62 protein-coding genes and 10 pseudogenes (1 of these 72 cut by a window edge) are annotated in these 54,685 nt (G+C 50.1%); 51 read left to right on the top strand and 21 right to left on the bottom strand.

Translation table 11 applies throughout. The features are described 5' to 3' along the window. Positions 1-1,245: pseudogene (locus tag LH51_RS02710) on the top strand (adenylosuccinate synthase); it begins 47 nt to the left of the window's first position. Positions 1,246-1,303: 58 nt separating this feature from the next. Here the strand turns inward: LH51_RS02710 and LH51_RS22040 are convergent. From LH51_RS22040 to LH51_RS02700, 3 genes and pseudogenes are all read right to left on the bottom strand, one after another. After that, positions 1,304-1,789: an inositol monophosphatase family protein gene (locus LH51_RS22040; RefSeq protein WP_235263476.1), complete on the bottom strand. Its 486-nt coding sequence runs from the start codon at positions 1,787-1,789 to the stop codon at positions 1,304-1,306. 47 nt (positions 1,790-1,836) lie between these two features. Further along, positions 1,837-2,103, bottom strand: a complete 267-nt coding sequence (locus LH51_RS22035; RefSeq protein ID WP_235263461.1) for an inositol monophosphatase family protein — start codon at positions 2,101-2,103, stop codon at positions 1,837-1,839. 316 nt (positions 2,104-2,419) lie between these two features. Next, a pseudogene (locus tag LH51_RS02700) lies at positions 2,420-3,600 on the bottom strand (IS3 family transposase). A gap of 187 nt (positions 3,601-3,787) precedes the next feature. On the opposite strand from LH51_RS02700, the gene LH51_RS02690 reads away from it, so the two are divergent. The 4 genes from LH51_RS02690 to LH51_RS02675 all read left to right on the top strand — a co-directional run bounded on the left by LH51_RS02690 (position 3,788) and on the right by LH51_RS02675 (position 6,127). Next, positions 3,788-4,660, top strand: a complete 873-nt coding sequence (locus LH51_RS02690; protein WP_036519520.1) for a hypothetical protein — start codon at positions 3,788-3,790, stop codon at positions 4,658-4,660. A gap of 323 nt (positions 4,661-4,983) precedes the next feature. Further along, positions 4,984-5,148 (top strand): BrnT family toxin, encoded by a 165-nt coding sequence (locus tag LH51_RS22030; RefSeq protein WP_144244147.1) that lies wholly within the window; start codon positions 4,984-4,986, stop codon positions 5,146-5,148. After that, positions 5,138-5,407, top strand: a complete 270-nt coding sequence (brnA, locus tag LH51_RS02680) for a type II toxin-antitoxin system BrnA family antitoxin (RefSeq protein WP_036519518.1) — start codon at positions 5,138-5,140, stop codon at positions 5,405-5,407. Before LH51_RS22030 ends, brnA begins: the two co-directional genes overlap by 11 nt. A 171-nt stretch (positions 5,408-5,578) precedes the next feature. Beyond that, entirely contained in the window at positions 5,579-6,127 is a 549-nt protein-coding gene (locus LH51_RS02675; protein WP_036519516.1) for a YqhA family protein, read from the top strand. Between the two features lie 54 nt (positions 6,128-6,181). On the opposite strand, the gene LH51_RS02670 is transcribed toward LH51_RS02675, so the two are convergent. After that, positions 6,182-6,382: a hypothetical protein gene (locus LH51_RS02670; protein WP_036519514.1), complete on the bottom strand. Its 201-nt coding sequence runs from the start codon at positions 6,380-6,382 to the stop codon at positions 6,182-6,184. A gap of 282 nt (positions 6,383-6,664) precedes the next feature. Here LH51_RS02670 and LH51_RS02665 point away from each other — a divergent pair, with 282 nt between their 5' ends. The 15 genes from LH51_RS02665 to LH51_RS02605 all read left to right on the top strand — a co-directional run bounded on the left by LH51_RS02665 (position 6,665) and on the right by LH51_RS02605 (position 16,848). After that, entirely contained in the window at positions 6,665-6,871 is a 207-nt protein-coding gene (locus tag LH51_RS02665; RefSeq protein ID WP_036519512.1) for an AbrB/MazE/SpoVT family DNA-binding domain-containing protein, read from the top strand. Then, positions 6,868-7,248, top strand: coding sequence for a type II toxin-antitoxin system VapC family toxin (locus LH51_RS02660; protein ID WP_036519511.1), 381 nt, complete (start codon positions 6,868-6,870; stop codon positions 7,246-7,248). Before LH51_RS02665 ends, LH51_RS02660 begins: the two co-directional genes overlap by 4 nt. Before the next feature lie 135 nt (positions 7,249-7,383). Beyond that, the gene (locus LH51_RS24620; RefSeq protein WP_442934808.1) at positions 7,384-7,743 is read left to right on the top strand and encodes an RNA methyltransferase; all 360 of its coding nucleotides are present in this window, start codon (positions 7,384-7,386) and stop codon (positions 7,741-7,743) included. Continuing rightward, the gene (locus tag LH51_RS24615) at positions 7,707-8,153 is read left to right on the top strand and encodes an RNA methyltransferase (protein WP_442934807.1); all 447 of its coding nucleotides are present in this window, start codon (positions 7,707-7,709) and stop codon (positions 8,151-8,153) included. Before LH51_RS24620 ends, LH51_RS24615 begins: the two co-directional genes overlap by 37 nt. Continuing rightward, positions 8,146-8,919 (top strand): serine O-acetyltransferase, encoded by a 774-nt coding sequence (gene cysE, locus LH51_RS02650; protein ID WP_036519509.1) that lies wholly within the window; start codon positions 8,146-8,148, stop codon positions 8,917-8,919. The genes LH51_RS24615 and cysE overlap by 8 nt, the downstream gene beginning before the upstream one ends. Before the next feature lie 115 nt (positions 8,920-9,034). Beyond that, entirely contained in the window at positions 9,035-9,520 is a 486-nt protein-coding gene (gene iscR / locus LH51_RS02645) for a Fe-S cluster assembly transcriptional regulator IscR (protein ID WP_036519508.1), read from the top strand. Positions 9,521-9,546: 26 nt separating this feature from the next. Next, a complete protein-coding gene (locus LH51_RS02640; RefSeq protein ID WP_036519507.1) occupies positions 9,547-10,704 on the top strand; it encodes an IscS subfamily cysteine desulfurase in 1,158 nt (385 codons plus the stop codon). 28 nt (positions 10,705-10,732) lie between these two features. After that, on the top strand, positions 10,733-12,169 hold the full coding sequence (sufB, locus tag LH51_RS02635; RefSeq protein ID WP_036519505.1) for a Fe-S cluster assembly protein SufB: 1,437 nt from the start codon (positions 10,733-10,735) through the stop codon (positions 12,167-12,169). 40 nt (positions 12,170-12,209) lie between these two features. Next, complete coding sequence (gene sufC / locus LH51_RS02630; RefSeq protein ID WP_036519503.1) at positions 12,210-12,959, top strand: Fe-S cluster assembly ATPase SufC; 750 nt, start codon at positions 12,210-12,212, stop codon at positions 12,957-12,959. Then, on the top strand, positions 12,959-13,177 hold the full coding sequence (locus tag LH51_RS21135) for a hypothetical protein (RefSeq protein ID WP_200881848.1): 219 nt from the start codon (positions 12,959-12,961) through the stop codon (positions 13,175-13,177). The genes sufC and LH51_RS21135 overlap by 1 nt, the downstream gene beginning before the upstream one ends. A gap of 5 nt (positions 13,178-13,182) precedes the next feature. Then, positions 13,183-14,232 (top strand): Fe-S cluster assembly protein SufD, encoded by a 1,050-nt coding sequence (gene sufD, locus LH51_RS02625; RefSeq protein WP_200881847.1) that lies wholly within the window; start codon positions 13,183-13,185, stop codon positions 14,230-14,232. 15 nt (positions 14,233-14,247) lie between these two features. Continuing rightward, positions 14,248-15,483, top strand: coding sequence for a cysteine desulfurase (locus LH51_RS02620; protein WP_036519501.1), 1,236 nt, complete (start codon positions 14,248-14,250; stop codon positions 15,481-15,483). Between the two features lie 21 nt (positions 15,484-15,504). Next, on the top strand, positions 15,505-15,864 hold the full coding sequence (locus LH51_RS02615; protein WP_036519498.1) for a HesB/IscA family protein: 360 nt from the start codon (positions 15,505-15,507) through the stop codon (positions 15,862-15,864). After that, complete coding sequence (gene sufT / locus LH51_RS02610) at positions 15,864-16,397, top strand: putative Fe-S cluster assembly protein SufT (RefSeq protein ID WP_200881846.1); 534 nt, start codon at positions 15,864-15,866, stop codon at positions 16,395-16,397. The genes LH51_RS02615 and sufT overlap by 1 nt, the downstream gene beginning before the upstream one ends. 19 nt (positions 16,398-16,416) lie before the next feature. After that, the gene (locus LH51_RS02605; RefSeq protein WP_036519496.1) at positions 16,417-16,848 is read left to right on the top strand and encodes a SufE family protein; all 432 of its coding nucleotides are present in this window, start codon (positions 16,417-16,419) and stop codon (positions 16,846-16,848) included. A 17-nt stretch (positions 16,849-16,865) separates the two neighbouring features. Here LH51_RS02605 and LH51_RS02600 read toward each other — a convergent pair whose 3' ends face one another. From LH51_RS02600 to LH51_RS02590, 3 genes are read right to left on the bottom strand one after another with little or no spacing between them, the layout of a single operon-like run. After that, positions 16,866-17,156, bottom strand: coding sequence for an EscU/YscU/HrcU family type III secretion system export apparatus switch protein (locus LH51_RS02600; RefSeq protein ID WP_036519493.1), 291 nt, complete (start codon positions 17,154-17,156; stop codon positions 16,866-16,868). After that, positions 17,156-18,097 carry a flagellar hook-length control protein FliK gene (locus tag LH51_RS02595; protein ID WP_036519491.1) on the bottom strand — a complete coding sequence of 314 codons (942 nt, stop codon included), beginning with the start codon at positions 18,095-18,097 and terminating at the stop codon, positions 17,156-17,158. Before LH51_RS02595 ends, LH51_RS02600 begins: the two co-directional genes overlap by 1 nt. After that, positions 18,094-19,251 (bottom strand): hypothetical protein, encoded by a 1,158-nt coding sequence (locus tag LH51_RS02590; RefSeq protein ID WP_036519489.1) that lies wholly within the window; start codon positions 19,249-19,251, stop codon positions 18,094-18,096. The genes LH51_RS02595 and LH51_RS02590 overlap by 4 nt, the downstream gene beginning before the upstream one ends. A gap of 132 nt (positions 19,252-19,383) precedes the next feature. Here LH51_RS02590 and ccmA point away from each other — a divergent pair. The 15 genes and pseudogenes from ccmA to LH51_RS24595 form a co-directional block, all read left to right on the top strand. Next, positions 19,384-19,805 (top strand): annotated as a pseudogene (gene ccmA / locus LH51_RS02585) (heme ABC exporter ATP-binding protein CcmA); the annotation flags it as partial. Positions 19,806-19,826: 21 nt separating this feature from the next. Then, complete coding sequence (locus LH51_RS23910; protein WP_327124110.1) at positions 19,827-20,027, top strand: hypothetical protein; 201 nt, start codon at positions 19,827-19,829, stop codon at positions 20,025-20,027. A gap of 68 nt (positions 20,028-20,095) precedes the next feature. Beyond that, positions 20,096-20,756, top strand: a pseudogene (gene ccmB / locus LH51_RS02580) (heme exporter protein CcmB). Between the two features lie 10 nt (positions 20,757-20,766). Then, positions 20,767-21,526, top strand: a pseudogene (locus LH51_RS02575) (heme ABC transporter permease). Position 21,527: 1 nt separating this feature from the next. Then, complete coding sequence (gene ccmD, locus LH51_RS02570) at positions 21,528-21,707, top strand: heme exporter protein CcmD (RefSeq protein ID WP_036519487.1); 180 nt, start codon at positions 21,528-21,530, stop codon at positions 21,705-21,707. Then, complete coding sequence (ccmE, locus tag LH51_RS02565) at positions 21,704-22,168, top strand: cytochrome c maturation protein CcmE (RefSeq protein ID WP_036519485.1); 465 nt, start codon at positions 21,704-21,706, stop codon at positions 22,166-22,168. Before ccmD ends, ccmE begins: the two co-directional genes overlap by 4 nt. A 2-nt stretch (positions 22,169-22,170) precedes the next feature. Continuing rightward, positions 22,171-24,140 (top strand): annotated as a pseudogene (locus LH51_RS24610) (heme lyase CcmF/NrfE family subunit). Between the two features lie 10 nt (positions 24,141-24,150). Further along, entirely contained in the window at positions 24,151-24,681 is a 531-nt protein-coding gene (locus LH51_RS02555; RefSeq protein ID WP_327124104.1) for a DsbE family thiol:disulfide interchange protein, read from the top strand. Continuing rightward, a complete protein-coding gene (locus LH51_RS02550; protein ID WP_036519483.1) occupies positions 24,678-25,205 on the top strand; it encodes a cytochrome c-type biogenesis protein in 528 nt (175 codons plus the stop codon). Before LH51_RS02555 ends, LH51_RS02550 begins: the two co-directional genes overlap by 4 nt. After that, positions 25,202-25,645, top strand: coding sequence for a c-type cytochrome biogenesis protein CcmI (gene ccmI / locus LH51_RS02545; RefSeq protein ID WP_036519481.1), 444 nt, complete (start codon positions 25,202-25,204; stop codon positions 25,643-25,645). The genes LH51_RS02550 and ccmI overlap by 4 nt, the downstream gene beginning before the upstream one ends. After that, positions 25,609-26,454: a tetratricopeptide repeat protein gene (locus LH51_RS02540; RefSeq protein ID WP_036519478.1), complete on the top strand. Its 846-nt coding sequence runs from the start codon at positions 25,609-25,611 to the stop codon at positions 26,452-26,454. The genes ccmI and LH51_RS02540 overlap by 37 nt, the downstream gene beginning before the upstream one ends. A gap of 49 nt (positions 26,455-26,503) precedes the next feature. Then, positions 26,504-28,213 (top strand): cell division protein ZipA, encoded by a 1,710-nt coding sequence (gene zipA / locus LH51_RS18730; RefSeq protein ID WP_052063382.1) that lies wholly within the window; start codon positions 26,504-26,506, stop codon positions 28,211-28,213. Between the two features lie 22 nt (positions 28,214-28,235). Next, positions 28,236-29,680: pseudogene (ligA, locus tag LH51_RS24605) on the top strand (NAD-dependent DNA ligase LigA). After that, positions 29,677-30,153, top strand: a pseudogene (locus tag LH51_RS24600) (helix-hairpin-helix domain-containing protein); the annotation flags it as partial. The pseudogenes ligA and LH51_RS24600, both read left to right, overlap by 4 nt. Before the next feature lie 231 nt (positions 30,154-30,384). Then, a pseudogene (locus LH51_RS24595) lies at positions 30,385-30,618 on the top strand (BRCT domain-containing protein); the annotation flags it as partial. A gap of 3 nt (positions 30,619-30,621) precedes the next feature. Here the strand turns inward: LH51_RS24595 and LH51_RS02525 are convergent. Genes LH51_RS02525 through ampD form a run of 4 tightly spaced genes read right to left on the bottom strand, consistent with a single transcriptional unit; the run spans position 30,622 to position 33,856 of the window. Beyond that, a complete protein-coding gene (locus LH51_RS02525; protein ID WP_036519476.1) occupies positions 30,622-31,272 on the bottom strand; it encodes a CBS domain-containing protein in 651 nt (216 codons plus the stop codon). 52 nt (positions 31,273-31,324) lie between these two features. Beyond that, positions 31,325-31,600 (bottom strand): hypothetical protein, encoded by a 276-nt coding sequence (locus LH51_RS18725; RefSeq protein ID WP_052063381.1) that lies wholly within the window; start codon positions 31,598-31,600, stop codon positions 31,325-31,327. Next, complete coding sequence (gene mnmC, locus LH51_RS02520) at positions 31,594-33,285, bottom strand: bifunctional tRNA (5-methylaminomethyl-2-thiouridine)(34)-methyltransferase MnmD/FAD-dependent 5-carboxymethylaminomethyl-2-thiouridine(34) oxidoreductase MnmC (RefSeq protein WP_052063380.1); 1,692 nt, start codon at positions 33,283-33,285, stop codon at positions 31,594-31,596. The genes LH51_RS18725 and mnmC overlap by 7 nt, the downstream gene beginning before the upstream one ends. Further along, the gene (gene ampD, locus LH51_RS02515; protein WP_235263460.1) at positions 33,272-33,856 is read right to left on the bottom strand and encodes a 1,6-anhydro-N-acetylmuramyl-L-alanine amidase AmpD; all 585 of its coding nucleotides are present in this window, start codon (positions 33,854-33,856) and stop codon (positions 33,272-33,274) included. The genes mnmC and ampD overlap by 14 nt, the downstream gene beginning before the upstream one ends. Positions 33,857-33,918: 62 nt before the next feature. On the opposite strand from ampD, the gene nadC reads away from it, so the two are divergent. Then, positions 33,919-34,761 (top strand): carboxylating nicotinate-nucleotide diphosphorylase, encoded by an 843-nt coding sequence (gene nadC / locus LH51_RS02510; protein WP_036519474.1) that lies wholly within the window; start codon positions 33,919-33,921, stop codon positions 34,759-34,761. 37 nt (positions 34,762-34,798) lie between these two features. On the opposite strand, the gene LH51_RS02505 is transcribed toward nadC, so the two are convergent. Further along, positions 34,799-35,638 (bottom strand): enoyl-CoA hydratase, encoded by an 840-nt coding sequence (locus LH51_RS02505; RefSeq protein ID WP_235263459.1) that lies wholly within the window; start codon positions 35,636-35,638, stop codon positions 34,799-34,801. 39 nt (positions 35,639-35,677) lie between these two features. Beyond that, entirely contained in the window at positions 35,678-36,778 is a 1,101-nt protein-coding gene (locus LH51_RS02500; protein WP_036519471.1) for a malate dehydrogenase, read from the bottom strand. Between the two features lie 179 nt (positions 36,779-36,957). On the opposite strand from LH51_RS02500, the gene LH51_RS18720 reads away from it, so the two are divergent. Genes LH51_RS18720 through LH51_RS02485 form a run of 3 tightly spaced genes read left to right on the top strand, consistent with a single transcriptional unit; the run spans position 36,958 to position 40,612 of the window. Then, positions 36,958-38,241 (top strand): DUF4123 domain-containing protein, encoded by a 1,284-nt coding sequence (locus tag LH51_RS18720; RefSeq protein ID WP_235263474.1) that lies wholly within the window; start codon positions 36,958-36,960, stop codon positions 38,239-38,241. After that, positions 38,238-39,152, top strand: a complete 915-nt coding sequence (locus LH51_RS02490) for a hypothetical protein (RefSeq protein WP_036519468.1) — start codon at positions 38,238-38,240, stop codon at positions 39,150-39,152. The genes LH51_RS18720 and LH51_RS02490 overlap by 4 nt, the downstream gene beginning before the upstream one ends. After that, a complete protein-coding gene (locus LH51_RS02485; RefSeq protein ID WP_036519465.1) occupies positions 39,149-40,612 on the top strand; it encodes an esterase/lipase family protein in 1,464 nt (487 codons plus the stop codon). Before LH51_RS02490 ends, LH51_RS02485 begins: the two co-directional genes overlap by 4 nt. 175 nt (positions 40,613-40,787) lie before the next feature. Here the strand turns inward: LH51_RS02485 and LH51_RS02480 are convergent, their stop codons facing one another. Next, entirely contained in the window at positions 40,788-41,192 is a 405-nt protein-coding gene (locus LH51_RS02480; protein WP_036519463.1) for a type II toxin-antitoxin system HicB family antitoxin, read from the bottom strand. A 55-nt stretch (positions 41,193-41,247) separates the two neighbouring features. After that, positions 41,248-41,430, bottom strand: coding sequence for a type II toxin-antitoxin system HicA family toxin (locus tag LH51_RS02475; RefSeq protein ID WP_036519461.1), 183 nt, complete (start codon positions 41,428-41,430; stop codon positions 41,248-41,250). 217 nt (positions 41,431-41,647) lie between these two features. Between LH51_RS02475 and LH51_RS02470 the strand changes: the two genes are divergently transcribed. From LH51_RS02470 to LH51_RS02440, 9 genes are all read left to right on the top strand, one after another. Further along, the gene (locus LH51_RS02470; protein ID WP_036519459.1) at positions 41,648-42,157 is read left to right on the top strand and encodes a sigma-70 family RNA polymerase sigma factor; all 510 of its coding nucleotides are present in this window, start codon (positions 41,648-41,650) and stop codon (positions 42,155-42,157) included. Continuing rightward, the gene (locus LH51_RS02465; protein WP_036519456.1) at positions 42,150-43,121 is read left to right on the top strand and encodes a DUF4880 domain-containing protein; all 972 of its coding nucleotides are present in this window, start codon (positions 42,150-42,152) and stop codon (positions 43,119-43,121) included. Before LH51_RS02470 ends, LH51_RS02465 begins: the two co-directional genes overlap by 8 nt. A gap of 326 nt (positions 43,122-43,447) precedes the next feature. Beyond that, positions 43,448-45,622, top strand: a complete 2,175-nt coding sequence (locus LH51_RS02460; protein WP_200881845.1) for a TonB-dependent siderophore receptor — start codon at positions 43,448-43,450, stop codon at positions 45,620-45,622. 28 nt (positions 45,623-45,650) lie between these two features. Beyond that, a complete protein-coding gene (locus LH51_RS23360) occupies positions 45,651-46,565 on the top strand; it encodes a PepSY-associated TM helix domain-containing protein (RefSeq protein WP_200881844.1) in 915 nt (304 codons plus the stop codon). Continuing rightward, complete coding sequence (locus LH51_RS23355; protein WP_327124045.1) at positions 46,562-46,903, top strand: PepSY-associated TM helix domain-containing protein; 342 nt, start codon at positions 46,562-46,564, stop codon at positions 46,901-46,903. Before LH51_RS23360 ends, LH51_RS23355 begins: the two co-directional genes overlap by 4 nt. Continuing rightward, positions 46,900-47,442, top strand: coding sequence for a hypothetical protein (locus tag LH51_RS02450; RefSeq protein ID WP_036519453.1), 543 nt, complete (start codon positions 46,900-46,902; stop codon positions 47,440-47,442). The genes LH51_RS23355 and LH51_RS02450 overlap by 4 nt, the downstream gene beginning before the upstream one ends. 28 nt (positions 47,443-47,470) lie before the next feature. After that, positions 47,471-47,803 carry a hypothetical protein gene (locus LH51_RS02445; protein ID WP_036519612.1) on the top strand — a complete coding sequence of 111 codons (333 nt, stop codon included), beginning with the start codon at positions 47,471-47,473 and terminating at the stop codon, positions 47,801-47,803. 257 nt (positions 47,804-48,060) lie between these two features. Beyond that, complete coding sequence (locus LH51_RS22020) at positions 48,061-48,411, top strand: hypothetical protein (RefSeq protein WP_235263458.1); 351 nt, start codon at positions 48,061-48,063, stop codon at positions 48,409-48,411. Between the two features lie 46 nt (positions 48,412-48,457). Beyond that, positions 48,458-50,389 carry a membrane-bound PQQ-dependent dehydrogenase, glucose/quinate/shikimate family gene (locus LH51_RS02440; protein WP_235263456.1) on the top strand — a complete coding sequence of 644 codons (1,932 nt, stop codon included), beginning with the start codon at positions 48,458-48,460 and terminating at the stop codon, positions 50,387-50,389. Between the two features lie 157 nt (positions 50,390-50,546). On the opposite strand, the gene LH51_RS02435 is transcribed toward LH51_RS02440, so the two are convergent. After that, on the bottom strand, positions 50,547-51,011 hold the full coding sequence (locus tag LH51_RS02435) for an Lrp/AsnC family transcriptional regulator (RefSeq protein ID WP_036519451.1): 465 nt from the start codon (positions 51,009-51,011) through the stop codon (positions 50,547-50,549). A gap of 147 nt (positions 51,012-51,158) precedes the next feature. Here LH51_RS02435 and LH51_RS02430 point away from each other — a divergent pair, with 147 nt between their 5' ends. Then, positions 51,159-52,136, top strand: a complete 978-nt coding sequence (locus tag LH51_RS02430; protein ID WP_081960633.1) for a nucleoside recognition domain-containing protein — start codon at positions 51,159-51,161, stop codon at positions 52,134-52,136. Between the two features lie 197 nt (positions 52,137-52,333). Here LH51_RS02430 and LH51_RS02420 read toward each other — a convergent pair whose 3' ends face one another. Beyond that, positions 52,334-52,834, bottom strand: a complete 501-nt coding sequence (locus LH51_RS02420; RefSeq protein ID WP_036519446.1) for a GNAT family N-acetyltransferase — start codon at positions 52,832-52,834, stop codon at positions 52,334-52,336. 84 nt (positions 52,835-52,918) lie between these two features. Here LH51_RS02420 and LH51_RS02415 point away from each other — a divergent pair, with 84 nt between their 5' ends. Further along, complete coding sequence (locus LH51_RS02415; protein ID WP_036519443.1) at positions 52,919-53,257, top strand: type II toxin-antitoxin system RelE/ParE family toxin; 339 nt, start codon at positions 52,919-52,921, stop codon at positions 53,255-53,257. Further along, positions 53,244-53,573, top strand: coding sequence for a helix-turn-helix transcriptional regulator (locus LH51_RS02410; protein ID WP_036519441.1), 330 nt, complete (start codon positions 53,244-53,246; stop codon positions 53,571-53,573). The genes LH51_RS02415 and LH51_RS02410 overlap by 14 nt, the downstream gene beginning before the upstream one ends. 42 nt (positions 53,574-53,615) lie before the next feature. Here LH51_RS02410 and LH51_RS02405 read toward each other — a convergent pair whose 3' ends face one another. The 4 genes and pseudogenes from LH51_RS02405 to LH51_RS20730 all read right to left on the bottom strand — a co-directional run. Continuing rightward, on the bottom strand, positions 53,616-53,843 hold the full coding sequence (locus tag LH51_RS02405; protein ID WP_036519438.1) for a VF530 family DNA-binding protein: 228 nt from the start codon (positions 53,841-53,843) through the stop codon (positions 53,616-53,618). 31 nt (positions 53,844-53,874) lie between these two features. Beyond that, a complete protein-coding gene (locus tag LH51_RS02400; RefSeq protein WP_036519434.1) occupies positions 53,875-54,066 on the bottom strand; it encodes a hypothetical protein in 192 nt (63 codons plus the stop codon). Positions 54,067-54,155: 89 nt separating this feature from the next. After that, positions 54,156-54,353 carry a hypothetical protein gene (locus LH51_RS02395; protein ID WP_036519431.1) on the bottom strand — a complete coding sequence of 66 codons (198 nt, stop codon included), beginning with the start codon at positions 54,351-54,353 and terminating at the stop codon, positions 54,156-54,158. Between the two features lie 117 nt (positions 54,354-54,470). Next, positions 54,471-54,685: pseudogene (locus LH51_RS20730) on the bottom strand (hypothetical protein); the annotation flags it as partial.

The raw sequence follows: 54,685 nt of genomic DNA, 5'->3' as shown, positions 1-54,685 counted from the left end.
AAAGGTAAGATCGTTGATCTTTTAACTGAAAAGATTGCAGCGGTAGTGCGTTTTCAAGGCGGTCACAATGCTGGCCATACACTGGTAATAGATGGAAAGAAAACTGTACTCCATTTGATACCCTCTGGCATCCTTCGAGAGAAGGTTCTCTGCTTGATCGGTAATGGTGTGGTGCTTTCACCCGAAGCCCTGTTAAAAGAGATCGCCGGGCTGGAAGCAACCGGTATTCCGGTGAGTCAGCGTTTACGGTTGAGCCCGGCATGCCCTTTGATTCTGCCCTCTCATGTAGCTTTGGATCAGGCGCGTGAACTGGCGCGTGGTGAGTCAAAAATTGGTACCACCGGTCGTGGTATCGGTCCGGCATACGAAGACAAGGTCGCTCGCCGTGGATTACGCTTGGGTGATATCCGTGATTCTAAGCTGTTTGCCGAAAAACTGCGTGAGCTGCTTAAGTTTCACAACTTTATGTTACAGCAGTACTATGGTGTCGAGCCGGTCAGCTTTGATGCGGTGCTGGCTGAATGCATGGAGATGGCCGAAAAGCTTATGCCGATGATTGCTGATGTTACGGCTATTCTGCATGACCTGCGCCGTCAGGGTGCCAGTATCATGTTTGAAGGTGCGCAAGGTTCCTTGCTGGATATCGATCACGGTACCTATCCCTATGTAACCTCATCAAACACCACCGCAGGTGGAACCTCTACCGGTAGTGGTTTTGGTCCGCTTTACCTTGATTATATTCTCGGTATTACTAAAGCCTATACCACGCGTGTGGGTGGCGGTCCTTTCCCGACTGAGCTGTCTTGTGCTATTGGCAAGCAGCTGGCTGAAAAAGGTCACGAGTTTGGTTCTACTACTGGTCGTGCACGTCGTTGCGGTTGGTTTGATGCTGTGGCACTGAAACATGCCATTGAAATCAACTCGATTTCCGGTTTGTGTCTAACCAAGTTGGATGTACTGGATGGTTTGGAGCAGATAGGCATTTGTACTGGCTATGAAGATGCCCAGGGTCAGCCAGTCTATTCACTCAGTGGTAGCGAAGATTACGAAGCCATTACCCCGGTGTACGAAATGATGCCGGGTTGGAGTGAGTCGACAGTGGGTGCTAAAACGGTTGAAGACTTGCCTGAGAACGCGCGGGCGTATATTCGTCGGTTGGAAGCGCTGGTAGGTGCCCCGGTTGATATTATTTCAACCGGCCCTGACCGTAATGAAACGATTGTGTTGCGCGATCCGTTTAACTGATCGATGCAGCAACCACTGCCACTGCCACAGCAAGCCTGCTGGCAGTGGTTGTTTTGATTTATCCGACTGTCTGAATAGTTTTGATCAGTAGTTTGAACATTTTCGGATTGGCCGCCACCAGGTTGCCGCTCTGACGATGCGCATTCCCGCCCTTGTAATCACCCACTAAACCACCCGCTTCCTGAATTAGCAGTATACCTGCATCCATATCCGCTTCACTCAGATTGGCTTGAAAGAAACCATCCAGACGCCCGGCGGCGGTATAAGCCATATTCAGCAGGGCTGATCCGCTGCTGAACAGGTTGGCACCGGCTGTGGAGAGGTGGCTCAACAGGCGCTGATGTTCGGCAAAGGCCTGGTCACGATCTGTGGCCGAGACAAATCCACTGCCTAGTAGGGACTGATGTAGATTTTTGTTAGTGCTGACGCGTAAACGGCGTCCGTTAAGCTGTGCGCCATTACCACGGCTGGCAGTAAATTCTTCACCGGTTACCGGGTTGATGACGACGCAGTGTTCGATGCGGCCATTGATGCGTCCGGTCAGGCTGAGTGCGTAAACGGGCAGGGCGTTGGAAAAGTTCAGCAGGTTGTCTACTGGCTGATATGCCAGTCGCAGACTACCGGACCTTCACCTGTGGCTTTGTAGTGACCGCTGAAATCACCCTGCAGGGTGTGATGCGGGAAAGCCTTCTGCATGGACTGAGCAATACTGCGCTCAACATTTGAGCAGGTTTCGCTAATGAATTCAGCCGCACTGGACTGTTCGGATTTGATCAGATCAAGGCGTTCTGCCGCGCGGGCAATCTGTTCTCCGCCAAGGCGGGCAGCACGAAGTGCGATATTTACTATCGGTTGCATCAGGTTAAGCGTCCAGTTTTGTTCAAGAGCAAAGCGCCATTATACTGAAGTGGCGGTTGCTTATCTATTCATGTGGGTTTTTTTCACCTGCCTGCTGTTTCTTGGTGTTCTTGCTCGTGCTTGGCTGGGGTGGTGGTATCGCTTTGCTGTGACACCCTGTGCATCATCCTGATCGCTCGGCAGCCGCCTTGACCGCCATGGACGGCGGAAATGCCGAAAATGCAGGAGCATTTTTCGGCCCGGCGGCTGACGGTCACAGCAAAGCGATACCACCACCCCGCTGAGAGTCCGTGCCGAAAACATCAGTTTGTAGTGGTCAAGTAAAACTGGCCACCGGTTTATAGTTAATCCAGTATTGTTCTTCTGCCTGATTCGGACTCACTCCATTATTATGCTGGTGTGGTCGAAGCTGGCTATAATACCCGATTAAATACTTCACTACGTGATGCTGAGCTTGAACGAATGAACGGTAGCCGTAGGTAGGCACCCATTCAATCTTCAAGCTTCTAAAAAAGCGCTCCATTGGAGCATTATCCCAGCAGTTACCGCGTCGGCTTAGGCTTTGCTTTATCTGGCATTTCCAGAGCGTCTGACGAAATTTACGGCTCGTATAATGGCTACCTTGGTCACTATGAAACATCACTTCTTTGGGTCGTCCACGGCTCTCATACGCCATTTTTAGTGCATTGCTGGTAAGCTCACTGTCTGGCGATAGCGACATCGCCCAGCCCACTGGCTTGCGTGCAAATAGGTCCATCACAACCGCTCAATAAGCCCAGCGACTGCCCGTCCATATGTACGTGACATCGCCACACCAGACATGGTTCGGCGCATCAACGTCAAACTGGCGGTCTAAATGATTTGGTATCGCAACATGTTCATTACCTGTTTTCTTATATGTGTGACCGGGTACCTGGCAACTGCTAAGCCCAAGCTTTTTCATCAAGCGTCCGGCTCGATAGCGGCTTAGTGGCACGTTCTGATTGGTCGCCATTTCCGCAATGCTTCGTGCACCCGCAGAACCTTCGCTAGCGCGAAAGAGTTCTCTAACGACGGCATGTTCTGCGGTCTTTTTCGCACAAACAGGCTTTTTTGAACATTGTCTCCAGTACTTGAAGCTGCTGCGGTGGACACCAAACACCTCACACAGCTTCGTTACCGGATAGCTCGTCTTGAGTTTCTCGATTATCGAGAATTGTTCAGAGAGTCCGACATCAAGAGAGCGGTAGCCTTTTTTAATATATCTTTTTCCATTTCAACTTCGCGGATGCGTTTCTCAAGCTCGCGTATTCTTAGTTGATCTGGCGTCATGGGTGTTGCTTTTGGACTCTCACCACTACGTTCTTTCCGTAGCTGGCGAACCCATTTATCCATCGTCGAATGTCCGACATTCATGGCTTCAGCCGCATCTCTAATAGAGTAATTTTGGTCGACTACCAGCTGTGCTGCTTCGAGTCTAAATTCAGGGCTGAAATTACGCTTTGGTCTTCTGGTCATGTTGTCACCTAATCATCTCTTGGTGCATGATAGCACCTCTAATTAGGTGGCCAAATTAACTATGCCACTACAGTTATCAAGTATAGTGTGGTTATATTTGTCAGATGCTTGCTTCTGTGTGGGTAAATTGTGATAGTGATCTTTGGGCGGCGATATAAATGTTAGTGATAAAATAAGGATGGACAATATGGCTGTGGAAGAAGTTATACCCACCGAAGAACTATGTTGTGGTCTAGTAATGCCCATATCCTCTATAGATGGATGTAATGAGCAACACTGGTCAGACGTAAAAGAAATTCTTACTGAGTCGGTTGAGTCTGCAGGTTTCAAAGCTAACTTGGTTAGCTACGCTGATGATGTTGGAATAATTCAGAAAAGAATAATCCAAAATTTGTATGAAAACCCAATCGTTGTATGTGATGTAAGTGGGAAAAACCCTAATGTAATGTTTGAACTTGGTATGAGGCTGGCTTTCGATAAACCCACTATAATTGTGAAAGATGATAAAACCGCATACTCCTTTGATACATCTCCTATTGAACACTTAGAGTACCCTCGAGATTTGCGTTTTTCCAAAATAGTAGACTTTAAAGAAGCATTGAAAGAAAAAGTTAAAGCTACTTTACGGAAGTCTAAAGAAGATGCAAATTACACAGCTTTTTTGAAGCATTTCGGGACTTTTACAGTTGCAAAATTGGATACGAAAGAAGTTTCAAAAGAGGACTTTATCATAGAAGAGCTTCGTGATTTGAAGAAGAGCGTTCATAGACAGACGTTAATGTACAATGACAGATTTCACTCTATTGAACCCGCTTTTTATGGAAGGTATCCATCAGAAAAATTATACATGGTAATGAAAAACTTGATTAAAAAAACAATCAATAATTCATCATTAAATAATTCATCAATCAATTATTCGATTAGTAAGAAGAATTTACCAGAAATAAGAAAAAAAATTTACAGCCAACTAATGAATGATGAGCAAATACAACACTATTTCTCCGGCCCAGAAGAATTTGATATGGTTTTTAACGAGGTTTGTCAAGACTTATTAACATGAGTCACTACTAATAGCAGGTTTTGTGACGCCCTTTCCATTTTTCTTTCATCTCTACTCCAAAAGTGTGCATGCGATCAAAGGGTCAAACGATCAAGGGGTCAGCCACCTTGGACTTTAAACGATCAAGGGGTCAGCCACCTTGGACTTTAAAGGTGATTTTTAAAGCGCTACCCAATGCAGAGAGCGTTCTTGCGGATTGAGTAAAAAAGGGATAATTTATACTCATGGATGAGTTTGAATTTGACGAAACCAAAAGTCAGGTTAATTTCGATAAGCACGGCATTGATTTTGCTACAGCTCAATCGCTGTGAAGAGATCCATACTTGTTGGAAATCCGTGCTAAATCAGAGGATGAGCCAAGGTTCGTGCTGATAGGTAAGATTGGTAAAAAACACTGGTCAGCTGTCGTCACCTATAGGGAAGGTCGTATACGTTTGATTTCAGTCAGGCGCTCCCGCAAGAAGGAGGTTGAGCTCTATGAAAGCTAAAAACTTCGATGAAAAATTTGAGGAAGATCAAGATGATATTGTTGATGACCTCGATTTAACCACTGCTCGCCAAGTAAACCAAGAGCAAAAACGAATTAACGTTGATTTTCCGGCATGGGTTGTAGAGTCGTTAGATCGTGAAGCTGCGCGAATTGGTGTTACACGCCAATCAATTATTAAGGTGTGGCTGGTTGAGCGTCTTCAAGCAGAAGCTGCTAATAAGCCGCTGAATGGTGACGCCGCAGGCAGCGCACATTAGTGTAGATCAAGGGGTCAGCCACCTTGATCTTTCCAGCTTTATCGAGATAATTAAGCCAAAGAACGACAGTCCGATGCGTCGCTCTATCTATAGCCGCTGTATAGGTGGTGCGTTGTTGTTATGAAACATATGTTCGAGTATTTTTTGCCAGGTTTATAAGGGTTGTTAACGATGAAGCAGTTCGAAACTATTCTCGAAAAAATACTGTGGAATTCAAGATTTTTGATTCTGATCGCGGTTGTTTCTAGCTTGCTAGGTTCCCTGGTACTTTTTATTGTTGGTACCATGGATATTTTTAAGGTAGCAAGGATGACGTTTGAGTATTATATTGGAAAAGGCGGTCAGGATATCCATGAATTTATTATCACCGATATAATTCTAGCTGTTGATATCTATTTGGTAGCAGTAGTTTTGCTTATATTTGGTGCAGGAGCATACAGGCTCTTTATTTCACCGATTGACGAATCGGAAGAAAGTGGTATTGCTCATCCTTTCAATATCCAAACATTTGATGAGTTGAAGGACAAGATCGTACGGGTAGTGATTCTTGCTGTTATAATCGAATTTTTCAGAGCAGTAGTGGATATCCGGTTTTCCACTCCATTGGATGCAATATATCTGGCTTTATCGGTTTTAGCGTTAGCAGCATCTGTTTATCTGATGAATATAAATCATAATAGCAAAAATATAAAAAAGGACGATTCTAGCTCCTCTGACTAATCCCTGGATCTGGTTGCCTTCCTCTCGCACGGCACTGTCAGTTCTGATGGCCCGTTAAACATTAAATGCAGGTGACATCAATTGCTGCTCACCTCGTCTGATTCCAATGCTTTTGGCAACAGACTCCCATTGACGAACACTTGCTAATACCTCATTTTTATTTTTTACGGCTTCGTTTTTTTCCAGTTGAAAAAAATCGATCACCTGCATCGCGAGGTCGTAGTTTAAGCTGTTGTCACCATCAGTAATGTTCAAATGCAATCCATTTGAGGGCGTGACAGGGTTAATGTCGTAGGCTGGTTTTCGGACGGGCGCCGCCTAATGAGGAACCCGGGGACGTTTTTCTTCCTGAAGCGCAACGACAGCTTCACGAGGCTTCATCAACAACCTCTATGACGGCGTGATTGTATTTGCTCATATGGGTTGGCCCGCCTTTATCTCTATCCAAAGCTACCATTCAACAGCGATGTTATGTGTCTTGACTGACTATATCGATAGGGCTATCGTAATACCAATCTTGTATCGATAGGTGCTATTATGACAGCTGTAACAGTTTCACCGAAGTATCAGATTGTAATACCTAAAGAAATTCGTGAATCTATGGGGATTATTTCTGGCCAAAAACTCCAGATCATGTCTTATCAGGGGAGAATTGAATTGATTCCTCTTAAGCCTATGAAGGACTTGAGGGGCTTTCTGAACAGCATAGATACGACAGTGCTCAGGGATGAAGACCGGGTATGAATGTAGTAGATTCGTCTGCCTGGTTGTCGTATTTTGCTGGTGATAGTAATTCAGCAGTATTTGCCGAACCTATTGAAGAGTTATCTGAACTGCTCGTGCCCAGTATCACAATAACAGAGGTTTTTAAAAATGTGCTGCGGCAGCGCGGTGAAGAGGCCGCCCTGATTGTTACCGCTCACATGAAGCAAGGCAAAGTGATCCCTTTGGATTCAGAGCTCGCAATGGATGCTGCCAAATTTGGTGTTCTTCACAAATTACCCCTCGCTGACAGTATTATTTTCGCTACAGGCCAAAAGTATTCCGCCGTTATCTGGACACAGGATAGCGACTTCGAAGGTTTGGTGAATGTCAGATATATTGCCAAGAAAAGCATATAGCAGGGGGCAGCCTCCTTGAACTGCAAAACTTTCCCCATTTCGTGCATAAACAGATCATCTGTCAGCATCTCTGCACTTACCTAATCGTTATCTGCTATTATACCGGCCTTGTTTTTTTGCTGGAAATGTCGAGCTATGTTGGACCAGATACGTATTGTCATGATTCATACCACCCACCCGGGCAATATCGGCGGGGTGGCGCGTGCCATGCAAAATATGGGGTTGACTGATCTGTGTCTGGTTGCGCCTAAGCGTTTTCCTGATCCTGAAGCGGATGCGCGTGCCTCGGGGGCCACGGATCTACTGGCTTCAGCCAGGGTTGTTGAGTCGTTGGAAGAGGCGTTGGAAGATTGTCATCTTGTGGTGGGGACCAGTGCGCGTGAGCGCCACATCCCCTGGCCAGTCATTACGCTAGGCAAATGGCCTCGGTGGCATGCGACTTGCAGCCGGGTAAACGCATGGCCATTCTGTTTGGTCGTGAAGACCGGGGTTTGACTAATGATGAGTTGCATCGTTGTCACCATCATGTGCATATTCCGACTAACCCTGACTTTAGTTCGTTGAATGTGGCGGCGGCGGTGCAGGTGATTGCTTACGAGTTGCGTATCGCCAGCCTCGAGGGTGAGCGTGGGCCATCACCGCAATGGGGTACCAGCTGGGATATTGATCTGGCTGATGCGCGCGAGACGGAGTTGTTGTTTGAGCATCTGGAGAAAACTCTGGTTGGGGTGGAGTTTCTCGATCCGGATAATCCGCGCCAGTTAATGACACGGCTACGCCGCCTGTTTCTGCGCGCGGTACCGGACAGGGTAGAGGTAAATGTGATGCGTGGATTCCTGAGTGCTATAGATAAGGTGCTGGCAAGACAGCCCCGCATAACGGGTGAGGAGACTAACGATGTTTGAGCGGTTGAAGGAAGATGTGCGCTCGGTGTTTGACAGAGATCCGGCGGCGCGTAATTTTCTGGAAGTAATTACTAACTACCCGGGTTTACATGCTGTCTGGTGGCATCGGGTGGCCAATGCCTTGTGGCGACGTAATTTCAAGTGGCTGGCGCGTATGGTGTCGAATTTTGCCCGCTGGACTACCGGTATTGAGATACATCCGGGTGCTCAGATAGGCCGACGCTTTTTTATTGACCACGGTATGGGAGTGGTGATCGGTGAAACGGCGGAAGTCGGTGATGATGTCACGCTTTATCAGGGGGTGACGCTCGGTGGTACCAGCTGGAATAAGGGTAAGCGTCATCCAACCCTGGAAAATAATGTCATCGTGGGTGCCGGTGCTAAAATACTTGGGCCATTTACTGTGGGTGAAGGCGCTAAGGTGGGTTCCAATGCGGTTGTGACCAAAGCGGTGCCTGCGGGTGCCACCGTGGTGGGTATACCGGGGCGTATTGTCAGGCGTGCAGAGGATGATGCCAGTGATGAGCAGCGTCAGCAGATGGCCGATAAGGTAGGTTTTGATGCTTATGGCGTCAGTAATGAAGTCTCTGATCCGGTCGCTCATGCGATTGGCTGCATGCTGGATCATCTGCAAGCCATGGATAAGCGTATGGACAAGATGGGCAATGTGCTCTGTGACCTGCGACCAGAGTACTGTGATGAGCAACTGCCGGAGCTGAAAAAAGAAGATTTTGAAGGCGCGGTGGAAGAGGATGCTAAACCCTGATCGGTGAATTTGTAAGGGTGATCCAAATCTTGAGTAAAATAGTAGGATATATAGTTGACTAATTATGTTGGTTTTTGCATAATCCCTACATTATGTAAGCGATGTGAGGTGAAATATGCGGTTAACAACGAAAGGACGTTATGCGGTGACAGCCATGCTGGATCTGGCTCTGCATGAAGGTAAAGGACCAATTAGTTTGGCAGATATATCAGAGCGACAGGGTATTTCGCTGTCATATCTGGAACAGCTGTTTGCTAAATTGAGACGCAATGATCTTGTCGGCAGTGTGCGTGGGCCGGGTGGTGGCTATCAGCTAAAGCGCTCTCAGCGCGAAATTAATGTAGCTGAAGTGATTGATGCGGTAAATGAAAGTGTTGATGCTACCGGTTGCAATAAGCGTGGTGACTGCCAGTCTGGTGAGGTGTGTCTGACCCATCACCTGTGGTGTGATCTGAGTGATCAGATACATACTTTTTTGAACGGTATAACGCTGGCTGATCTGGTGGAGCGTCAGGATGTTAAAGATGTTTCTCAGCGCCAGGATGGTCGACGTTCTGAGCAGATGATTGCCAGTGATATTCATGTAACTAACGGACTCTGAATTTAATTTGTGTCAGTGAAGGTGTGATGAGAAAGCCGGTATATCTTGATTATGCAGCCTCAACTCCGGTTGACCCCAGGGTTGCCGAGAAAATGATGGCCTGCCTGACGTTGGACGGAAATTTTGCCAATCCGGCTTCCCGGTCTCACATTTACGGCTGGAAAGCTGAAGAGGCGGTAGAAACGGCGCGTCAGCAGGTTGCTGAGTTGGTTAGTGCCGATCCGCGTGAAATTGTCTGGACCTCGGGAGCAACCGAATCCAACAATCTGGCCTTGAAAGGGGCTGCGCATCAGCATCGGCGTAAAGGGCAGCATCTGATCAGTTCGGTAATTGAGCATAAGGCCGTTATCGATACCTTGCGTCAGTTGGAGTCAGAGGGTTACGAAGTTACCTGGTTAACCCCTGATTCTGACGGCTTGATTCAGCCGGATCAGGTGGCTGCGGCTATCCGTGAAGATACGCTGTTGGTCAGCCTGATGCAGGTGAATAACGAGATAGGCACGATTAATGATATCGCCGCTATAGGTAATATCTGTCGTGAACATGGCGTGTTGTTTCATGTTGATGCGGCGCAGAGTCTGGGTAAGTTACCCATCGATCTGAGTGCGTTGCCGGTGGATCTGATGTCCTTTTCAGCACACAAATTCTATGGTCCAAAGGGTGTGGGTGCCTTGTATGTACGTCAACAGCCTCGGGTTCGGTTAGAGGCGCAGATGCACGGTGGTGGGCATGAGCGGGGGATGCGCTCGGGTACGCTGGCAACACATCAGCTGGTTGGTATGGGTGAGGCAGCTCGCCTGGCCAATGAGTTGATGGCCGATGAGTCCGCTCGTATTCAAGGAATCCGGACACGCTTTCTTGAGGGGGTCCGAGATCTGCCGGGAATCCATGTGCATGGCTCATTAACGCAACGCGTCGCTGGCAATCTGAATCTCGGCGTAGAACAAGCTGATGGCGAGTTGTTGCTGATGGCGCTAAAAGATCTGGCTATCTCGACAGGCTCGGCCTGTACGTCTGCCAGTCTGGAGCCCAGTTATGTGTTGAAGGCAATAGGTGTGCCGAATGCGCTGGCACATGCATCCCTGCGGATTAGCTTTGGTCGTTTCACCACAGTAGAAGAAGTTGATTTTGCCGTTGCCCATTTCCGGCAGGTGGTGAGTAAATTGGTCAGTATCACTGCCTGACCCTGGTTAGCGAGAATAGAGGTTGGTTATGTCCGAACAGGTAGAGCAGTTAATTAAGAAAGAGTATGCAGCAGGTTTTCATACAGATGTTGAGTCTGACACCTTACCTCCTGGTTTGAATGAAGATGTTGTGCGCTTCATTTCTGGCAAAAAAAATGAGCCGGAGTGGATGTTGGAGTGGCGGCTTAAGGCCTACCGTGCCTGGCTGACTATGAAGGAGCCGGAGTGGGCGCATGTGCACTACCCGACGATCGATTTTCAGTCGATCTCCTATTTCTCCGCACCAAAAAGCCTGGCTGACCGGCCACAGAGTCTGGACGAAGTCGATCCGGATCTGATTGAGACCTACAATAAATTGGGTATCCCGTTACACGAGCAGGAAATGCTGGCGGGTGTGGCTGTGGATGCGGTATTTGACTCGGTATCTGTGGTAACCACTTTCCGGGCAAAACTGGAAGAAGCGGGTGTGATTTTCTGTCCCATCAGCGAGGCGGTGCACAAATACCCTGAACTGGTGAAAAAGTATATCGGTTCGGTGGTGCCTCAGCGTGACAACTATTATGCGGCGCTTAACTCAGCGGTGTTCTCCGATGGCTCCTTTGTGTATATCCCCAAGGGCGTACGTTGCCCGATGGAGTTGTCGACCTATTTCCGTATTAACCAGATGAACACCGGGCAGTTTGAGCGTACGCTGATTATTGCCGAGGAAGGCTCGCATGTCAGCTATCTGGAAGGCTGTACAGCGCCTCAACGTGATGAAAATCAGTTGCATGCGGCGGTTGTTGAGCTGGTTGCGATGGATAATGCTGAAATCAAATATTCCACCGTGCAGAACTGGTATCCCGGTGATGAGAACGGCAAGGGCGGTATTTACAACTTCGTTACCAAGCGTGGCATCTGTCATACCCGTGCCAAAATTTCCTGGACTCAGGTTGAAACCGGTTCGGCGGTTACCTGGAAATACCCAAGCTGTATCCTCAAGGGTGATCACAGCATTGGTGAGTTCTACTCTGTCGCGCTGACCAATAATTATCAGCAGGCTGATACCGGTACCAAGATGATCCACCTGGGTAAAAATACCCGTTCCACCATTATTTCTAAAGGCATATCTGCCGGTCACAGTCAGAATGCCTACCGTGGCCTGGTACGTATGGGGCCAACAGCGGCGGGTGCGCGTAATTATACCCAGTGTGATTCACTGCTGATTGGTGATCGTTGCGGTGCGCACACTTTCCCTTATATAGAAAGCTCGCACCCGTCGGCCATCGTTGAACATGAAGCTACCACCTCTAAAGTGAGTGATGACCAGATGTTCCTGTGTCAGCAGCGTGGCCTGGATCCGGAAAAAGCGGTGTCAATGATCGTTAACGGCTTCTGTCGTGAGGTGTTCAAGCAGTTGCCGATGGAGTTTGCCGTAGAAGCCGGTAAGCTTTTGGAAGTCAGCCTGGAAGGTTCTGTCGGTTAAGCGATTCTCAGCCGTATACGTTAATGTTTTGGAAGATACTATGTTAAATATCAGTAAACTGTGTGCCTCAATAGAAGATAAAGCCATCCTGCGTGAATTGTCGCTGGAGGTGAAGCCGGGTGAAATTCACGCCATCATGGGCCCCAATGGTGCCGGTAAAAGTACGCTGGGTAATGTACTGGCGGGTCGTCCTGGCTATGAGCCCACCTCCGGGAGTGTCAGCTTTAAAGGTATGAATTTGCTTGATCTTGAGCCTGAGGTGAGGGCACGTGAAGGGTTGTTTCTGGCGTTTCAGTATCCGGTAGAAATTCCTGGCGTCAGCAATATGGAGCTACTCAAAGCCGCTGTTGATGCTCGCCGTGCACATACCGGGCAGGAAGAGCTGTCAGCTATCGACTTTATGAAGATGGCGCGAGAAGCCAGCAAGGCTGTGGATCTGGATCAGAGCTTTCTCAAACGTGGCGTCAATGAAGGCTTCTCCGGCGGCGAGAAGAAGCGTAACGAGATCATGCAGATGATGTTGATGGAGCCGTCATTGTGCATCCTGGATGAAACAGATTCAGGCCTGGATATTGATGCCCTGCAGGTTGTCGCACGTGGTGTGAATGCCATGCGTGCAGAGAACCGCAGCTTTATTGTTGTGACCCACTATCAGCGCCTGCTGGATTTTATCGTACCGGATTATGTGCATGTACTGGCCAATGGCCGCATTGTTAAATCGGGTGACAAGTCACTGGCGCTGGAGCTGGAAGCCAAGGGCTACAGCTGGCTCGAAAACGAGGTGGCGTGATGACTTCAGAGTTTCAGCAACACGCCGTATCGCTGGCTTCTGGACAGCCGTTTCCCGCCTGGTTGGGTCAGGTCAGAGAACAGGGCGGTCAGTTGTGGCAGGATTTGCCCTGGCCGACACGTAAAACCGAGGCCTGGCGCTATACTTCACTTTTGCCGATTGAAAATGCGCAGTGGCAGTTGGCATCTCAGGCAAAACTGGACTCCACTGATGGCTGATCGAATTGGATGCTTATCGCCTGGTGTTCGTGAATGGTCGCTTCGATGCGGGTTTGTCTTCAAGCCTGCCTGATGAAGTGGTGCGTTTTTCCGCCGCAGGTAGCGAACAGCAAGCAGTGATCCGTGAACACCTGAATAGCATCGCCGATCAGCACAAACACCTGTTTGCAGCGCTCAATAGCAGTTGGCTTGACGAGGGTGTGTTGCTGCATGTGCAGGCTAATCAGCGGTTGGATAAACCGGTATATATTGTTCATGCAACCGATACCCTCTCGGCTGAAGTGGTAAATGCCCGTTTACTGGTAGTGTTGGAAAGTGGTGCTGAGGCCGAGGTGCTGGAACATTTCTTTACCATGAGAGATCAGGACAAAGGCTGGATAAACGCCACCACTGAGCTGGTTTTGAAAGCCAATGCTTCATTAAGTCATCACCGCATCAATCTGGAATCGGAACAATCACTGCATACCGGTGGTGTGCATGTCAGTCTGGCTGCAGATTCGCGCATGCAGGGATTTACGCTGGCAACCGGTAGCCGCCTGAAACGCATTGATTACCATGTATTCCATCAGGGCTGTGGTTCTGATTTGCAGCTGAACGGCATTTATCTGCCACGCAATAATCAACGCATTGACTACCACACCAATGTCGAGCACTGCGTGCCCCACTGTACTACCACGGAAGTGTTTCGTGGGGTGATGTCGGATAGCGCAAAAGCGGTTTTTAATGGCCGTATCCATATACATAAGGATGCCCAGAAAACCCTGGCGCAGTTAAGTAACCGCAATCTGCTCACTTCAGACCGCGCCCAGATCAATACCAAGCCTGAGCTGGAAATCTATGCCGATGATGTGCGTTGTGCGCATGGTGCAACTGTTAGTCAGCTTAACGATGAAGCACTGTTTTATCTGACCAGTCGCGGTATTTCTGAAGCGGAGGCGCGGGTAATGCTGAGCTTCGGCTTTGTTAATGAACTGGTAGAGAATCTGACTCTGGAACCCTTGAAAGTTTGGCTGCGCCCGCGTTTGGCAAAATTATTTGGCAGGATGGGCAACTGACACGGCATATTATCCATGACTGAGCAACGCAAACCCTTTGATGTTGATGCTGTGCGTGCGGATTTTCCGATTCTGCAGCAGCAGGTGAATGGACATCCGCTGGTCTATCTGGATAACGGTGCCACAACACAAAAACCTCAGGCGGTTATTGATGCGCTGGTGCACTATTACAGCTTTGATAACAGTAATGTACACCGGGGCGCACATACTCTGAGTGACCGTGCTACCGAAGCGTTTGAACAGGCGCGCTTATCCGTCGCTGGCTTCATTAATGCACCGGAAGCACGTGAGGTGATCTGGACACGCGGGACCACCGAGGGTGTTAACCTGGTAGCCGCCAGTTGGGGGCGTCAGAATTTACAGGCGGGGGACCGTATATTGGTCTCAATGATGGAGCACCACTCCAATATTGTTCCCTGGCAGTTAATTGCCGCAGAAAAAAGTGCGCAGGTGGAGGCTATTCCTGTCACTGCAGTGGGCGAAATCGATATGCCGGCATTTGAGAACATGCTGGATGAGCGCGTCAAAATGGTCTCTGTCGGACATGTCTCCAATGCCCTTGGCAGTATCAACCCGGTGCGTGAGATAGCCCGGCTGGCGCATGCGGTGGGGGCACTGGTGATGATCGACGGTGCTCAGGCGATCAGTCACTGGATGACAGATGTGCAGGCGCTGGGGTGCGATTTTTATGCCTTTTCCGGACATAAGTTGTTTGGCCCGACAGGCATTGGTGCCCTTTGGGGACGTGCCGAACTGTTGGAAGCCATGCCGCCCTGGCACGGCGGTGGTGAAATGATCGAAGACGTCAGCTTTGCAGGTACGACGTTTAACAAAATCCCCTTCAAATTTGAAGCCGGGACACCCAATATTGCCGATGCCATAGGTCTGGCCGCCGCCATTAGCTATCTTAACAGCCTCGATAAAGCGGGCATGATCGCGCATGAGCAAGCACTGATGCAGTATGCCCAGCAGCGTGCCGAGGCGTTCGATGGCATGCGTTTGGTGGGTACAGCGCAGAACCGCATCTGTGTGATGAGTTTTGTACTTGACGGTATACATGCCGCTGATATCGGTATGTTGCTGGATCAGCAGGGCATTGCTGTACGTACCGGCAATCACTGCGCCCAGCCGGTGATGGAGCATCTGGGTCTGGATGGCACGGTCAGGGCCAGTTTTAGTTTTTACAATACGCTGGCTGAGGTAGACCGCTTGTTCGATGGTCTGGCTAAAGCGCGCGAATTCCTACTCTGATTTACAGATGGAGGTTAATTTATGTCGGTAGAAGGTTTTGACCCGGCGACTCAGACAGTCACGGTACTTCCAGCTGCCCTTGAGCACTTTCGTAAACAGTTGAGTGCTCAAGATAAGGCTCAGGCCGTGAGGCTGAGTGTGAAACCCAGCGGCTGTTCCGGTTTTATGTACATTCTCGATCTGGTTGAAGCGGCTGAGCAGGAAGATCTTAAGCTGCAAGTTGAAGATGTTACCTTGCTGATAGACAGGGCGAGCCTGCCGATTGTCAGGGGATCAGAAATTGATTATGTCCGTGAAGGCATTAATCGTCAGGTCAAGTTTATCAACCCCAATGCCACCAGCGAATGCGGTTGTGGTGAAAGCTTTACGGTGAATGAGTAATGGAAAGACGTATGGTTGTCACGCAGACGGACTGTCCGGCACGTATCGTTCCGGCTGGTACGCCTGTGACTATTCCCAAGGACACTTTTGTCACCATCACTCAGTCACTCGGTGGCAATTATACTCTGACCTGGCATGGCCAAATGGTACGTGTCGATGGAACAGATGCCGCTGCACTGGGTCTGGAAGCAGAAAAGTTGTCATTCCCACCTGCAGAAACGGATGAGATTCTGGAAGCTCAGGTCTGGGAAGCACTACGTACTATTTATGACCCTGAAATTCCAGTGGATCTGGTCAATCTGGGACTGATTTACTCAGTCCGCATTGATCAGCAGGCACACAGGGTTGATATTGATATGACACTGACCGCACCGGGTTGTGGGATGGGGCCGGTATTGGTAGGTGATGTTGAATACCGGGTGGCCAAAGTACCCAATGTTGAAACGGTTAAAGTAGAGCTGGTATTTGATCCGCCCTGGCAACGCGATATGATGAGCGAAGAGGCGCAGCTGACAACCGGTATGTTCTACTGAAAGAGATAACAGAAGTCTGATGAAAACCTTTGGAACTGATATAACCACCGACGACATAGTCGATACCCTGTCTTTCTTTGATAGCTGGGAAGATCGTTACCGTTACATTATAGATTTAGGCAAAGAACTCCCGCCTATGGCTGAAACGCAACAGACTGAAGCCAATCAGGTCAAGGGTTGCCAGAGTCTGGTATGGTTATCTGAGCGGCTGGAGGATAACAAACTCTATTTTGAAGCGGACAGTAATTCGCATATTGTCCGTGGTTTGCTGGCAGTCGTTCTGGCCGCCTATAATGCCAAAACTCCGGCTGAAATTCAGCGCTTTGATATCGAAGGATATTTTGAAGCACTGAATCTGATCAAACACCTCAGTCCGAGTCGCGGTAATGGTCTGAAAGCCATGGTGGCACGGATTCGGGATACGGCTGCACGCATGTCGGCGATGGCGTAATGCTGGTAGGGTGGGGATTAGCTTTTCGATAAGTTTTCCGGATTGTCCTGCTTCAGCGTGTAAGCAAATGCGATCACTTCGGCGATCGCCTTGTAGAGTGCTTCCGGGATTTCATCTCCCAGTTCCAGCCGGATCAGCACCTCAAGCAGTTCCGGGTTCTCGTGTATATGCACATCATGTTCACGTGCTAAGGCCAATATTTGCTCGGCAATCAGGCCTTTGCCCTTGGCTACAACCTTCGGTGCTGTACCTTTCTGTTGATCATATTTCAGGGCTACAGCCCGGGTGTCCAGGTCGTTTTTTTTCATTAGGTGTGTACGTCCACTAAGCGTTTCTGCAGCGGAGTGAGCTCAGGATTAGCCATCTTTCCCAGTCTGGCATATAGAGGTGACACATCAAACCCCTTACGCTTTAAATCTACCTCAAAGTCCTTCAGTCGCTCGCGCAGGCGACCCAGGGTTTCAGGTTTTTCCACCCAGAAGCTGGCGCTGAGCTGAAAACTTTCCTGCAAGCTGATATCCGCATCCAGTGAGCCGGCATCCTCCAGTTCAAAGTGCAGGCGGACACTCCAGAGAGTGACAAATTTGCCTTCTTCATCCCGTCGGCGATGTTCAGTAATGCGCAGTTCTGCATTTTCAAACTGCTTATCCTGCTGGATGGGCAGGTCAAGTCGAAAATGGCGCTCCTGTCCCCCATCCGGCAGATCTCTCCAGCGCTGTAGACTGCTGATCTGCTGAGCGGTTGAGCGGGCAAGCAGTGAGTTGATCAGTTGTGTCAGTTGCTCACGTGCCTGAGCCGGGAGTTGGTCGGCCAGCTTCAGCAATTGTCCAAGTTGTTGCTTGAGGTCTGGGGGTGGCGCGCGTTCACTGGTGGCCCGGTTCAGTCCCGCTTCACTCAGTAGACCTCCTTGTTGCAAATTGCGGGCAATCGCCTTGTCGGCATCAGCAGACCCGGGTTTTACACTGAACAGCCCCAGCATTGACTGAATCAGCTTATTTAACGCACTGTTTTGATTGACTCCCTGCTGACGCTCATTGATCCGCATGAGTTGGTTAAGTCCATCCGCTAGTGGCAATTGAAGTGGCAGAACTTCACGTAGCGTTTGCTGCATGATCGCTTGCACACCCGGTTGTTGTGACAGTGGCAAGGCAGGCTGGGTCACCTGCAGGCGTATTAATCCTTGCTCATTGCGGGTGATGTCGACCTGCTGGCCCGCCTGAATCGGACGCGGACTGACCAGCTCGATCACCTGCCCGGCGGCCAGTACACGTACTGGATACCCCCCTGGGGTCTGGGTGATGCATCTGCTTGGCTGAGTGCGTTGACTAACGGCGTGGCAGGTGTGCTGGCTGCTTGTGTGTTAACAGCTGGTGCGGCTGTTGTTGCAGCGGGTGAACTGGTAGCTGGCAGTGGTGTTGATTGTGCGGCTGAGAGTGTCGTTGGCGTTGTACTTCCTGCTTGTGCTGCTGGTTGGGCCTGTTGTTGCCCAGATGACTGAGCTGGCAGTGGTTGGATGATGGCCGCCAGTGTTTGCGACGTCGTCGCTGTGGCACTTGCGACAGCTGCGGCTAACCCACCCGGTGGCGTAGTGGGTGAACCGGGCGCACTTGATGCAGGTGCTGTCGGTGCTGTTGAAGCTGGTGCTGCAGGAGTGGCGGCCGTTGGAGCTGCTGTTGGGCTACTGCTGGCGGCTTGAGTGGTTGTGCCAGCCGGGTTGCTACTGGAGCTGGGTGGTATTGCTGCTGCAGGGGTGCTGCTGGTTAGGGTGGTAGCCGCACTGGGTGCGGGGGGGGCGGAGGGCGTAGTAGTTGGATTGCCGCTGATGCTGGGCGCCGCCGTGCCGGATACATTGCTGGATGTGGCCGCTGGCTGTGCTGTTGCCGCGGGTTGTGCTGTTGCTGTTGGTTGCGCTGTTGCCACCGGTTGTGCTGCAACGCCTGGTTGTGCCAGTACCACACCGCGTATGGGCTGATTTAAGGGCAGGTTGTTGGCTTGGTTAAGGGATCCGGCGGTAATACGCAGCAAAAATGCTTCGGCTGCCGCTCTGGCTTGAGCGGGTGCATTTTGTGCATTATTGTTCAGTGGTTGTCCTGTGGTTTGTGGTGAAGCCGCTTGCCCTGTATTGATTGGCAGGCGCAGTTGCAAATTGCCTTCAGTGTCACGGCTGAGAAGAACCTGACTGCCTTGTGGTAGTGGTCGCTGAGTCGTTAGTTCCAGAGTACGGTTGCCAATTTGCAGCTGCACAGTGAACTGCGACGGCTGCGACGGATTTTGTGCTACATGTTTTACCGTTGCGCTGGCTTCCTGGCCAGCGGGCAATACGCGCGCAATATCTGCACTGCGGCCAGCTTGACCGGCTTCATTGCTAACATTGATCGCGCGCACGTTCAGATAAGATTGCACAGTCTTCCCCAGTAAACCTCTAACATGACTGACACTAACAGTTTATAATAATAGCCTTATTTATATCGGCGGTAATGTAGATTTTTACAGTGTTACTGTTGATTCAGTATATTTTTCATAACAGGGTGATTTGTGGCTGACCCGCTTCTTCAGGTGCTGGATCTTTTCTGCGAACGTGATGACCGAGTGTTGTTTGATGGCTTGTGCTTCAGTGTGTTCCCTGGTGAAATTCTACAGGTTGAAGGTCAAAATGGCAGTGGCAAAACAACGCTGCTGCGCATTTTAAGTGGCTTGTCACGCCAATATGAAGGGGAAATTCTCTGGCGTGGTGAATCGGTGACGACCCAGGTAGAGGCGTTTCGCCGTCAATTACTGTATTTCGGTCATCAGGCTGGCGTTAAAGCCATACTTACGCCGGAAGAAAATTTGCGTTGGTATGCCGCACTGGACCCTGGCATTGACCTGCAGCAAATCCCTGTGGCTCTTAATGCGGTAGGCTTGAGTGGGTTTGAAGATGTGCCTGTCACATGCTGTCAGCCGGACAAAATCGACGTGTCAACCTGGCGCGTTTATATTTGAGCCGGGCGCCTTTGTGGATTCTTGATGAGCCTTTTACAGCAATCGATAAAAAAGGGGTTGCCGCCAAGGAGGCCTTGCTGGTGGAGCATGCCGCACGTGGTGGTACAGTGATGTTGACCACCCACCATGAGCTGGACCTGAATCGGCATGTTCGTCGCATCAATCTGGATGAACCCTCAGGAACTAAATGCGCATGATAGAAACTAATCATCAGCAACTAGCAGCATTGCGGTCTGATAGTGAGACAGATTACCGTCCGACACGTATTTTCATTGCCACTTTAAGGCGTGAGTTGCAACTGGCATTGCGCCGACGTAGTGATCTGGTTAATCCGTTGATCTTTTTTTTAATGGTCGCCACGTTGTTTCCACTGGGTGTAAGTCCCGAGCCTACCTTGCTGGCGCTGTTAGCCCCGGGTGTGGTTTGGGTCGCGGCTTTACTGGCTACGTTACTGGCTATGGATAGTCTGTTTCGTTCAGATTTTGAAGATGGATCACTAGAACAGATACTCTTAAGCCCGCAACCTTTGTTTATTGTGGTGTTGGGTAAGGTGCTGGCACACTGATGATGACTGGTTTACCTCTCACGCTGATGGCTCCTTTACTCGGGGTAATGCTGTTTTTGCCAGCCGAGGGAATGCAGGGGCTGATGCTGAGTTTGTTGATTGGTACCCCGACTTTAAGTTTGGTGGGTGCGATAGGGGCGGCACTGACGGTAGGGTTGCGTAAAGGTGGTGTGCTGATTTCATTATTGGTATTGCCACTGTATATCCCGTGCTTATTTTTGGTACTGCGGCTGTTGAAGCTGCATTGACAGGTCTGCCAGTCGGCGGGCATCTGGCTTTACTGGGGGCGTTGCTGGCATTGGGGTTGGCTTTAGCGCCGCTGGCCATTGCAGCTGCATTACGAATTTCGGTAAGTGGATAAAGAGAAAACTATGGCAGGAAAAAACCTGATGCCGCGTTGGTTCTATCAACTGGCTTCACCACGCTGGTGTTACCAGATTACCGGCAAACTGTTACCGGGCTTTGCAATCGCTGCAGTAATACTGATTGTGGGTGGAATGATTTGGGGGCTTGCCTTCGCACCTCCGGATTATCAACAGGGTAACAGTTTTCGTATTATTTATTTGCATGTGCCACGGCCTATATGGCGCAGTCCATATACTTAACTATGGCGATTGCCGGTGCTATAGGCTGATCTGGAAGATGAAAGTGGCCGATATGGTAGCCAAGTCCTGTGCCCCTATCGGGGCTTCACTGGCTGTTCTGGCATTGGTCACTGGTGCTATCTGGGGGAAGCCTACCTGGGGCTCCTGGTGGGTGTGGGATGCCAGACTTACATCCATGCTGATTCTGCTTTTTTTATATTTGGGTGTGATGGCGCTGAACTCTGCTATAGAAAGTGAGTCTACTGCTGCACAATCGACGGCTGTTCTGGCATTGGTGGGGTTGGTCAATATACCCATAATCAAGTATTCAGTGGACTGGTGGAATACGTTACACCAGCCTGCCACCTTCAGTGTGACTGAGAAGCCAGCCATGCCCGCTGAAATGTGGGTTCCTCTGCTGCTTTTGGTGATAGGTTTCTATTGTTTCTTTGCCGTTGTACTGATGCTGCGCTTGCGCAATGAAATCATCCGCCGGGAGCGCCGTACAGGGTGGGTTCGTGAACTATTGATACAGCTAAGGGGTTGATGTGAGTTTCGACAGTTTTTCCGATTTTCTCGCCATGGGCGGGCATGGGCTGTATGTCTGGAGTAGCTATGCAATTGGGCTCGTGGTCCTGCTGGCCAATGTGATTTCACCGATGCTGACGCGTAAACGTCTGATCACCGAGCAGTTGCGTCGGATTCGTAGAGAGGAGACCAAGTCATGAATGCACAGCGCAAACAACGACTAACGATTGTGTTAATGATTGTATTCGGAGCCAGTGTGGCGGTGGGTCTAACGGCCTATGCGCTCAGTCAGAATATCAATCTGTTTTACTCCCCCAGTCAGATATCCATGGGTGAAGCGCCTGCAGATACCCGCATTCGTGCCGGAGGTATGGTGGTTGAAGGCAGTATCCTTAGAGACCCTGACAGTCTGAAAGTAGAGTTCGATATCACCGATTACGCCCATACTACCCGAGTGGAATATGTGGGGATTCTGCCTGACCTGTTCCGTGAAGGGCAGGGTATTGTGGCTCAGGGGATGCTGGACCATGGCGGTCGTTTCGTCGCTTCCGAAGTGCTGGCAAAGCATGATGAAAATTACATGTCTCCTGAGATAGCCGAAGCCTTGGCGGTTGCGGGTGAAATGCCAAAAATGCCTGCCTCAGCCGCTAAGGATTATTAAGCATGTTTCCAGAGTTAGGTACTTTTTCGACCATCCTCGCCTTGTGTCTGGCGCTAATTCTTTCAGTTGTGCCCCTGGTCGGCGCTTATAATGGTAATAAACTCTGGGTTGATTATGCCCGGCCTTTGGCTAAAGGAGTGTTTTTCTTTCTGACATTGGCGATGCTGTTGCTGGCCTATTCATTTCAGATGGATGATTTCTCGGTCGCTTACGTCGCACACAGTTCTAACATTAACCTGCCTTGGTATTATAAGGTCAGTGCGATTTGGGGTGGTCATGAAGGGTCTCTTCTGTTGTGGGTCTGGATACAAGCTTTCTGGACCCTGGCTGTAGCCATTAAAAGTAAAGATCTGCCGCTGGATATTCTCGGTCGGGTATTGGCGGTTATGGGCATGATTACGGCGTCTTTCCTGATGTTCATATTGTTTACATCCAGCCCGTTTGATCGTCTTTTGCCCAATGCCCCGATGCAGGGTGCCGATCTTAACCCGTTGTTACAGGATTTTGGTCTGATTGTGCACCCCCCTGCCTTGTACATGGGCTATGTCGGCTTGTCTGTGGCATTCTCCTTTGCTATCGCTGCCTTGTTAAGCGGTCGGTTAGATGCGGCTTGGGCGCGCTGGTCACGCCCCTGGACTAATGTGGCCTGGGCGTTCCTGACGTTGGGCATCGCCTTGGGAAGTTGGTGGGCTTATTACGAGCTCGGCTGGGGCGGTTGGTGGTTCTGGGACCCGGTAGAAAACGCTTCATTAATGCCTTGGCTAGTGGCTACAGCGCTTATTCACAGTCTGGCTGTGACTGAAAAACGTGGTGTATTTAAAAGTTGGACGGTGTTGCTGGCCATCTCGGCCTTCTGCTTGAGTTTGCTGGGTACCTTTCTGGTGCGATCCGGTGTGCTGACTTCAGTGCATGCCTTTGCCACAGATCCTGAGCGTGGCATCTTTATTTTAGGGATGTTGATCTTTGTTATCGGTGGCTCATTACTTTTGTACGCTATCCGTGCCGGCTCGGTAAAAAGTGAGTCTTCGTTTGCACTCAGCTCGCGTGAAAGCTTTTTGCTGGTTAATAATATTCTCTTTACCGTGGCCTGCGCATGGTGCTGATTGGTACGCTCTATCCGCTGGTAATGGATGCTTTGAATTTGGGGAAAATCTCAGTCGGGCCTCCGTATTTTAATACCTTGTTTGTGCCACTGATGTCGATAATGGTGATTTTCCTTGGTATAGCTTCCGTTAGTCGCTGGAAAGAAACCTCGCTTTCCCTGTTGGTTTCCAAGCTCTGGCTACCCGCTGTGCTGGCGGTTGTTGCTGGTTTTGCAACCAACTGGCTTTATAGTGGTACGCTGGATGTGTGGGTCGTATTGGCGTTTGTATTAAGCTATTGGATAGTGTTCGCTTGGGGGCGTGAGTTTATTGGTCGCCTGCGCAAGCGCAAAGGGCTATTGTCCGGGTTAACCAAACAGTCACGTAGCTACTACGGCATGCTGCTTGGTCATGTGGGTGTGGCTGTTACCGTGATAGGTATTGCCATGGTCACAACATTTGTTGAACATCGCGATGCACGTATGGCTCCGGGAGATACCTTGGAGTTTCGCGGCTATACCTTTATTTTTGATGGTGCGCGGGAGGTACAGGGGCCAAATTATACCTCTGATATGGCGCGTGTCAGAGTCCTTTATGAAGGTAAACCTTACCGGGAAATGTTTCCTGAGAAACGTATGTACAACGCACGTGGCATGGTGATGACGCAGGTTGCACTTGATCCGGGCCTTTTTCGAGATCTTTATATTGCCATGGGAGAAGAGCTTGAAAATGGTGCCTGGGCGCTCAGGTTGCAATTTAAACCCTTTATTCGCTGGATCTGGTTAGGCGCTTTGCTGATGATGGCTGGCGGCTTATTGGCAGCAAGTGATCCCCGGTATCGTAAACAGGCACGCAGAGATGTGGCTGCTCGACAGGCTGTGACGGAGTAACTATGCGCAAATTAATGGTTTTTGTCCCCTTTGTTGCTTTTTTGGTACTGGGTATTTTTCTCTACAAGGGGTTGTTTATGGACCCTCTAAACTGCCTTCTGCACTCATTGATCGTCCATTTCCTGAGTTCGCTTTACCCTCTCTCTATGAGCCTGAACGCGTGCTTACTCATGAAGATGTTAAGGGTGAGATTGCATTGCTGAATGTCTGGGCTACCTGGTGTCCAACCTGCAAGGAAGAGCATGAGCAATTGAACAAAATCGGCCTGGAAGAGGGTATTCCCATCTATGGATTGAACTATAAGGATGACCCGGAGCTGGCGCGAGACTGGTTGCAGCGTTACAAAGATCCTTACAGTAAGGTCATCGTTGATCGTGAAGGGCGTTTAGGTCTGGATCTGGGTGTCTATGGTGCGCCAGAAACCTATATTCTGGATAGTTCAGGCGTGATTCGTTACCGCCATGTTGGTGAGGTAGATGAGAAAGCCTGGCAGCATCTTAAGGGGTTGATGGATGCCATCGCCGCTGAGGAGGAGGCATGAGTTTGCGATTAAGTCTCTTTGCTCTGTTGTTTATGTTTTGTATTGGTGCGCAGGCTTCTTTTGAAACCTACGAGTTTTCAACCACTCAGAACGAAATGCGCTATTTCCATCTGTCCAAGGAGCTGCGTTGCCCTACCTGTCAGAATCAGAACATATCCGATTCTGATGCACCCTTGGCGGCTGATTTACGCCGTGAACTGCATCGCATGATAGAAGCTGGCTATGAAGATGATGAAATACTGGATTTCATGGTCAGTCGTTTTGGTGATTTCGTTCACTACCGACCACGCATCGCCCCGGATACGTATCTCCTTTGGTTCAGTCCATTTGTGTTATTGGTAGGTGGTTTTGGTGCAGTTTGGTTGGTGGCAAGAAACAGACGCTTAAGACGGTCAGTAGCTGACACTGGTGCAGTGGCTGATTCGTCCGTGGGGCCTGACGTCAATACCAGGTTTTCAGATGAACTGAGTTCAGAGCAACGCTCGCGGTTGAACAAATTATTGCAACAGGATAAGAATTTATGACGTTACTCTGGGTAGGCATCGGTGTCATGACATTGATTGCTGTAGTTATCGTGTTTTGGCCTTTGTTGAAAAGTCGTAGTGAACGGCCCGTTGCAGAAGAAACCGAAGCAGATCGAACAGCTCAGAATGTGGCCATTTTCCGTGAGCGCTTGGTTGAATTGGAAAAAGAGCTGGATGCGGGTACGTTGACTGAAAGTGCCTTTGTTGATTTAAAAACCGAATTGGAAAAAAACCTGCTGATTGATGCGGATGAAAGTCGGCCAGCCGCACCGGTGATGCGTGTAGGACCGTCCCAGCTAGTGACCATTACACTCATTGCGCTGTTAGTACCGACCTTCTCGTTCGGACTATATGCCTACCTGGGGCGTGCCGATGATGTCGCCAGTAAAATGGCTATGGATGTATGGCAGCAAGCACCTGGCAGGGTGATATATCTATAGAAGAAGCAATACAGCAGCTCGAAGATGAGTTGGATCAGCGACCTGAGAATGCGGAAGGCTGGTACCTTCTGGCAACCACACGAATGAATATGAGTCAATTTGCTGCCGCAGCTGATGCGTTTAAACAGTCGCTCAGGTATTTGCCTGAGACAGCAGTAGAATTTCCAATGGTCATGGGGCAGCTGGCACAGGCACTGTATTTCGCCAACCAGGGCCAAATGACAGCTGAGGTGACGGAGCAGGTGGAAGCTACCCTGCGACTGGACCCTAATGAATTGACCGCCCTGGGATTGCTAGGCATAGCGGCGTTTGAAGCTGAAGAATACCAGGCTGCTATTATGCATTGGGAAAAAGCCTTGCAGGTGGCCGATGGTCAGTCAGTACAGTCATTGCAGACGGGCATTGCACGTGCGCGTGAGCAACTTGAAGCGCAGGGTATCGTCATGGAGGAGGTTACAGAGGGTCCTGGAGTACGTTTGCATCTTGATCTTAACGAGTCATTGATGACTGAGGTCCGTGGAGATCAGTTGATCTTTGTATATGCCCGCGCTCCTGGTGAGCGTATGCCTATTACCGTAGAGCGGCTACAGGTATCACAGCTGCCCGCAGAGATTTTTCTCAGTGCCGCCAACTCCATGGTTGAAGGCGTAAGTTTGGCTGATTTCGAAAATGTCGATATCGTGGCGCGTATTAGTGTATCCGGTATGGCAGAACAGCAGTCGGGTGACTTTAAAGGTGAGCTCAGCAATGTTAAAGTGACAGATGGTGATGAGTATGTGAAGCTGATCATCAGTGAACGGGTTGAGTAGCCTTAACACTATTTATAATCAGAGTTGTAACTTGGGAACCGCTTGAATCATGGAGATCAGTCTTCGCGAATGGCTTATCATCGGCGCTATTTTTGTCATCGCCCTGATTCTTTTTGACGGTTGGCGCCGAATACGTGCTAACCGCAACCGGTTACGCATTGATATTGACAAAACTCTGTCAGAAATCGGCGAGACCAGCCATCATAACCCTGAGCTACCTAATGGTGGCGCACGCGTTCGTTCGTCTGTAGAGCCGCCTTTAACTGCTTCGTCGCAGGAACCCGGCCCGCAGCAGCCTGTTACCAAACAATTCCAGCATAGCGATTATGCTGAGCCTGGATCGGATAGTCTCGATATAGGTTTTAGCAAATCTGAGCCTGAACCAGAAGTGCCGGTAGCGCAAAAGGTACAAGAAACTGCTGCCAGTGCTGATGATCGGACTGAAGCGTCCCTTCCTGAGTCAGATGATATTGATATTCCGATGCTCAATGATATTAATCCTACCGAACTTCAAGACGGTATGATTGAGGCATTTGATTTACCATCTGAAACGACACCGGTTACAACCACCTTCACCCTTGATGAAGGTGATGCTGAAGATGACGTACAACCTCCCTCTAGTGAGTCAGTTGAGCCGGAACCTGTAACAGAACAGTCTGAGTGGGATCCTGAACTGGAACGTCAGTTTGATAACTTTGATGAACCAGAACCAGAACCAGAACCTGAGCTCCAGGCGCATAAAGATACAGTCAGCCTGCCTGAAGATAGCGCTACAGTCTCTGAAAACAGTAAAACCGATTATTCCGGTCTGGATCCCTTGTTTGATGAGATACCCTCAGATCCATTTGATAGGGATGCACCTGATCAGGAAGCAGCCCAGTCAAATCTATACCTCGACCTGGATCTGGAACAGCCGATTCATCAGATTATGGCTAACAAAGCCGCGGCTAAAGGCTCAGTTAAAGACGACAGTAAAGAAGACCGTAAAGATACCAACAAGGATTATAGCCGTCGGGTAGCGGAAAAACCGCGGCGTCGCCAGGTTGAAAACCCCAGCTTTACGCTCCCCCTGGATGAGCCTGAAGATGATCTCCCGTCAGATATGGGACTTTCAGCGTTGGAATCTGAATTTGAATCTGAATATGATTCAGAGCCGCAAGCTGAATCGCCGTCTAAGCCAAAAACGACAGCACCTAAAGCTCAAGCGCCCAGCACACCTGAAGTGTCAGATAATCGCGCTGCTGAAACTCAGGCCGCCAGCTCCGTAGCCTCAAAATCAGCGGCTGCTTCGGCGCGTAAAGCACTCAGCGATATGCCCGATCCAGACGAAGTACTGGTGATCACGGTAGTAGGACGTGACCGTCAGAAACTACCCGGCGAGCCGTTGAAAAAAGTAGTTGAAGCCTGTGGTATGGAGTTTGGTGATATGTCGATTTATCACCGCTTTGAGGGTGATGCCGCGGCGTCATCTTTGCAGTTCAGCATGGCCAATGCGGTTAATCCGGGTACCTTTGATCCGGAGGCCATGGAAGAGCTGGAAACCCCTGCCGTGTCCTTCTTTATGTCGATGCGTGAACCCAAAGATCCGATGACCGCTTATGAGTGCATGCTGGCGACGGCAGAAACGCTTGCCAAGCACCTGGATGGTGATCTGCTTGATGAAGACCGTTCAGTAATGCGTGAGCAAACCAAAGAGCACTATCGTCAGCGTATTCGCGATTTCGAGATGCAGAGCCGTCGTCGAAAACTGGGCCGATAACCTCTAAGCCATAAGACACCCCATGACTCATCAGGATATAGCCGCCAAACTGGCTGATCTGCGCCAACAGCTGGATCAGCACAACTATCGTTATTATGTACTGGATGACCCGAGTATCACTGATGCCGGGTATGATCGTCTGTTTGCTGAACTACAGGCGTTGGAAGCAGAGCATCCCCAGCTTATTACCCCCGAGTCTCCCACCCAGCGCGTAGGCGCCAAGCCGATGGGCGGCTTTGCCGAAGTGACACATGAACTGCCGATGCTGTCATTGGATAATGCCTTCAATGATGATGACCTGGCCGCGTTTATGCGACGTGTCGAAGAGCGACTGGATCAGTCGCCGGTTGATTTTGCCTGTGAACCCAAGCTGGATGGCATCGCCATCAGCCTGATCTATGAACAAGGGTTGCTGGTACTCGGTGCGACTCGTGGGGATGGTTATACGGGTGAAAATATCACCGGCAATGTGCGCACGATCCGCAGTGTGCCGCTTAAACTGCACGGCAAGAATATCCCCGAACGTCTGGAAGTCCGTGGTGAGATCTATATGCCCCGTGCCGGTTTGATGCGCTGAATCAGGCCGCCATGGAGCGCGGTGATAAAACCTTTGTTAACCCACGCAATGCCGCTGCGGGCAGCCTGCGTCAGTTAGATCCACTGATTACCGCTTCCCGACCGCTGGAATTTTGTGCGTACAGTACCGGGATAGTATCCGGAGGAGAGCTGCCGGAAGGGCATTTGCAAACTCTTGAGCAACTGCAACGCTGGGGTATACGGATTAATGCCGAGATGCGCCTGGTCTCTGGGCTGCAAGGTTGTCTGGATTACTATACCCGGCTGGCCGAAAAGCGCCAGACGCTGCCCTATGATATCGATGGCATCGTCTTTAAGGTCAATCAGCGTCAACAGCAGCAGCAACTGGGGTTTGTCTCGCGCGCACCGCGTTGGGCGATTGCCCGGAAGTTTCCGGCACAGGAAGAGATCACCCGACTCAACGCGGTGGAGTTTCAGGTGGGGCGTACGGGTGCGATTACCCCTGTAGCGCGGCTGGAACCGGTATTTGTCGGTGGTGTCACCGTTAGTAATGCAACGCTGCACAATATGGATGAGATCAGTCGCCTGGGAGTGATGGTGGGTGATTATGTGATGGTTCGCCGCGCCGGTGATGTGATTCCGAAGATCGTTAGTGTGGTCATGGAGCAGCGTCAGCCGGATCAGGTTAGCGAAATTCAGCTGCCAGAGCACTGCCCTGTCTGTGGTTCGGATATTGAGCGCAGTCGCCTGAATAAACACGGGAAGACCGCTGACAGCCAAAGCTTCGGTACTGTTTATCGCTGTGTCGGCCGACTGGCCTGTCAGGCACAGGTTAAGCAGTCCATCTTGCATTTTGTCTCCCGCCGGGCCATGGATATCGAGGGGCTGGGCGATAAGAATGCTGAGCAGTTGGTTGAGCGGGGCTGGTGAAATCTCCTGCAGACCTGTATCACCTGACTAGTGAGCAGTTACTGCAATTAGACGGCTTTGCCGCGCTGTCATCCGAGAATTTATATCAGGCGATTCAGGCCAGTAAGTCGGTTAGCCTGGAGCGGTTCATCTATGCCTTGGGGATACCCGAAGTGGGTGAAGAAACCGCACGGGTGCTGGCACAGAGTCTTGGTAGCCTTAAACGCATTCGTGAAGCCTCGCCGCAATTGCTGGTGTTTTTGCGTGATGTTGGGCAGGAAGTTGCCTCTGAAATTCATAATTTTATGCAGGACAGCCACAATCAGGCCGTGATGGATGCGCTGCTTGCGGCGGGTGTGACTCTTAAAGCCACTGGCGAGGTAGCTGCGGCCCTGCGAGGGAAGATTACCTTCAGTGACCTGTTGAGTCATTTATCCATACGTGGAGTCGGTCCGACCAGTGCCAAAGCGCTGGCCGCATTTTTTGATAATCCGGAGCGGCTGTTTAACACCGATGCCGCCCGCCTGGCTCAGGTGCCAGGACTGAAAAGTAATGCACAACAAGGTGTCGTCGAGTGTCTGAAGGACAGCGATTGGCTGGGTAGGGCACGAGCGCTCTACCAGCAACTCCGGGATTTTGGCCTGTTTGCTGGTAGCGAAGCCGCGCAGGTTGCCGCAGAGAATTCAACAGAGAGCTCATCAGAAAACGTGCAAAAAAATGCACAACCCCTGGCTGGAGAAACCTGGGTGTTAACCGGTACGCTGGAAGTTATGACCCGCGATGAGGCCAAAGATCGATTGCTGGCACTGGGTGCGAAAGTGAGCGGCAGTGTATCCGGTAAAACGGCTTGTGTTGTAGCAGGTCCGGGAGCTGGATCAAAGCTGGCGAAAGCCGAACAACTCGGTGTTAAGGTAATTGATGAAGCGGCTTTTCTAACTTTGCTGGAGAGCCTGAAGTAAACCTCAGGCCCAGCTTTCCACCTGTGCATCATTAATCAGCAAACGTACCAGATCGGTTCTGGAGATAATCCCGAGCAGTTCGTCCTTTTCGCTGATCACCGGAATGGCGCTAATCGGATAATTCACAAAGGTCGAGGCGATCTGGGATAGCTCGGTCTCTAGTGTCGCGGCGACCATCTGTTTCTGATACACCACCGCCACAGTGACTGTGGAGTCGGTGCCGTGTTCAAGGATGTCTGGTCTGGAGATCAGGCCGACAGGACGCTCACTGTCATCCAGTACGACCAGGTGGGCAATATTATGCTCTTCCAGCTGTAACCAGGCCTGACGCAGTGATGCTGTGGTGGTAATCGTCTGTACCGGGAAGGTCATAATTTGTTGCGCACGCAACACCGGGCGAGCCGTTTTTGGTTTACCCGCTTTACTGGTTTCCTCGTAGGCGGCCTGAGCACCACCTGTCTGGGGTGCCGGGTGGCGATTAGATTCCGCATCCAGCCGAATAAAGCGCTCACCCGGGCGCTTCATATTCTCATCAGAGCCTGGCAGGCCACGCGATGCATTACTGGCAGCGGTTTCATCAACACTGCGTTGTTTAAACAGTGCCTTGACCGGTGTCTGTATTCTATTGCCTTGGTCTATGATTATCAGTGACATACTCAGCGACTCCCCTCTCTTGTAGAGTATATCGTCATTTTACCGAAAAGCATTAAATTCGTCGTCGAATCAGGTCGCGCAGAATAAAACGCGCTGGATCCAGACGTTCAATTAGCTCCTTGGGTAAGGGGGCGGGTGTAGCGCTAATCTGCGCGGCCAGTAATGCGGCACTGATTGGACAGGTGATCAGCCCTTTGGAGCCATGCCCGGTGTTGACATAGAGCCCAGGCCAAACGCGCACTGGTTGATCAGACAGCCGGCGGGAATCGGTTCTCAGTGGAGCAAACAGCTCCACCGTGGCGTCGTAATCGGCCACCTGGCCTACCATGGCAGATAATCCGGTGTGCTACAACGAAATCCTGTACGCCCGTCACAATCAGCTGGAGTCAGACTCTCGAAAGCTGGCAGGGCGGCGGTCAGAGTATCGAGATTTTTCTGATGATCACTGTCACGTAGTTCCGTGTTGGCGTAATGCAGATCAAACGTAGCACCAAAACAGTAGTGTGCTTCCCGTGCCGGAGAAATATAACCCTCGCCACAGATGACAGTCTGTAGATCAGGCAGCGACTTATCGGCCTGGACCAGGCTGGTTTGTCCACGTATGGGTTTCACCGGTAAGTGGGCCAGTTCGGCTAACTGACGTGTATCGGCAGCGGTGCAGATAATCACTTTGGTGGCTGAAAAACACCCTTGAGAGGTCTTTACTGTCCAGTGGCTGTGATCAGCATCAGCAATTAATTGCTGCACCGGCTGATTGAAGTGACATTCAATCGCCGGATGGTCCAGCAGGTAGCGGCAATAGTCAGCGGGGGCGACCCAGCCAGCATGGGGGAAGAATAATCCGGGATAGCCCACCTCGGTTCCGGCTAGCGCTGAGGCGTGTTCAGCAGAAACAGCACGAAACAGGCTGTCCGCGTAATGACCATCCGATAACAACTGTTGCTGACGCTTGGCATCCTTGGGCTGTATGGCCAATTGCAGTACCCCGCAAAGTGAGGCCAGTGGTGGATCAGTATCCGGCAGTTGTTGCAGTTGATTGGTGCTGAATAACAGTCCATGCAAGTGGAAGGCACTTTCATAGGTAGGCTTTACCGCCAGCTTGGCGTAGAGCGCCCCCTGTGCATTGCCGGAACCCTGCTGCGCAGGCTCAGGTCCAGCTTCGAGTAAAGTTACGCTGATACCTTGTTCGGCCAGTGCCCGTGCCGTTGAGGCACCTGCCAATCCGGCGCCGACCACAATCACTGGCTGCGGCGCTGGTGCTGATGGCTGGGACAATATCTGTGGTTGCGGCGGCGACTGTAACTCTGAGCCACTCAGTTGCCCGCAGAGCATTTCCCGTTTGCGGCCAAAGCCGGAGCGTTTACTCAGGCTAAACCCGGCCTGCTGCAAGCCCTCTCTGACCTGACGCGCCACAGTAAAGGTTGCCAGTGTGGTGCCGGGGTGGCTTTTAGCGGCCAGTTGTTGAAACAGTGCCGGTTTCCACATATCCGGATTTTTGTCAGGTGAAAAACCATCCAGAAACCAGGCATCGACGCTGGCCTGAAGTTGCGCTAATTGCTCCAGTGCATCACCGATAATCAGTGTTAGCTGCACCCGGCCCTGGTCAAAAAAGAGGGTGTGGAAACCCTGTTGCTGAGGAGGATACTGCTGCAGAAAACGGCTTTGGCAGTCGGTTATATCCGGCCAGCGCTGCAGCAGGGTTTGCATATCGGTGAGAGACAGCGGGTACTTCTCAAACGCCAGGTAGTGCAACCGGGTATCAGCCGGTGCGCAGTCAAGCCATAGCTTCCGTGTGGTAAAAAAATTCAATCCAGTACCAAAACCGGTTTCACCTATAACAAAGGCCTGTCGGCTTTGCAGCGCGAGGAAGCGCTGTTCAAGCTGGTTGCCCGCCAGAAACACATGCTGGCTTTCTTCTGCGCCACCATCGGTGTTGAAATAGAAATCATCAAAGGCTTCGGCGACAGGTACGCCGCCTTCCCAGCGTAGTTTGGCGCTTTCAATGCGACTCATCGGCAGGCCCCTGTGCTACTGACTCCAGGCTGGCAAGGTAGGCATCCCAATCAAAGCAGGGGCCTGGATCTGTTTTTCGTTCCGGGGCAATATCACTGTGGCCAGTAATGCGTGCCGGGGTAATCCCAGGGTAGGCTTGCATTAACAGCTGGGTAATGTGGCTGAGTTGTGCATATTGTACGGAGGTGAAGGGCAGGGTATCCGTGCCTTCCAGTTCGATACCGATAGAAAAGTCATTGCAGTTTTCACGGCCTTCAAAACAGGATGCACCGGCATGCCAGGCACGCGCATTAAAGGGCACAAACTGTATCACCTCGCCATCACGACGGATCAACAGATGCGCCGAGACCTGCAGCTCTGCAATCTGGCAAAAACCTGGGTCAGCTTCAGGGTCCAGACGGTTGCAGAACAGGTCTTCAATATAGGGCCCGCCAAACTGACCAGCGGGCAGACTGATGTTATGGATCACCAGCAATGACACTTCATTATCAGGGCGGGCATTGAAATTGTCACTGTTGACCTGACGGGCAAACGTCAGACGATGATCCTTGAGTAAGCTTTGCACTGGCACAGAGTGATCCTGATGGTTAGAATGCTGCATCTTTGGTTGAAACTTCGGAATAGCCTATTCTCATGCTTACACTCCCTGAACTGCAAGCCGTTATCCAGGATAATGTTACCTCTGCCTTGTTGGAAGATGTCGGCAGCGGTGATATTACCGCTGAACTTATCCCGGTGGCACATCAGGCCAGTGCCCGTGTCATCACCCGTGAAGCGGCGGTGATTTGTGGTGTTGCCTGGGTAGATGAGGTATTTCGCCAGGTAGACCCTCAGGTGGAATTGCACTGGCGAGTCAAGGATGGTGATCGGGTGGCTGCCAATACCGAGTTGCTGTCACTTAGCGGTTCAGCGCGCGCACTGTTGACGGGTGAACGTTCGGCACTTAATTTTCTGCAGACCCTGTCAGGGACGGCGACACTCAGTGCCGCTTATGCCGATAAAGTCGCGGCAACCGGGGTGAAGTTGCTGGATACGCGCAAAACTCTGCCGGGGCTGCGTATGGCGCAAAAATATGCCGTCAGTTGCGGTGGTTGTTATAACCACCGCATCGGCTTATTCGATGCTTTCCTGATCAAGGAAAATCATCTGATGGCTTGTGGTGGCATTACTAACGCCATCCAGGCAGCCCATCAAAACCATCCTGGCAAGCCGGTTGAAGTGGAAGTGGAAACCTTTGAGCAGTTACATGAAGCGCTGCAGGCCGGGGCAGACATCATCATGCTGGATAATTTCACCCCGGAGCAGATGCGTGAAGCGGTGCAGATCAACACTGGTAAGGCCAAGCTGGAAGCCTCAGGTAATATTACCGAGGCCACCCTGATGGACTTCGCCAGCACGGGCGTTGACTATATTTCCATCGGTGCCTTGACCAAGCATTGCCGGGCGATCGATCTGTCGATGCGGATCACCCTGTAACGTTCACTGCCCACTTATCGGATAGTTAAAGACCTGATTATTTATTTTGCCATTGGGGTGAGCGCTTTTCGATAAAGGCTTCAATGCCCTCTTTCGCGTCCTGCGCTAACATATTGTCAACCATCACTTGCGATGCATACTGATAGGCATCTGATAGCGACATGTCACGTTGAGCATAGAAAGCTTTTTTGCCCGTCGCTAAGGTCATGCTCGACTTGGAAGCAATTTTACTGGCCATCGTGTTAGTCGCTTCTTGCACTGAGCCCTGTTTAACCACCTGATTAATCAGACCCATTTCAACTGCTCGAGAAGCCGGAATCATATCGCCTGTCAGCAGCATTTCTATGGCGTGTTTATTACTCACATTACGCGACAGTGCCACCATCGGTGTGGAACAAAATAATCCAATATGAACGCCGGGGGTGCTGAATTGAGATAGGTCAGATGCCACGGCTAAATCGCAACTTGCCACCAACTGACAACCGGCTGCTGTAGCAATACCATCCACTTCAGCAATGACTGGTTTAGGACAGTTTACAATTGCTTGCATCAAGGCGGCGCACATCTGCATGATTTTAGTGAAGTAGGCTTTGCCACCGTCAGTATTTGTTCTGGCGGATGTTAACTCTTTGAGGTTATGTCCCGCAGAGAATGCTGGGCCTTCAGCAGCTAGGATAATGACTTTTACAGCGGGATCAGACGCCGCCGTAGCAAAATGTTGCGCCAGGCATTCAAGCATGGCTTCAGATAAGGAGTTACGGGTACTCGCGTCGCACAGAGTTAATCTGAGAACACCCTGGCTATCGATTTGAGTGACTACAAGATGGTTAGACATAAATTCTATTCCTTTGGCAGTGCCTTTATTGGTCTGGTGCATATCCAGATTGCGCCGATTATTTTTATTCCTGGCTGAAAATTACAGAACCCGGTTAGTGGTGAGGTACTTAAAACTCGCCTCTGGACCTGTGCCGTCAGCGTAAAGGGTTACTCCCGAACGCAGGCAGATAGTCAGATGGTTATGTGACGCCTCGGTTTCTGGTGGCAGCAGATGATTAACCGCCGCTTTTTCATCCAGCAATTCCTGCTCGGTCTGCTTCATCATCGTCAGGCTGTAGTCATTCAGATCCAGCCCTTTGACTATCTGATAGCGGCCATAGTTACAGCGCACCGGAAAGGAGTAAAAAATCCCTTTCTCGATAGCATAACTGCCATCACTGATAATACCCATACTCACCACCTGGCCCGGTGGTGTGCCGAGTACCCAGTCGCGCATATGATGTATAACAGCCTGAGCCGCAGAGGCGGCACTGGAGACACCGCGGGCATCAATAATCTGACTGCCACGGGTCTGTACCTTGGGAATGAACTCCTGCTGATACCAGTCCTGATCTATCTGTTCCATGACCGGTTGCCCCAACACACTGGCATGATACAGGTCCGGAAACTGGGTGGGTGAGTGGTTGCCCCAGATAATAATGCCATCAATATCCCGTGGATTGGCTCCGGTGTGGTTAGCCAGAATGCCCTTGGCTCGGTTGTGATCCAGCCGGGTTAACGCGGTGAACTGTGAAGGTGACAGTTTAGGCGCATTACGACTGGCGATCAGTGCATTGGTATTCGCCGGATTACCCACCACCAGGACCTTCACATCGCGGTTAGCATGATCATTAAGCGCCTTACCCTGACGGGTAAAGATTTCCGCATTCACTTCCAGCAGATCGCGTCTTTCCATCCCCGGTCCACGAGGACGTGCGCCAATCAACAGCGCATAGTGCGCATTGTTAAAGCCCTCTTCAACATTATCGTGCAACGTAATGGTGTGCAGCAAAGGAAAGGCACAGTCTTCCAGCTCCATAGCCAGACCACGCAGGGCTTCCATACGCTCGGGCATCTCAATCAATTGCAGAATAACGGGTTGGTCATCACCCATCATGCTGCCATCGGCGATCTGAAAAAGCAGGCTGTTACTGATGGCACCAGCGGCGCCGGTGATAGCGATACGGACAGGGCGTCTCATAAGGGGACTCTCTTCTTATAGTGATTTAATCTGCAGAATACTAGATGAAAGTCTATTTAAGATAAACCTGGCCAATGTTTTCCTGCTGAGACTGNCAAGCGCCAATACCCTATGTGAACATGCAATAGCTTCACAAAATACATGGAAATTATATTTTGGCCAGGGATGCCTTTGTGAATATGAAACCCCACCTCGGCTTTTGTCATATTTCTTGCGGTGATGATCTTTTTCAGCTCATCGGTGCCGTACTCTGTCATCATGCGCATGAATTTGAGACCTTAATATCCAATGAAATCATCAAAGATGGCTATTGGCTACATTGGGTTAACGATGTGCTTCCAGCCGAGCAATGGCTTTTAAAACACCCTGGTGAATGGGGTGATACCCTGTTATGCAGTTTAAGCGAAACCTGCCCCCTTGTACTGGGCCCGCTTGAACCGCTGAACAAGCCGTCGCAACCTGCGCTTAATCTGCTTGAAATAGAACCCTTAGAGGCAATCGAGCCTTTAGATAGTCAGCTCGGTGTTGATCCCCAAAAATGTGTCCCTGATGTTCTGAGCCATGCCTTGTTTGGTCAGCCAACCCCAACGGACGCTGAACAACAGCATTACTCACAAGCTGTTCCCACAATGAAAACCTATGCCTTGCTGGATGCGGCAAAAATGCCTTACTTATTGCCCGATCTATTGCTGGCGTGTGGCCTTCATTATGAGTCACTGTTTCAAGGTGCTCTACAGGATGAGATCAGCAACCATGCACCTTACCTAGTGGAGCTGGAGCAGGATCATCGCTTTACCCGGCAATTATTCACAGGCCCCCAAGGCATTCTGGGACTCTGGGAAAAGTCACTCGGTATCTTCATCCGTACACGCACTGAGTTTGCAGAGCTGCGTCATCATCTGCGCAAGTTTACTCGGTTACAAAATGAACAGGGCAAGGGATATTTTTTTCGCTTTTGGGAAAAAACCAGTCTCCCGGCGTTAACCCATGGTCAACCCGCCGAGCTAGCCGAAGCGCTCCTTCAAGACAGCAGTTACTTAGGACAATGTTGGCTTATTCCTCTTCCCGAAGATCACAAGGTGATTACCTTTAAACGACACCCTGATCGTCATGGACAACCAACACGGCCAGCAAAAATAACTGAGGAAATCTTAACGGCTTTAAACACGCATATTGAACAGTTTCAAGACCAGCAGATGATCAAAAATGTGCTAAAGCGCTTTGATGATCATGAATTAACGCCTCCAGCACCGGATCAAGCACACTTGCTTAATATGCTGACATTGTTACGTACAGAGGGCTTTTCTGACAAAGAAAAGCGTCAAGATGCCATAGATAGTTATACACAGGCCTATTCACTCGGACTTGCTGATCAGGCGCTGGCCATACTCAAAAAAAGTGTCCAGGGGCCCGCTATACGTCTTTGGCACTTGAACAAATTGATTCAGGACTCGACCCCATGACCCTTATCCAACTTAAGTCACGCATCCTGTGGCTACTCATATTCCTGGGAGCAACCACCATGGCTAACGCTGATGAATACAAAACCTACTGTATCGGCCGCTTATTGATTGATATACCTGCCAGCTTTGAGTTCTCCAGTCAGAGTGGCTGGGCCTATGTGAGTGAATTTGAGCGTTTGGGGCCGGGAGGGCATGAGGAGGCTGAGCGGGTTTGGCGAGAGCGGGTTAATGCACTGAAAAATAGGGCACTCACAGTTAGTGGTACAACTCAGATTTACAGAGCATCAGAAATAGTAGGTAATATTTTTATCGTATCGAGATACGGTGATTTTTCCGCACTTGGTATAGAGTCTGGAGATATATGGTTTGAGGACGCTTTTTTTGCATCCAAAGGGAGAGTTTTTCGTGCCTCGATTATAATGGATGAGACTGATGCCGATACGCAGCGCCAAAAGTTAATTCGAGTCGCTAACGCCACCCGTCCTCGTGAACCCGATGAGATTCCCAGAGGTGAGGGCAGCTGTGTAGAGGGGGCGTTTATTGCACTGTCACCTGAGGGGGAGGTTCAGGGTGCTACATTTCGTCTTCCAAACGAGGATCCTATCGGTGTGCGGATCAGTTTTAGTCTCCGCAAACCTGGTGGAAGAGAGCTCGACCTTGAGGCAGCTGAAAGTAATCTAGGTAGCGGTATTACCATTGCTGGACTCCCTGGCCGTTATGGTAAAGATTACGGACGTGAAATCTTCTATATGGCTTCCGTTGGCCAGCAAACGACTGATCAACAGTTTGGACTATCGCTAGATGTTCGTTATTTTGATCGAAGACGCCCCTTCGGGACTGAACCCTTCACGCGCGAAAAAGCCGATCAGATTTGGGATAGATTAATCGACAGTGCAAGGATTAGAAGGTGATCACTATGAAACACTCTTCGGTTCAATACTGTCCTGTACCGGTTGCGCTGCCTATTGTTTTTGTACCCGGCATTATGGGAAGCCGGTTAAGAACCAAGCACGATGGGCAGATTGTATGGGATCCTCAAGATAATATATTGAATGCAGTAACTATCGCTTTCAAAGGTGCGAAAGCTAAAAGAGACCTCCTCGTCAACAATGAAGGCCTACCCTACTCCCCCGATTATCTCGAAGTAGATTTCGGAGAAGCCCAAAGCAGTCACTCCATGCACCAGGAACAAATCGAACGTGGTTGGGGTGGGTTGATGCAGGGATCCTATTTCAATTTTATTACCTGGTTGCAGCTTATCGCCCCGCATCCAGCCAGCGGGCAACTTCCGCGTGGATGCTTTAGTCTGCGTTATGAGGTTTGGGCCTCCCCCTACAATTGGACAGACGATAATCTGAACTCAGCCAAAGGCCTTGCTGAGACAGTCACCAAAGCGATTGAAGGCACTGAAGAGAAATACCAAGGTACGGATGTTCGTGTGTTAAAACCGATTATTATTACTCACTCGATGGGTGGGTTAGTTTCACGCGCCTACACTCAATTACTTGGCGGTGAAGGAAAAGTGCATGGTGTTATTCACGGCGCTCAACCCTGTGATGGCGCACCGGATGCCTATAAACGTATGCTGGCTGGTGCTGAAGGAAATGCGCGTTTTGTGCTTGGAGCGAACCAGGCGCAAGTCACAGCAACGGCAGGTAATATGCCCGGTGCTCTTCAGCTATTGCCGAATCAATGGCACAAAACCGTTTCGGGTGACACTCAGTGGTTAAAAGTAACTAAACAGAAAGTCACTGAACAAGGTGAGGTGGCGGATGAACCACTGCTGTCCAGGCCGATAACCAATCCTTATTCAGAGATTTATCTAAACCAAAGCGACTGGTGGCGTTTGATCTATGCAGAGTATCTAAATCCTGAAAGTGATAATAGCAGAGCATCATTTGATGCATATAAAAATGTACTAAATCAAGCTGCAACATTCCACGCACAACTCGGCTCAGAGGTATTTCATCCTAACACACGCATGCTCTATTCTGACGATATGGATCATGCATCCTGGGACAATGTAGAGTGGAAACAAGTACAAGGTAGTGACGACTACACCTACAGAAATAACTGGTCGAAGGGTGGTTTTCTGGAAACTACAGGAAGAGGACAGATCGGTATATCAAACGTGGAAAACCCACTGCTTCATGGTTCTGATAGCTATCCTGAATACTTGGCGATATATGAAATCCAGCCTGCCAATGCACCAGGCGATGGTACCGTTCATGCAGGTTCCGGTATCCATGTTTCTGGCCCCATGTCCATTCCCACTCAACATGGTTTTGAACACCAACCTTGTTTTGACTCAACTGAGGTTCGTCGTATAACGGCAGAATGGTTGTTGGATATGGTTCAGGAGCAACTCTAAACATTAATGAACCCTGTTTTTACAGCATGGACAGTGCTCACACGCCGCAGGTTATCAACGAGTCGAATGAGTTCGGTTCGGTTAGTCGTGCTCGAATAACTACTGGGCGCAGGGCGGCGCCCAATGGATTAGAGGCTCTCCTTGAAGCCCGGAGCAACCTGGGCTTCAAGGATTGTTAAGACGAAGCTAATAAGCGCAAAGACGCCTCCGCCAAAAATTGTGAACGGCTTTTGAAGAGCTTGTTTTCGTTCACTGCTCGGTCAATTTTAGTGACCAAAAGGTGAGGTAGGGTGATATTCAGCCGATCCGAATTGCCCAAATATTTGGTAATGTCTACATCAACAAGAAGCCACACGCCGCCACTGTACTCCTCATTTTCGATGAACGCTTCCAGTGAGCTGGCTTGGGGAATATCTCCTCCATCTTCAACCAGACTTTCCAGATGAAGGTCGATGGCTTCAGTTACATTTCTGATAGCCTCCTCCATGGTGTCGCCTGCTGAATAGCAACCCGGAAGGTCCGGAACAATGACACCGTAAGCGCTATCCTTCTCATGATGGATTGCAACTGGGTAAAGCATTGTTAAAGTCTCCTGCTATTAGAATATCTGCTGCATGGCTTGATAAACACCGGGCTTATTTCAGCCCGGCTTGTTTCAAGATGCTTGCAACGGTCTTGGTTGGTAAATCTTTTTTGGGATGAGGTAGCGTAACCTTTCCCGGCTTGTCAGGGTGACATAGCTGGTGATGGGAACCCTTCACCTTGTGTATGTACCAACCATCTGCTTCCAGCACCTTGAGTAATTCCCGACTGTTCATCAGCTCACTCCTTGTTGCTGAGAATGATTTAATTATACACACTATGCGTACTATTTCCAATGCTGCACCACCGAACCTTGGTGGCTGCCACTCACTTCAGCCGACTAGGTTGGGGCAATTGCCTAAAATAATTAGGCAGCTTTGAGGGCTTGTCAGCTTAGATATCGATATATAGAATGATAACTATTATCATTATTATAGTTGTTAAGGAATATTGATGTCTGAGGTTAACGCAATGCTGCACAATCAGGTGGACTCGCTGTACCGCGACCATCGCGGCTGGCTGCACCATTGGTTACGTCGACGTCTAGGCTGTTCGGAAACTGCTGCGGACTTAGCTCAAGATACCTTCATCCGAGTTCTCTTAAAAGAAACGGCACCACAACCGGACAGTCCCCGCGCTTACCTCAGCACCATTGCCAAAGGACTGATGTTTAATCACTGGCGACGACAAGCTTTAGAACAAGCCTATTTAGAGATGCTGGCGTTACAACCGGAACCAGAGTCGCCCTCGTTGGAAGAGCAACATCTGGTGGTGGAAACACTGCTGCAACTGGCACAGATACTGGATGGTTTGCCTCATCGGGATCAACAGATTTTTCTGATGGCACGTTTGGATGGACTAAAATATCAGGAGATTGCTGAGCACCTGAATATCAATGTAAACAGAGTGCAAAAAGCAATGGTGCGTTGCATGCAACAGTGCTATCGAGTGTTGTATGACTAATTCAGCTATACCTCCTCGTGAACTGGTAACGGAAGCTATTCATTGGCTGGTTAAATTCGAAGCCGGCGATGTTGCTGATGATGAGCAGCTTGCCTTTACTCACTGGTTATCACAAAGCCCGGAGCACGCGTTGGTCTGGGATCAACTGGGACGCGCAAACCAACAGTTCTCTGCCATCTCCAATCTAAACAGTGAGAAGGCTTTACACAGCCTACATACTGCTGAACACCGATTACTGCAAAAGCGCCGCTCTCTGAAAACACTCGCGTCGGTTAGTGCTTTTGGTGCGGCGCTGTGGCTAACCCGGGACATGACTGGTGCCGCTCAAGCCGGACGCTATCTGTACGGTCAAACGATGGCCGATGTACGAACAGCAGCGGGTGAGCAAAAAACACTCGTGCTCCAAGACAGCAGTACCTTGATGCTGAATACGCAATCAGCCCTTGCTGTGGATTTCAGTAGCCAACCAGAACTGGTGTTGCACTATGGTGAACTTGCCATTACCAACAGTGGTGGTGCGCAAGTTCGGATAGGTAGGCATCTATTCAGCCCGGTTTTGGGTAGCGAGTTTACCCTGTATCGGGACGATAGCCGCTGCCATTTGCAAGTGGTTACGGGGCAGGTCGACTGCACCCTCAGTGGTATAGGAGACTATAAGGTTACCGCTAATCAGGGTTTCGTTATGCAAGGAGAGCAGGTTCAACAATCAAGTTTAACGCCTTACCAACTGAGTTGGCGCCAAGGGCTGTTAACAGCTCAGCGCACCCAATTGGGCGACTTTATCCAACAACTAACGCGTTATCGAGTCGGTTATCTGGGCTACGCCGACGAAGTGGCCCATCTTACCTTTTCCGGTAGTTTTCCGCTTGTTGATACTGACGCTATTCTCGGCAACCTCTGCCAAATTCTACCCATTCGCCAACATAGAGTTAGTAAATATTGGGTACGGCTCATGCCTGCATAAAAAAATATAAAAAAATAAGGCAGATTTTTCCTGTTCGTGGGGCATATCAAATATGAACTGCACTTGGCTATCAACCCGAGTGTATAAGCCACTATACAAGGAATCTTGAGCATGTCGTTAACCCAGCCACCTGTAAGTCTTTTAAAAAAATATCGACGACCTACTTTGAGTCAACTGGCTTTGGCTATGGGGCTAGGACTGAGTGGGCTATCAGTGTCTGCGCTGCTACACGCTGACCCTGTTGTTGAGGTTAAGCAAGCTTTTGCAATTCCGGGTAGCGATCTGGACTCAGCCTGGTGCTGTTCGGCCAGCAGAGTGGAGTATTAGTGTCTGTTAGCGGTGATCTGAGTCATGGTAAGCAAACACGGGGGCTGCAAGGCAGCTATTCCGTCGAACAAGGGCTTGATTTACTGCTACAGGACAGTGGGCTGGTCGCCGTACCGCAAGCCGGAGGGAGCTATGTTATCGACAAGCCTGAGCCGGTGGTGAGTCAGCAGGGTGCGGTGCAGTTGCCCACCCTTAGCATTCAACATAAGCGTGAATTCCGTGTATCCAAGGGTGCAACCAATCTACCCATGGAAATCAAGGACACGCCACAGACGATTAGCACCATCGAACAGCAAGGTATGCGTGACTTTGGCGTTAGCAGCAGCAATGATGCGTTGCGCTTGGGAACCGGTATCAACGTCGATGAGTGGGAGACCAATCGCACCGGTTATAACGCTCGTGGCTTCGATATCATGCTGACACAGGTTGACGGTCTGGGGATGACCAATGACTGGGGGCTGGTTGAAGGTCAGTTGGATACCTTCCTGTTTGAGAAAATCGAACTGACTCGCGGTGCTAACGGCTTGCTCACCGGTGTCGGCAACGCCTCTGGCACCATCAATTTCGTCCGCAAACGGCCTACCAACGAGGACGGTGGTGAGATTCAGCTCACTGGCGGGTCTCACGGTCACAAGCGCCTGGCTCTGGATTATAACAAGGTACTGACTGAGGATGGTGAGTGGGCCGGTCGACTGGTACTTGCGCAGGAGGATAAGGGCTCGTACCTGCGTGCACTTAATGACAAGCGTACTTCCCTTTATGGCGTTGTTGAAGGACAGATCGGTCTCAATGGGGTGTTGACCCTGGGGTTGACCTACCAGGATTCCAGGCAGCGCTCTCCTATGTGGGGATCGCTGACACTACCGTATGCCGACGGCACGCTAGCTGATTTCGATGTCTCTGCCTCGACCTCGCAGGACTGGACACGATGGAACAATCAATCCTATAACGCCTTCATCGAGTATGCCCATATGTTGTCGCCTGACTGGGAGGGTAAGGTGACCTACAGTCATACCAAGGGTAGCAGTGATACTAAGTTGTTTTATGCCTACAGCCTTACAGGCTATCTGAACGATGATAACACCGGTCTGCTCGGGTGGCCGTATCGCAGCGATGGCGAATCACAGATCGATATCCTTGATGTCAACCTCACGGGGAGTTTTGATGCCTTTGGTCGTCAACATGAAGCCGTGTTTGGCTTGAGCCATTCCAGGCAAACCAGTCTGACTTACACATACGATGGTGCTACCTTCCCCGTATTACCAGCCTTTCCCTATGCTGGCGATGTGTATGCAGAACCCAATTGGGGAGCCAAGAGCATCGCTGCGGATGGCGAACAGAATATAACCCGCTTGTACGCTGCAACCCGCCTGTCACTGACTGACAGGTTGGCAGGTATTGTCGGCATCAATGCCATACATTTAAAGCGAGATGGCACTGCGATCTACGGTGGTGGCACCAATCTCGACAACGAAACGACCCAAAAGGCCAGTCCATATTTTGGGTTAACTTACGACATTTCGCCTGATGTGCTGGGCTATGTTTCCTACTCGGATATCTTCCAGGCGCAGGATCAACGTGACGTCAATGGTGCATTTCTTGCGCCGATGAAGGGGGTTAATACAGAGGTCGGTATCAAAGCCGAGTGGCTTGATGGCAATCTCCTTACCACCCTTGCGGTATTTTCCGCCAAGCAGAAGGGGCTTGCCACTATCGCTGGTTTCGATCCTGTTGCCCAATGGAACTATTATGAAGCCAAGGACGTGACTTCGCGTGGTTTCGAGATCGAAGCCACGGGCCATCTTAGTGACGACACCCAGCTAACGGTTGGCTATACCTCGCTGAAGCTGACAGGAGAAGATGGTAGTGATATCTATGAGTGGGTGCCGCGGCGTACGTTAAAAGTTCGTGCCGACACGCGCCTGCCGATGTTGCCTGATTTGCGGGTAGGTTCGGCGGTACGCTGGCAGTCCGATGTCTCTAAGGACGGTGGCGCATGGCAAGACTCACATGTTCTTGCCGACGCCTTCGCGGCCTATGCGTTGAACGACAACGCAACCCTGCGTTTGAACGTTAACAACCTGTTTGATAAAAAATATCTCCGTTCTGTGCAGCATGGTGCAATCTATGGCGCGTCTAGAAGCGTTTTACTTTCGCTTGACTACAAACTCTGACCAGTGAGTCGGGAGGAATGACTGTCTGATGTCTAACTCTATATCGATTAAATCAGGTACGGAAAAACCGCGCGCCAATCGTGCCAAAATCTGGTTTTTGGTACACAGCTGGATGGCCATGCCGATCTGGGCATTTGTATTCTTTATCTGCTTGACGGGCACCATTGCCACCGTTAGTCAGGAGATTGTCTGGCTGGCTGATCCGGCGTCGCGCGCTAACCCACCGGCTCAGGCCGGTGCTCTGCTGAGTTTTGATGAAATTGTTGCCGTGGTGAAGGAGGGCCATCCTGAAGCGATTATTCAGTCCATTTCCCGGCCGGTAAAATCGCAGTTTGCACTGACGGCTGATATCAGCTATCCAGACACCACCACACGGACTCTGTACGTGAATCCTTATACTGGTGTTATTCAAGGCGAAAGCTCTCGTTTTGATTTTCGCCAGTTCGTAAGGGGGCTGCATGGCTGGTTACTGTTGCCCTGGACTAATGGCTACAGCTGGGGGTGGTACCTTGTCAGTATCACTGCCATCCCCATGCTGGTTTCCTTAGTTACGGGGCTGGTTGTCTATAAACGCTTTTGGCGAGGTTTCTTGCGCCCACGGCTACGTTTCAACGTCAGTGCGCGAGTCTTCTGGGGAGACTTTCATCGCCTGGCGGGTATCTGGTCGATTCCTTTTATCGCCATTATCTCCATCACCAGTATCTGGTTTCTGCTGCAAGGCATACTGCGGGATAATCAGATCTCTTTCTCCACGGCTGGCCCACCTATCTATGTCGACAGGCTGATGTGCCGCAGCTGGATGGCAACAGCCAGACACCGCCTTTTATCAGCCTGGATAAAGCAACGGCGGCTGTTGAAACGGCCTTTCCTGATTTGCAGGCGTCTTTTGTCGCTATGCCGGGTAATGCGTATGCGCACTACCGTATTGGTGGGCGCAGTGTGAGTTATCCTTTGCTGTTCGAAAACGTCAGTGTGAATCCCTACACTGCTGAAATTGAGCAGACACGCCGGATCTCCGATCTATCCTGGCTGGAAATCATCACCGGCTCCATGCGCCCGTTGCATACCGGTGATTTTGTCGGTCTGAGCTTAAAACTGGTGTATTTCTTCTTCGGCATACTGCTGACCATGATGGTGTTCAGCGGCATGATGATCTGGACCAAACGCACCTTCAGGGACACCGCTGCAGTCCTTCGGACAAGAAAGACCAACAAGCAACCCAGCAAAGGGGCGGATGCACAAATGCCGGCTTATGCCTTACAAAAAGGAGACAATGTATGAGCCAATCCTCCACCTCTCCGAAGACGGCGTCCCCTAAGAAATACAGTCTCTGGTTTCGCCGGCGTTTTCATCTTAGTGCGCTGTTGCTAATTTTGCCCATGGTGGCGATGCCTTACTATTTTGATAACCGAGCCATGTTCCTGGGCGATAAAGGCCTGGGCGAGCGGGATCTTGGTCAGCATCAAGTAGGCCCCTGGCAGATTCAGTTGGCCGAGCGGGATACCAATCCACCCTGGAAAGATGGGGTGGCTAGCCACATGAAAACCTTTACTCTGTCACTCTGTGAGGTGTGTATCCCGGAGGTGAAAGCCGCCTATATTCGCATTGGTAAGCCGCGTAATCTGCGTACCGCTGGCGCTATCGCATTCGGCTCACCCTACCGACAATCCATCTCTGTGCCGATTACTGAGACTGCCAAGGCCGATGCTGATATCTGGCTGACCCTGGAGGGCTGGGATGGCTCTGTGCACCAGATGTCCATGCCCCTGGCTGACGCCTCACCTAGTGCGGTGACATTTATTCAGCGCCGCAATGACTAACCAGTACCGACTAACGCGAGAACAGATCATGAGAACTAACAAACGCTTCATTTGCATAGCCCTACTGATGTTCAGCAGCCTGATGGCCATACCTGCCTGGGCGCACTCTCCACACTGTCAGTGCAAGCTTGAGGGGGATTTCATTGTTTGCCAAGGCGGTTTTTCCGATGGCTCAGGTGCTGAAGGTATACAGCTGGATGTAATTAACTATGATGAAGACCTGATTCTATCAAGCGCACTGGATGAACAGTCCCGCATCCGCTTTCCGCGTCCTGATGGTGATTTTTACATCTTACTGGATGCAGGCCCAGGGCATATTGTTGAAATAGACTGGCCAGAAATCGAGGGGATGGAGTCTTAAGCAACTAGTGCCATCCGATACACACGCACCCGCCGACCATGAAACACATGCATGGAGTAATTCTTAAAGCCAACCTTCTCGGATACCCTGATGGACGCCTGATGCTCAGGCTCAATTATCCCCAACTGTGCGCCATCGCACAAAGCCAGGCTGACTCATGCTTTATAGTGCATAAACGGTTAGTTTGTAGGCGCGATATAGCCTGGTGACTGACCTCTAGCATCAATTATATGCAATTCAATATATGAGCGAGGCTTATGCTTTTATTTTCGATTCTGGTGGCACTGATAGGTCTGGCTCTGACGGCGGGTGGTGTCTACCTGCTCAGTCTTGGCGGGAGCCTCTATTATCTTCTCGCAGGCGTTGTGTTGCTGCTCAATGCATGGCTGGGTTTTAAGCGCCATGCCTTGGCCCGTCCGTTATTTGCATTGTTTCTGGTGATCACCCTGATCTGGTCTTTGTGGGAGTCCGGCTATGACTGGTGGGCGTTAGCACCGCGTATGGGCTTGTTTATGCTGCTGGCTATCCCGCTATTGTTTTCCAGCGTAGCGGACAGGGGCGGGCGCAAAGTGTTGTTTCTTGTGTGGCTAGTATTGGGGGGATACTAGTGGGCAGCATCTGGCCAAGCCGCATGAATTTTCTGGCAGCCTCGATATGCAGGTGGACAGTGAATCACCGAATCTGGGGGACGCGCCTGAAGCCAGTTGGTATGCCTATGGGCGAACCAACATGGGGCAGCGGTATTCGCCACTGGCTCAGATCACTCCCCAGAATGTTGGGCAGTTGGAGGAGGTCTGGCAGTATCGGACCGGGGATATGAAAGGCCCTGAGGATATTGGTGAAACCACTTATCAGGCAACACCACTTAAAATCGGCGATACGCTGTATCTGTGTACACCGCACAACTGGTTGGTGGCCTTGGATGCCGACCTAGGCACCAAGCGCTGGGTCTATGATGCCAAGGTGGCACCGGAAAGCCAGCGTCAGCACCAGACCTGTCGCGGAGTGTCTTATCTGCCACCGGCATCAGGCGAGGTTCCCTCCGCCGCGATGCTGGGTGTGGCGGCCGAAACCCAGGCCTCAGTGCAGTGTGATGCCATGCTCTATATGCCGACCTCTGACGCCCGTCTGATTGCTCTTGATCCCGCCACCGGCGCACGCTGTGCTGGTTTTGGTGAAAACGGTGAACTCGATCTGATCCACAATATGCCATTCAAGCAAGCCGGTTTCTATTACTCCACCTCACCACCCGTGGTGGCCAATGGTCTGGTCATAGTGGCCGGTTCAGTGAACGATAACTACGACAAAAACTCACCGTCTGGTGTGATTCGTGCCTATGACGCTAAAACCGCTGAGCTGGTGTGGAACTGGGATTCCGGCAACCCTGAGGAAACCGCTCCAATCGGACCGGATGAAGTTTATACGCCCAGCTCACCCAACAGCTGGGCCATAGCCAGCGCTGATGAATATCTGGGGCTGATTTACTTTCCGATGGGGAACCGGACACCCGATCAGCTTGGCTGGTATCGTACTGAGCATGATGAAAAATATGCCAGCTCCGTGGTAGCGCTGAGCCTGGATACCGGCCAGGTGGCCTGGGTACAACAGTTTGTGCACCATGACCTGTGGGATATGGATACACCGGCCCAGCCATCACTGATTGATCTGGAAACCGATAAGGGCCTGCAACCTGCACTCGTAATACCAACCAAGCAGGGTGATGTGTATGTACTGAATCGTCAGACCGGCGAGCCGATCTTTGCGATAGATGAACTGCCTGCCCCTCAGGGTACCGTTGAGTTGGATCATGCGGCACCGACACAACCTATCTCAGCACTGACTTTTCGTCCGCCACCCATGACAGAGCAACAGATGTGGGGCGCAACACCGCTGGATCAGATGTGGTGTCGGATTCAGTTCAAGTCCCTGCGTTATGAAGGCCAGTACACACCGCCATCGGAGCAGGGAACGCTGGTCTATCCGGGTAACTTTGGCGTATTCAACTGGGGTGGTATCGCCGTGGACCCGAAACGTCAGGTGATGTTCGGGATGCCTCTCTATCTGGGCTTCATTCAACAGTTGGTCGAGAAAAATGGATCGGACATGGACGCAGCCAACCAAGGTGAGCAGGGCCTGAATTCAAATGAAGGTGCCCCCTATGCGGTAGATATGCGGCCCTTCCTGTCACCCATGGGCGTACCCTGTCAGCAACCGCCCTGGGGCTATGTCGCTGGGGTGGATCTGAAAACCGGGGAGATCGCCTACAAACATAAGAACGGCACCATCCGTGATATGACCCCGCTACCCTTACCAATTAAAATGGGCGTTCCCGGTATCGGCGGTCCCATCATTACCGAAGGTGGCCTGGCCTTTCTGGCCGCGACGGTAGACGACTACCTGCGGGCTTACGACCTGTCTACCGGTGAGCAACTATGGCAGGCGCGACTTCCGGCTGGCGGGCAAGCCACGCCGATGACCTATCTGAATAGCCAGGGTGAGCAGATGGTGGTGCAGGTGGCCGGTGGCCATGGCTCCGTCGGCACCACGATAGGGGATTATGTGGTGGCTTATAAGATCAAACGTTAAGGCGTTTTACTCTTGCGCGGTTGCATGAAAAGTCCGGGCTAAGCCGCAGCCCGGTTTTGGCGAAGCTGGAACAGATTATAATTGGCTTGGATGGTCATCCAGAACTCAGCGTTGCCGGATATTCGGCCTGGGTGCGAAAGGCTATGCATTGCCAATTTCATTGACTTAAAGGAATCTCTGTTGAGGACTTAACGGTTCGAAGTGATACTGAGGTTTGGAATTTTCGGATGTTGGCTTCCGTGTGAAGTACTCTATCGACAAAGCTTTCGTAAGCCTGAATATCCGGTACAGTAACGACCATCATAAAATCGTAGTTGCCCGTTATTTGGTAACAGTGTCTTACTTCTGCTGCCTGGCTAATGACGCGTTTAAAGGCGTCATACAAATCCTTTCGATCTCGCTCCATTTCGACCGAAACCAGTAATGTCAGTTTGTTGCCGGTTAATTCTGGGTTCACAAGAGAAACATCACCCACAATAACGTTTTCATCTCTCAGTCGTTTTACTCTTTTATGGCAAGCTGGAGGCGATAGTCCCACTTCTTCGGCCAGCTCAACGTTTGCGATACGATTATTACGCTGCAAGATGGCTAGGATTTTTCGGTCTATCTTGTCTAATTCCATAAATTTCTCACAATCATGCTTTTGTGGTTAAAAATTTCTCAATGGTTTTTATATTAAAAATATTCGATGTTATCAATCATTAAATTGATCGGCATATTTCTTGTCATCTCAATACACTTTCTCCATAGACTGTTTGGAGAAAGAGAAGTGAATAAACGAAACTATCATTGGGTTGGGCTTTTATTGAATGGACTCTGGAAAGAGATCATTGATGTCACATGGACGCTTTATAAGATCATGATTCCGATGATCATCGTGATCAAGGTTGTTGAAGAGTTTGGTGGCATCGAGCTACTGAGCCAATGGCTGAGTCCTGTCATGTCGCTGGTCGGCTTGCCTAGCGAAATGGGCTTGGTGTGGGCAACCACGCTGGTCACCAATATGTACGCTGGACTCGTAATATTTATGAGTATTGACACGGATTTAACCGTTGCTCAAGTCTCGATTCTTGGCACTTTGATGTTGCTTGCTCATTCACTTCCTATCGAAGTAGCCGTTGCTAAAAAAGCAGGCGTTGGGATTGCTATGACACTGATAATTCGCATTGGTGGTGGTTTGTTGATGGGGTGGATTTTGCATCAAATATACCAAGGCGGAGATCTACTAAATACGCCTGCTGAAGTGATTTGGCGACATGCGCCAGTCAGTGATTCAAGTTATGTGGTTTGGACAATCGATCAGCTTAAAAGCCTTGCAATGATTTTTGTGGTGATTGCTGCATTAATGACATTTTTACGCTTGTTAAAATTGCTTGGTATCGAAAAATTGATGGCAATATTGCTCAGGCCGATTTTGTCTGTACTTGGTATTAGCCGAGAAGCAACAAACTTGACGATTGTGGGTATCACGCTAGGCGTTTCTTTTGGTGGTGGTTTGCTTATCAATGAAGCAAAACGAGGACACATTTCCCCACGGGATATTTTTGTCGCCATGATGTTGCTCAACCTACTTCATAGCTTGATTGAAGACACGCTACTGATTCTGTTGATTGGTGCGGACTTTATGACTATTTTTTGGGGACGAATTGTATTTTCCGTGACTGTGATTGGAGTTTTAGTCTTTGTTCTTAAACGCTTGGATGAAAGCACTTGTCGTAAGTATTTTTATAAGAAGATAAGTGATTAGAGTCTACGAGAGACTTACTATTTATGTCGACAGGCTGATGTGCCGCAACTGGATGGCAACAGCCAGACACCATCTTTTATCAGCCTGGATGCCACCCGTCACATATACCACGGCAATCATCAGCATGATTGCCGGAATAAGTAAGAATTTTATCCCAGAGTGGGGCCTTTCAACCCGGTAATAAATGTTCTCTATATTCATGGCATCCGATACACACGCACCCGCCGACCATGGAACTCATGCATGGAGTAATCTTTAAATCCAACTTTTTCGGATACTCTGATGGACGCCAGATGCTCAGGCTCGATGATGGCAATCACCGAGTCACAGTATTTCTGGCTAAAAACATAATCAATAACAGCCCGAACCGCTTCTGTCGCCAGCCCCTGATTCCAAAATCTACGTCCTAATCGATAGCCCAGATTGACCTCCTCAACGCCATCGACCTGTTCAGGGCTGACACCACAGAAGCCAACCAGATCACCCGAGCTTTTCTCCAGCAACGCCCAGGGGCCTATTCCGTGGGATGAGTAGCAGTCCATACACCAATCAATAAACTCGCCAATGGCTTTCTCATCACAAACCCCACGCACTGAATAGCGCATCACCTCGGGATCACTCAAAATCTCAGTGAGGGTGGGAAGGTCCTGGTGACCGAGTTGTCTTACGATTAATCGCTTCGTTTCAAATATGTGCACTGGGTCCTCTTAGCGCATATATTTCTATGTTGATCAAATAATATCCGCTTGTATTTATGTCATATGCGACATATATTGTAGTACATGAGCCCAAAGGACAAGCCATTAGTTTGGTTACATGGAATTGTTAAAACACCACCATTTTCGGCAACTGCCAGATTGGAGGCAGGTTTCTTATTGCGGCGACTGCAATGTGGAGAAAAACTTTCCATGCCGCACTCAAGACCCATGCCATCAATCGGTTCTCACTGTCATGAGCTGCGCATTACTGATAGCGATAAAATTTGGCGCATAGTGTATCGAATTGAACCAGATGCCATTGTTATAGCTGATGTGTTTATAAAAAAAACTGAAGCTACACCAAAAAACGTAATTGATGTTTGTAAGTCCAGATTCAGGATGTATGACGATGCAAAAAAGTAATCGAAAGAAACTGGAAGCCGCCGGTTGGAAAGTCGGTAGTGTTGATGAGTTTCTGGATTTGACCCCTGAAGAGTCTGCATACATTGAAATGAAGCTGGCGTTGAGTCACACGCTTCGACAGCGTAGACAGCACAATAATCTGAGCCAGATAGAGCTTGCGAAAATGGTTCATTCCAGTCAGTCGCGCATCGCCAAAATGGAGGCCGGAGATCCGAGCGTTTCCATAGACCTGATCATGAAATCACTCCTGGCCTTGGGAGCCTCTCCCAAAGATGTCGCCAAAGCAATATCTTCGGGCTCGCCCCATGCTGCATAACCGGCAAGTGCCCTGAACAAGTCTTGATTGACTGCCGCCTGCTCAGTTAGTCGGTGCGAAGGTATTGATATACAACGCCTCAACCTTGTCTCTGGCCCACTGCGTTCTACGCAAAAACTTCAACGACGACTTAATGGATGGATCATTGTGAAAACAGTTGATATTGATCTGCGCATATAAAGCATCCCAACCGTAATGCTCGACCAGGCGTGTGAGTATTTTTTCCAGACTCAAACCATGTAAAGGATTGTTGGGTTGTTCTTGGTTCATTGGGAGTTCCTGTAGGTACTTAATCTTAGCCTTAGCCGTTTGATTGCTGTTTCAATTCGATGAAGTCTCGAATGGTAACAAGCGCACGTCTAATTATCAGCGCCTTGGCATAAAAATAGAGATAGCGCAGAGCAAACATGCCAAAAATAGAGGCGACAACAAAGGCAATCAAGTTTACATACTCAGAGTTACTGAAAGCAGCATAGGCTCGAATGGGGAACATTATGGCAAAAAATGCACAGACTAGTGCTATTAAGAGGGATTTTCCTGGGCTATCGCAAGCAATAGAACCATCCTGACAATCTATCCAGCCTAAAACACCATGAAAGCTCCATGCATTTGCTTTTCAAGAAGCGCAATGACCGTCATACCTTGCTCAATCTTCGGCTTTCCGGGAACAGTGACATCGAAATAACGTTTCCCACCAGACTCAAACCCAAAGCTGGTGGTTCCTGTGTCATACAATGCTGCTGGAAACAGACGCTCAAACGTGGTTTTTTGAAAGATCATCTGGGCGAATCCTGAGAGTAAATTCCTTGGCCTTGATATACATTATTCACCCCAGCATAGAGACATACTGGCCATCGCCATCTAGCCTCTGAGTCATATCGCTACCACCCTGGGGGGCTACTTGCGCCCCAGGATACGTAAAATACGCAGGAATAAATTAATGATGTCCATGTATAAAGCCGCTGCACTATCAACAGCATTATCCAGGGTTTTAGGTATTTGTGCGTATTCCAGACCAAGGTTGCCACTGATTCCAGACGAAGCCTGCCATCCATTCCACGCGAAAGCTGCCACTGATTCCACAGCAAAGCTGCCACCCTGGCAGGCTGTCT

Source organism: Nitrincola sp. A-D6, from assembly GCF_000764495.1.
Taxonomy (GTDB): Bacteria; Pseudomonadota; Gammaproteobacteria; order Pseudomonadales; family Balneatricaceae; genus Nitrincola.
This window is presented reverse-complemented; position numbering and strand designations above follow the sequence as displayed.

Excerpts from the sequence above, each read along its gene's own strand:
- LH51_RS02600 (WP_036519493.1), bottom strand. The coding sequence starts at position 17,156 with ATGAAAAAAAACGACCTGGACACCCGGGCTGTAGCCCTGAAATATGAT.
- LH51_RS02480 (WP_036519463.1), bottom strand. The coding sequence starts at position 41,192 with ATGCTTTACCCAGTTGCAATCCATCATGAGAAGGATAGCGCTTACGGT.
- sufT (WP_200881846.1), top strand. The coding sequence starts at position 15,864 with ATGGAAAGACGTATGGTTGTCACGCAGACGGACTGTCCGGCACGTATC.
- LH51_RS22035 (WP_235263461.1), bottom strand. The coding sequence starts at position 2,103 with ATGCAACCGATAGTAAATATCGCACTTCGTGCTGCCCGCCTTGGCGGA.
- LH51_RS21135 (WP_200881848.1), top strand. The coding sequence starts at position 12,959 with ATGACTTCAGAGTTTCAGCAACACGCCGTATCGCTGGCTTCTGGACAG.
- LH51_RS18720 (WP_235263474.1), top strand. The coding sequence starts at position 36,958 with ATGAAACCCCACCTCGGCTTTTGTCATATTTCTTGCGGTGATGATCTT.
- LH51_RS02470 (WP_036519459.1), top strand. The coding sequence starts at position 41,648 with ATGTCTGAGGTTAACGCAATGCTGCACAATCAGGTGGACTCGCTGTAC.
- LH51_RS02525 (WP_036519476.1), bottom strand. The coding sequence starts at position 31,272 with ATGTCACTGATAATCATAGACCAAGGCAATAGAATACAGACACCGGTC.
- LH51_RS02415 (WP_036519443.1), top strand. The coding sequence starts at position 52,919 with ATGAGCCCAAAGGACAAGCCATTAGTTTGGTTACATGGAATTGTTAAA.
- LH51_RS24615 (WP_442934807.1), top strand. The coding sequence starts at position 7,707 with ATGGCCATTCTGTTTGGTCGTGAAGACCGGGGTTTGACTAATGATGAG.
- LH51_RS02605 (WP_036519496.1), top strand. The coding sequence starts at position 16,417 with ATGAAAACCTTTGGAACTGATATAACCACCGACGACATAGTCGATACC.
- LH51_RS02640 (WP_036519507.1), top strand. The coding sequence starts at position 9,547 with ATGAGAAAGCCGGTATATCTTGATTATGCAGCCTCAACTCCGGTTGAC.
- LH51_RS02660 (WP_036519511.1), top strand. The coding sequence starts at position 6,868 with ATGAATGTAGTAGATTCGTCTGCCTGGTTGTCGTATTTTGCTGGTGAT.
- LH51_RS02405 (WP_036519438.1), bottom strand. The coding sequence starts at position 53,843 with ATGAACCAAGAACAACCCAACAATCCTTTACATGGTTTGAGTCTGGAA.
- LH51_RS02665 (WP_036519512.1), top strand. The coding sequence starts at position 6,665 with ATGACAGCTGTAACAGTTTCACCGAAGTATCAGATTGTAATACCTAAA.
- LH51_RS18725 (WP_052063381.1), bottom strand. The coding sequence starts at position 31,600 with ATGGTAGGCCAGGTGGCCGATTACGACGCCACGGTGGAGCTGTTTGCT.
- LH51_RS02410 (WP_036519441.1), top strand. The coding sequence starts at position 53,244 with ATGCAAAAAAGTAATCGAAAGAAACTGGAAGCCGCCGGTTGGAAAGTC.
- LH51_RS24620 (WP_442934808.1), top strand. The coding sequence starts at position 7,384 with ATGTTGGACCAGATACGTATTGTCATGATTCATACCACCCACCCGGGC.
- sufC (WP_036519503.1), top strand. The coding sequence starts at position 12,210 with ATGTTAAATATCAGTAAACTGTGTGCCTCAATAGAAGATAAAGCCATC.
- LH51_RS02450 (WP_036519453.1), top strand. The coding sequence starts at position 46,900 with ATGAGCCAATCCTCCACCTCTCCGAAGACGGCGTCCCCTAAGAAATAC.
- LH51_RS02400 (WP_036519434.1), bottom strand. The coding sequence starts at position 54,066 with ATGTTCCCCATTCGAGCCTATGCTGCTTTCAGTAACTCTGAGTATGTA.
- LH51_RS02690 (WP_036519520.1), top strand. The coding sequence starts at position 3,788 with ATGGCTGTGGAAGAAGTTATACCCACCGAAGAACTATGTTGTGGTCTA.
- LH51_RS02540 (WP_036519478.1), top strand. The coding sequence starts at position 25,609 with ATGGCAGCAAGCACCTGGCAGGGTGATATATCTATAGAAGAAGCAATA.
- ccmE (WP_036519485.1), top strand. The coding sequence starts at position 21,704 with ATGAATGCACAGCGCAAACAACGACTAACGATTGTGTTAATGATTGTA.
- LH51_RS02505 (WP_235263459.1), bottom strand. The coding sequence starts at position 35,638 with ATGCACCAGACCAATAAAGGCACTGCCAAAGGAATAGAATTTATGTCT.
- LH51_RS02465 (WP_036519456.1), top strand. The coding sequence starts at position 42,150 with ATGACTAATTCAGCTATACCTCCTCGTGAACTGGTAACGGAAGCTATT.
- LH51_RS02435 (WP_036519451.1), bottom strand. The coding sequence starts at position 51,011 with ATGGAATTAGACAAGATAGACCGAAAAATCCTAGCCATCTTGCAGCGT.
- LH51_RS02475 (WP_036519461.1), bottom strand. The coding sequence starts at position 41,430 with ATGAACAGTCGGGAATTACTCAAGGTGCTGGAAGCAGATGGTTGGTAC.
- iscR (WP_036519508.1), top strand. The coding sequence starts at position 9,035 with ATGCGGTTAACAACGAAAGGACGTTATGCGGTGACAGCCATGCTGGAT.
- ccmI (WP_036519481.1), top strand. The coding sequence starts at position 25,202 with ATGACGTTACTCTGGGTAGGCATCGGTGTCATGACATTGATTGCTGTA.
- mnmC (WP_052063380.1), bottom strand. The coding sequence starts at position 33,285 with ATGAGTCGCATTGAAAGCGCCAAACTACGCTGGGAAGGCGGCGTACCT.
- LH51_RS23360 (WP_200881844.1), top strand. The coding sequence starts at position 45,651 with ATGTCTAACTCTATATCGATTAAATCAGGTACGGAAAAACCGCGCGCC.
- LH51_RS22020 (WP_235263458.1), top strand. The coding sequence starts at position 48,061 with ATGCTTTTATTTTCGATTCTGGTGGCACTGATAGGTCTGGCTCTGACG.
- LH51_RS02675 (WP_036519516.1), top strand. The coding sequence starts at position 5,579 with ATGAAGCAGTTCGAAACTATTCTCGAAAAAATACTGTGGAATTCAAGA.
- brnA (WP_036519518.1), top strand. The coding sequence starts at position 5,138 with ATGAAAGCTAAAAACTTCGATGAAAAATTTGAGGAAGATCAAGATGAT.
- LH51_RS02490 (WP_036519468.1), top strand. The coding sequence starts at position 38,238 with ATGACCCTTATCCAACTTAAGTCACGCATCCTGTGGCTACTCATATTC.
- LH51_RS02620 (WP_036519501.1), top strand. The coding sequence starts at position 14,248 with ATGACTGAGCAACGCAAACCCTTTGATGTTGATGCTGTGCGTGCGGAT.
- LH51_RS02550 (WP_036519483.1), top strand. The coding sequence starts at position 24,678 with ATGAGTTTGCGATTAAGTCTCTTTGCTCTGTTGTTTATGTTTTGTATT.
- nadC (WP_036519474.1), top strand. The coding sequence starts at position 33,919 with ATGCTTACACTCCCTGAACTGCAAGCCGTTATCCAGGATAATGTTACC.
- sufB (WP_036519505.1), top strand. The coding sequence starts at position 10,733 with ATGTCCGAACAGGTAGAGCAGTTAATTAAGAAAGAGTATGCAGCAGGT.
- LH51_RS02615 (WP_036519498.1), top strand. The coding sequence starts at position 15,505 with ATGTCGGTAGAAGGTTTTGACCCGGCGACTCAGACAGTCACGGTACTT.
- LH51_RS02445 (WP_036519612.1), top strand. The coding sequence starts at position 47,471 with ATGAGAACTAACAAACGCTTCATTTGCATAGCCCTACTGATGTTCAGC.
- LH51_RS02440 (WP_235263456.1), top strand. The coding sequence starts at position 48,458 with ATGCAGGTGGACAGTGAATCACCGAATCTGGGGGACGCGCCTGAAGCC.
- cysE (WP_036519509.1), top strand. The coding sequence starts at position 8,146 with ATGTTTGAGCGGTTGAAGGAAGATGTGCGCTCGGTGTTTGACAGAGAT.
- LH51_RS02395 (WP_036519431.1), bottom strand. The coding sequence starts at position 54,353 with ATGATCTTTCAAAAAACCACGTTTGAGCGTCTGTTTCCAGCAGCATTG.
- LH51_RS02500 (WP_036519471.1), bottom strand. The coding sequence starts at position 36,778 with ATGAGACGCCCTGTCCGTATCGCTATCACCGGCGCCGCTGGTGCCATC.
- zipA (WP_052063382.1), top strand. The coding sequence starts at position 26,504 with ATGGAGATCAGTCTTCGCGAATGGCTTATCATCGGCGCTATTTTTGTC.